Raw genomic sequence first — 57,671 nt, forward strand, 5'->3', positions numbered from 1 at the left:
CAAATCGGGCATCTATCGTAAAGCTTAAACCGAATTTTCCGTAATTGATGGTATTGTTCCAGCCAACTATGGATTTAGGATTGTTATTTCCAATATATCCCTCCGGTCCAATCTGCGGCCTTCCGGTATCATCAACCACCATCACCCCATTCTCATCACGCAAGAAGGTCCTTGCCCAGAAATCTCCAAATGATCCATTTAAACGAAGCACATTGAAATTGCCGCCTACAGAATAACGTTCGCCTAGTTTGGGTGCCAGTTCCAGGATCTTATTGCGGTTTGCCGTGAAGTTCACAGACGTATTCCAGCTGAAGTTATCCTTCTTGATCGCATCAACACCCAAGGCTGCTTCAATACCCTTGTTCTGTACATTTCCGGCATTTAGGAAAACGGTCGTGAATACCTGTCCAACTGGGGCTTCGTATGAGAAATATTGATCCTTTGTGTTTGTTTTGTAAAGGGCCAAATCAAAATTGATGCGGTCGTTCCAAAACCTTCCTTCATAGCCCACTTCATAACTTCTGCTGATCTCCGGGCGCAAAGGTAGTCCTTGGTAAGGTCCTGAAACATTTGCGTTCAAAATACCGGTTGCCAAGCTGTTTGTCGGGATGGTACTGTAAATTCCGACATCATTTCCTACTTCCGCCATGGTCAACCTTAATTTACTGTAGGTAATAAAACTTGGCATTTTGATCATGTCTGAAAGCACTGCCGATAAACCTGCTGACCAATAGAAGTATCCTTTTTTCTCCTGCGGAGTATTGGCTAGGGTTGAAGCCCAATCGTTACGTGCCGTTAAATCCAAGAATATCCTGTCCTTATAGCCCAAGTTGGTAGACGCGAACACAGATTGCAACTGGCGCCTGCTGATGGATTCATTTAATACATTGATTGGCGCGTCCCTGTAAATATTGCTCAATAAAAACTTATTGGCCACAGCTAGTTTTAACTGATCAAGGTTCCAACCTGTGGATCTAGTATCATTGATTGAAGTTCCAGCTGTAAAGTTCAGGTCCCAATCCTCGGCAAATGTTTTGTTACCGATGAAGAGTAAATCACCATATAAAGCGGTACTTTCAGTCTGGTCACGGGTATATCGACCATTATCATCTAAAACACCTTCTATTTTCTCTCCAGAAAGAACACCTTGCGTACCGGCATAGACATGTCTTTCCCATTTATCCCATCGCTTGTTCAGTGTACCTCTTGCACTGACTGATAACCAATCGTTGATGGTATATTTCAATTGCCCTTGGGCAATGATATTGTCACGCAATTGGAATGTTGGGTTGCGGTTCAATACCCAAAATGGATTCTGTGAATGGTGTGTACCCGTCAAACCTGCATCTGCATTGATATTCCACCAATCCTGCAGGTATAGATTCCGCGTAGGGGATAGGTACTCATAATTGTTTTTGTATTTATCAAAATCCAAACCTCTTGGGAACAGATAAAGACCTGCAATCGGGCTAAAGTACAAGCCAGATGTTGGACGGTTGTGGATATCCTGTCTAGAGTACATCATACTACCGTCGAAGGTTAGTTTATTATCGAAAAAATTAGTGGAATTTCTAAAGGTTGCTGAATGCTGATTAAACGAATTGGTTGGCAATATACCTTTGTTGGTGGTATTGCCATAAGAGAAATAGTTCTGCATCTTTTCAGTTCCTCCGCTCAAGGAAACGGTATTGATCAAAGTTGTTCCAGTATTATAGAATCCATCTACAGGATCTTGGAAAGAACCTTTCTCACCCCAGCTCTCTTCTGATCCCTCTGTTGTCTGGCCATAGCGGTATTGTAACTTCGGAAGGTAGAAAGCTTGGTCAGCCGTAATGCTTGAGGATACATCGATTTTCAGATTACCTTCAGCACCTTTTTTGGTGGTGATCATGATGGCACCATTTGCACCTTGGCTACCGTAAAGGGCAGAGGCAGAGGCTCCTTTCAAGACGTTGATGCTCAGGATATCATCTGCATTCAGGGTACTCAGGATATCTCCACGGTCTGGCCCGCCACCAAAAGCTCCTTCAGATCCCGATCCACCTGTATTGGTAATCGGCAAACCATCGATCACATAAAGTGGCTGGTTGTTCCGGTTGGATTTAAAACCACGGAGGACGATATTGACCGAACCTCCGATACCCGAAGAACTTCGGTTGATCTGCATCCCAGAGACCTTCCCTGTCAAGTTATTCATCGGATTGGCATCCTTGACTTTGGTCAGGTCTTCCCCTTTAACCGTTTGGGTAGAGTAGGTTAAACTTTTTGATTTTCGCTGTACTCCCAAGGCCGTGACAACGACATCATCAATCCTTGCGGTCTGTGCGGTCATGGAAATGGAAATAACGGAGTCTGTTGCTGTTATAGCCTGTTTCACTGTGTTATAGCCTAATACACTGATGGTCAGGTTTACAGCACCTGCAGGAATTTCTAAACTGAAAGCTCCGGAATCATCGGTTTGAGTTGCCTTTTTACTGGCGTCTAAACGGACTGTCGCGCCGACTATAGGTGATTTCGTCTGTTCGTCAACAACGTTTCCTTTTACTGTTCGATCCTGTCCATAAGATAATTGTATAGCAAATAGCCATAAAAATAGATGGGTTAGTGTTTTATACATAATATAAGTTTAAGTATGAGATATCATTGTAACGGCAATGATACAATTGATACAAAAACGAACATATTTTGGATATATTTTGTCTAATTATGTTAAATCTTATTGAATATAGGTGAATATCAGAGGTTGGTAGTATTATATAATTGATAGTTAATCAATTAGAAAAATTTCTATTTTTTGAAATATTATTATTCCATCTCATTTTTTATAGCTTATGCTTTTTGATGTTTAAAAATATTATCGATTGATGTAAAATTATTAACTATTATGGTATGAAATTTGGGTGGTGATTTATTCATATTGAAGATAAAATAGAGAAAAGGCCAACTCTCTACTCCAAAAATTATACTTAATTTAACAATTAAATAATTCAATTATGTTAACAGCTGCTTGCCCCAAATTACCCATGCGCGTAAAGACCGTAACCAAAGACTTTTACGTTCAGCAATTAGGTTTTCAAGAAATTGGTTTTGCAAATTTTGAAAGCTATATGATCCTGAAAAAAGATGATGCAGAACTTCATTTCTTTATCTTTTTGGATCTTGTTCCCGAAGAAAATTATGGTCAGGTTTATATCCGTGTGAACCATATCGAAGAGCTTTACCAAGAATTGATTGACCGTGGCGTCAACATTCATCCTAATGGAAGCTTAACGGAAAAACCTTGGGGACAGAAAGAATTCGCTATCCTCGATCCTGACAGTAACCTAATTACCTTTGGGCAAGCTATTTAATCTGTTTTCATTTTTTACCAATTGGTAATTGAGGGCATCGGATTGTTCAGGTACTTTGTATTAATCAAATTTCAAAGTCATGAACAAATCAAAAGTATTATTGACAGGAGTGACCGGTTTCTTGGGTTCTCATACAGCTATTGAATTGCTCAACAGAGGATATCAGGTTACAGGGTCTCTACGGGACATGAAACGTGCAGACGCTATACAGCACGTAATCGCCAAACATACCCAGAGTATAAATAACCTATCTTTTGTACAGGCAGACCTGCTCGATAAAGGAGCATGGTTAAAAGCTTGCGAAAATCAGGATTTTGTCATCCATGCAGCTTCTCCATTCCCGCGAGAACTACCTAAGGATGAGCATGAATTAATCATCCCAGCAAAAGAGGGGACATTGAATGTTCTTCAAGCTGCCAAGCATAACCATGTAAAAAGAGTGGTTTTGGTATCCTCCATTTCCACAGTGGTATATGGAAAACAAACTGATGAAATGGACAGGGTTTTTACTGAGGAGCACTGGACCGATGAAAGCGATAAACAGGATACTGCTCCGTATATGAGGAGCAAGACCATTGCTGAAAAAGCTGCATGGAACTTTATCAAAGAAGAAGGCAAGGGGATGGAACTGGTAAGCATTCTTCCGGGTGCCATGTTAGGACCTGTGTTGGAGGAGGATTATGGTACCTCCGCCAATATTATCGTTAAGATCTTATCAGGTAGCATGCCTGCCATGCCAAAAATAGGATTTGAAATAGTTGATGTGCGTTCCGTTGCAAAATTATTGGTAGATGCGATGGAACTGGAAAATGCTGCTGGAAATAGATATATGGCAAGTGAAGGTCACATGTCGATGAAGGAGCTAGCTGAAGTCCTAAAAACCCATTTCCCTGACAGGAAAATCAGTACCGCCAACCTCCCTAATTTTTTGGCTAGAATAATGTCAATTTTTGAACCTGCCTTAAAACCTGTATTATTGGATTTGGGTTTAAAAAGAAAGGTAGATGCTTCCAAAGCCAAAAGGGAATTAGGTTGGAAAGGACATTCGATGGAGAAGGCCATTTTAGATTGTGCAAATAGTGTTATAGAACTAGGAATCGTTAAGTAAATGCAAAGGTTAAAATCCATATTGAGATTTGGGGCAATACTCTCTGATGCAGACATCGAGGTCATTGCCTCCAACTTCAAGCAGAAACAGTTAGCGGCGTCCGATTATTTTTTGGAAATAGGACAGATTGCTCACGAAATCGCTTTTATTGAATCCGGTATCGTCAGGATTTTTAAACCTGATCATGAAGGGAATGAAATCACCAAGTATTTCTTTAAGGAGAATCAATTCTTTGTTGATCTGGAAAGTTACTATTCCAGTATTCCGGCGAGTGAAGCTTTCCAGGCAGTGGTCGAAACAGAAATATATGCTATCCATAAGTTGGTTGTAGAAAGATTATGCCAAGAGATCCCCAATTTCTTTATCTTCCTCAAAACGATTACAGAAGCCACATTGTTGAATAAGATTAAAGACAATGATTTTTTAAATTTTGGCAATTCTAAAACCAAGTACCTTGAATTTGTTAAACGATATCCTCAACTAGCTTTACAGGTTCCGCAACAATATATCGCTTCCTACCTTAAAATCACCCCGCAATCCTTGAGCAGGATAAGACGCGAACTTGCCCAGCCAAAACAATAAATTCCGCTTAATCCTTCTGAAAATAGGATTGGTGTTTTTGTAAATCATTTATAAACAGTGTCGTTTAAATTTCTTTGCAATTAATAAAAGATAAATTTGTCTTTTATTAATTCAAGTCTTAACTTTGTTCAATTAAGTCATTGAATTGTTCAAATAAATCCAAGCGAGGGTAGGTTGCATTCCAGCAATACTTTTACGACTTCCTGAAAACTAACATTTTCATCAAATCGCGAATTCTTCAAATTCATTTTATTTAAGAATATGGCTTAATCTAAATTCAAAGATCATATCGAATTTAACATGAATTCTATTTTAACTCTTAATTTAATCCTTTCGGACGGTAATTCAGTCCAAGATTTACTCACACAATCCATTTTTTTCCATTCTAAGATCAGTCCGGTTGAGTTTTGGATAGGTTTTCTACTGCTAGTTTTCCTTTCCATCCTCATTGTGGTTCTCCTTTTGATCGATCGCATTAAACAGGTCAGCACCTTTCTCTTAAAAGAGAAATCCAAACGGAATGTTAATCTTTGGAAAAACTCACTCAAGAAAATGAACTCCAGCCAAATTGCGCGAATTATCAAGCAAAAGAGCAGGCAGGAGCTGAAATCTTGGTTACTGGCCTTTTTCCTCATTGGAACATCCTTGTTCCCCCTGGAATCCTTAGCGCAGACTGTTTCCATTGATGGTACCAGTGAATCCATCTGGTCTAAGGCAGGCGTTATTATCACCTTAGTGTTGCTCTTGATACCGACCATTTTCATTCTAGTTTTATTGTTCGTCAGAATCAATCGGAGGTTATCTAAGTTGAACATTAACGCTCAAAGAGAGGAAGCAAAAGTAATTGTCCAAGAATTGGAAAACAGGCCTTTAGCTGAGGTTGAAAAAGAACTATTAGCCTTTCAGGAAGCTGCTGATTATAGATTGAAAGCTGATGTACTGTCTGGTTCCAATCAAGCGGTGGATCCCAAAGGGCTATTGTCCATTAATGAAAACCATGGAATCCCGATCGTATCCAAAAAGAAAAGATCAACCGATAGGACCAACTTTGACGTGGACCTATCCAAGATGGTCAACTGGTACTTGATATCGGCAACCGTTTGGTTGGTATTTGGAACCACCATCGGTGAATACCTCGGTTTTAAATTCGTCGCTCCAGACATGGAGAGTTTTAGCTGGCTTAGCTTCGGGAGGTTAAGGCCAGTCCATACCAATGCCGTCTTCTGGGGATGGGCATCCCTAGCCATGATCGGTTTAGGTTATTATGTGGTCCCAAGGGTCAGTAACACCAAACTCTATAGCTTAAAACTAGGCTGGTACAGCCTTGTTTTGATCAATGTCTGTGTGTTCGTGGGAACCATTTCCCTGATGGCAGGAATTAACAATAGCGGAGGCGAGTATAGGGAATATATCTGGCCTATTATGTTGCTGTTTGGAATTGCATTGGTTTTGACACTAATCAATTATTATAAAACCATTGCAAAAAGGACAACTCGGGAAATTTATATATCAAACTGGTATATAGTCGCTGCGGTAATCTTTACTATTGTGATTAGCCTAGCAGCCTATTTGCCTTTTTGGCAGAATGGCCTCGGAGAGACAATCATTCAAGGCTATTACATGCACCAAGGTGTCGGTATGTGGTTTATGCTTTTTTGTCTAGGCCTCGTGTACTATTTCCTTCCACAGCAACTCAATAGGCCTATTTATTCCTATAGTTTAGGGATTCTTGCGTTTTGGACACAGATTTTATTCTATACGCTGATCGGAAGCCACCACTTTGTGTTCAGCTCCATTCCCTGGTGGTTACAGACGGTTGCTATTGTCGGAAGTGCCGGTATGGCCATTCCCGTTATTGCCGGAACGACCAACTTCCTCATGACCTTTAAAGGATCCTGGTATAAATTGGGCGATAGTTATATCCTTCCATTTTTCTTGGTCGGCATCATCTTTTATTTCACCGGATCGATGCAAGGTACCGCCGAAGCCTTCCGCGAAACCAACTTGATCTGGCACTTTACTGACTTTACCGTTGCCCATTCCCACCTAACCATGTACGGCATTATCAGCTTTTTCTTGTGGGCATCCATATATACCATCGTACCGCGATTTACTGGAAGAGAGGCACCCCAAATCAGTATTGGAGCCCATTTCTGGTTCGCTTTCATCGGAATGTTGATGTATACCGTACCATTGATGTATGGATCCACCCTGAAAGGAATTATGTGGTTAGAAGGCAAGCCATTTATCGATGGTGTGGCCTTTATGGCGCCTTACTGGTTATGGAGAGCCATCGGAGGTAGTCTGATGTGGCTGTCGCACCTCATTTTCGCCTATAACTTATATAAGATGATGGCTGATGTAAAAGAATTAGACATTGCTGAAGAAATTACAAGCCAATTTGAAAACCAATCAACTATTAAAGTTCAAAAATAAAATAAACGATCATGGAGTTTTTCGACGATCATAAGAAACTATTTATTACTGCAGCAATCTTCTTTATTGTATTGACGATTTTTGTTGCCATTCTTCCCGCATTGAACAACCAGTTGATAAATGCACCTCTACCTCAATCCGAACCGCTCTCACCAGATGCTGCTGCTGGCAAGTCTATATTTATTGCCAACGGCTGTGTGGCTTGCCATACTCAACAGGTCAGAAATGTAGATATGGATAAGGTTTTTGGTCAGCGACCAAGTGTAGCAGCTGATTATGCACATAATGAAAGACTGGATGTTTGGAGGAATACCGCAACATTGATGGGAACAGAACGAACTGGACCCGACCTGACTGATGTTGGTAATCGCCAACCCAGCAAAGAATGGAATTTGGTCCACCTTTATAACCCTCGTATAGTGGTCAAGGAATCCATTATGCCCGCTTATCCCTTCCTGTTTGAATATAAATCCATACCAGACAAGGAAGATGTTGTGGTCAATATTCCCGAAGACTTTGCACCCAGTAATGGGAAGAAAGTCGTAGCAAGTAAAGAGGCTATGCAATTGATAGCCTATTTACAGTCCTTGAAACAAGTTAAACTGGAAGCTGATGTTCCAGAGTTTCTATATAAAAGAAAAGCTCAGGCCGCCGCTGGCCAAGGAACAGCCGAAGAAGAATTGGACGGCGAGGCCCTATATGTAGCACATTGTCAAGCATGCCACCAAGCTGATGGCAATGGGCTACCAGGAGCTTTTCCTCCCTTAAAGGGCAGTCCTGTCGTAACTGGCGATGATCTGGAGCTTTATATCGATATCATTATGAACGGTTATGATAGCAGACCTGATTATGGTGTGATGGCAGCGGTAGGAGTAAATGCTGGGTTTACTGAAAAAGAAGTAGCCGCCATTATCAATTATGAAAGGACCAGTTGGGGTAATAATGGTGAAAAAGTAAAACCTGAAGATATCAAGCAAATCGTAGATTTTGTAAAGACTCAATCCAAATAATCATGAAAAAATTTCAATTGACACTGCTTTTTAGTACTTGGATTACCTTTTTGATGGCTTGCCCGGTATGTGAAAGAAACCAACCTAAAATTTTAAGAGGCTGGGTACATGGTACAGCTCCAAAAAGTAACCTCGAATACATCATGGTCATCGCCATCATCCTGATTTCATTGATCGCTTTGGGAATGTTCTTGAAAATGATCATCAAACCAGGGGAAAAACAGTCTGACCATATCAAAAGGTTTATTCTAAATTCTGATAACTATGAGCCAAAGAAGTAAAATATTTATTTTCATCGACGATGAAAAGATCCCAATAGCTGAAACATATAGTCCTGTTAATTTTGAACTGGATACTCGCAAACTAGTCGACGGAAAACACCAACTTCGAATTGTCAGCCAAGACCCTGGAGGAAAAGAAGGGGTAAGGATTATTCCTTTTGAAGTCCGAAACGGTCCAGCGATCGAAATTACCGGAATCAAAGAAAACGCCGTGATCGATGACTTGGTGCCCATCATGATCAACGCCTATGGGAAAGGAAATTCCGAAACCTTTATGATTGATGGAAGTGAAACTCCTCAGGGGATTCCTTGGTGGGTATGGATCATCATAATCGTTTTCATGGGCTGGGCCATGTACTATGTATTCATGTACCTGTATTTACCAACTTCGGTTAATTGAGTGTTAGCAGGTCAAGGCGTTCTTTTTCAAACTTTTTGGGCTTTGTGTCGTTAATTGGGTAAATGTTTATCCAGGATACTTACCCTAATGTCATGAAGAACGCCTTAAAACCTGCTATTTTTGTTTTACTGTCCTTGTTTGTCCAGTATAGCATTGCTCAAAACAATAAACAACCCAATATTATCTTGATCCTTGCAGATGATCTTGGAATAGGCGATTTAAGGTCCTACCATGAGCGATATGAAACGCCAAATCTCGATAAATTGGGTAAAGAAGGGATTCGATTCAACAATTATTACAGTGCTTCTCCAATTTGCTCCCCATCCCGTGCAGGCCTACTGACCGGTCAGCGTCCTGCGAAACTCCATTTTACAACCTTTCTGAATACCCGTGAAGACAACAGGAAAAAAGAACAGGTAGACTTTCTTGACCCTGATATGCTGACCATGGCCGATATGCTAAAAGCTGAGGGCTATAAGACAGCACATTTTGGTAAATGGCATCTCGGAGGTGGTCGTGACGTGACCGACGCGCCTAACTTCAATCAATACGGTTTTGATGCTTGGGCAGGAACTTATGAAAGCCCCGATCCCGACCCAGCAATCACCGCAACGGATTGGATATGGTCGGACCAGGACAGTGTGAAAAGATGGAACCGGACAAAATACTTTGTGGACAAAACCCTTGATTTCTTGCAAAAGAATCGAGATAAACCCTGCTTTATCAATATTTGGACAGACGATGTGCATACTCCTTGGATTGCAGGTGATGATGAAACCGGAAAGTTTGATTGGAAACCCCAGGAGGAGAGAAGCTTTAAGTTTGTCCTCAAAGAATATGATCGAGAAATAGGAAGATTAATGGAAGGCTTGAAAGAAATGGGGCTGGATGAAAATACCTTGGTCATTTTTATCAGCGATAATGGCCCATTGCCTAATTTCAGACAGGACCGTTCAGCAGGGCTGCGAGGTAGTAAACTCTCCTTATATGAAGGCGGAATCCGGATGCCCTTGTTGATGAGGTGGCCAGCAAGGATTAAAGCCGGAAAGGTAGATGATCAGACCATTATTTCCGCACTTGATTTGCTCCCAAGCTTAGCTAAGTTGGCAGAAGCTCCGCTGAAGAATACCAAGAGGCTTGATGGTCAAGATCTCAGCGGTGCAATCCTTGGAAATCCCATTACCCGAAACAAACCGCTCATCTGGGAATATGGAAGGAATGATTCAACCGTATTCAGCTTCCCCAAGAAAATAAACCGTAGCCCAGCTCTGGCAATCCGAGATCAGGAATGGAAATTTATGATGAATCAAGATGGTAGTGACCCCGAACTGTACAACCTCAAATCCGATCCCAACGAAAGTGTAAATCTTGCTGATGAAAGAAAACATCTCGTGAAAAAATATAGCAAGGCTTTGATGAAATGGTGGAAAGACTTGCCCACATTTAAGAAAATGGAATAATTTGCTGGAAGGATATTGGTTATAATTTTAACTTGTTACAATTGCTTATTGAAAAACATTTATTAAGCTTAATTAATGTTTATATTTTAATTATTTTGATATTTTAAACCTTGAAAATTGCTATTATTTTCTTAGGGGAATATATTTCAAATTTAAATTGGTTGCCTGAAAAAATGATTTTGTATTTAGGTTGGATTCTCCTATTTTTCTCCCAAAAAAAAAAACTATTAAATTATGAACGTGAAATAAGCTATCCTAACTCCGAACACCTATTACAAACAGAACCTTTATTAAAGCCTTTTAGGCAATCTTTTTATTCTCAATTATTACTATAATGACTCAAAAAAATCGTGTTTTTTTTGGGGCAAAATCCTTGTCGTTGCTTGCGATGTGCTTATTGATGAGCTCACCGGAAGTCTTCGCCGAAAAAGGAAATTTTGCCCATTCAGCTGTTGCTGTTCGGCAACAAAGTATTTCAGGATCTGTTAAAGATGATGCGGGGAACCCTATTGTAGGTGCTACAGTGCTCGTTAAAGGGACAACAAGAGCAACTAGTACCGATGCCAAGGGAGAATTTTCGATCACTGCCAATAATGGTGACATCATTATTATCCGAAACCTAGGTTATCTGACCCAAGAAGTTACGGTATCAAATGCCCAAAATATCAATATTTCCCTAGCACCTGATAATGCTAATATTGATGAGGTAGTGGTAGTGGGATACGGTACCCAAAAACGTGCTAATATTACTTCGGCAATCTCCACCGTAAATGGTGATGCACTAAAAAATGTCTCTCCTTCCAACCTTTCCAATGCCATCGCCGGTCGTGCACCTGGTGTTAAGGTAACTGGAACATCTGGCCTTTCGGGAGCTACCTCCAAAATCAGATTTAGAGGTAGTTTTGCTGAACCTTTGTTCGTTATTGATGGAATTGTACGCGATAAAGCCGCATTCGACGCTCTAGAGGCCAATGAGGTGGATCAGATGTCTTTCTTAAAGGATGCTGGTGCAGCTGCGGTTTATGGTACCCGTGCGGGTAATGGTGTTGTAATTGTCACCACAAAAAAAGGAACGGTTAAAAAGCCTGAATTCAATATCCAAAGCAATGTGGCCATCAGTAACCCGACGATGACACCGCTGGCCGATTTAACTACCGCTACAGATGAATTAACCTATCAAAATAGGGTTGCCGAATTTCAAGGTTTACCAATCCCCAATGGTGAGGAGGAATTTGCTTACTTCAAGGATAAAAGTTATAGTGTAAACGATGTGATCTGGAGAAATCCTGTCAGCCATAGGCAGTCAATTTCCGTTTCTGGAGGTAGTGATAAAATTACCTATTACAATTTGCTGAGCTTTAGAAATGAAAATGGTTCCTATAAATCGGTAGACCACCAGAAATTCAATTTAAGGTCCAATGTTTCAGCGAATATTACCGATGCCTTCAGTATCGATATGAATATTTCTGCAAACCAGCAGAACTCCAATCGTTTCTATTGGCCTTTCAGTACCTCATCAAATGATGATGATTTTGATGTTTCCGATTTTTATCGCGTAACTTTCAACTGGCCAAAAATGTATCCCTTCTATTTGACCCAAGATGGTACACCTAGTAATGAACCAACGGAATATCCGGTACAGACGCCAATGGGTAGCTGGCAGGCTTGGAACGTAATCGATCAGGTGATCGGCGATCGTTATATCGATCGTAAGGTGAGGCAGATCAACCCAATTCTTTCCTTGAACCTGAAACTGGATAAACTGGTTCCTGGTCTATCAACGAAATTTGTTGGTAGCTATATCGCTGAAGATTATCTGCGTAAGCGCTATATGAGTTTCCAAAAGAACTATACTTTCACTTCTTTGGATCCAGATGGAAACCCTTTTATCCCTGCGCCACCTTCGGAAGATAGGATAAACGTCTTCACCTTCAGTCAGCAAAATCCATTTATGGATTATTATACCCAACGTAAATGGGAATACCAGATGAACTTCTTCATCAATTATATGCAGACTTTTGGAAAGCATGATGTAGGTGCGACTTTGGTATTTGAACAAGGTGAAAAAGGATACACCAATATCACCTCCACTGCACAAAGCCCAATCACTGCACTGGATCAAATGCATGTCTACCCAACTGACCGCAATTTTAGGTATACCAATGGTCTGGAAGGAATTGATGCAAGGCAATCCATTATTGGTCGTTTCAACTATGCTTATGGTAGTAAATACTTAGCTGAAGCTTCTTTCCGTTATGACGGAGCGGCTTTGTTTCCTGAGCAAAAAAGATTCGGTTTCTTCCCTTCGATTTCTGCAGCATGGAGAATTTCTGAAGAAGAGTTCTTCGCTGGAATCAAGGATAAATTCTCCGACTTGAAACTTCGATTTGCTTATGGTGCTACCGGTAACTATTTGGATGTGAATGGAAATGCAATCAATCCATTCTCTTTTGCTGAGAAATATGCAACGACCACTGGTTTTATATTCGGTGATCGATACTACAATGGTTTGACTTATGGCTCAACCCCTAACCCCAACATTACCTGGACAAGGTCAGAAAGCTACAACTTAGGTTTGGATTACGGATTCATCAACAACAAATTGAATGGTTCCATTGAGGTCTTCAAACGTGCTGAAACTAATATCTTAGGTCCTAGAACCGTATTGTTGCCGGATACTTATGGTCGCGCCTTGGCGCCTGAAAACTATGCTGCGAGAAGCTATAAAGGTGGTGAGGTTTCTGTAAACTGGAATGACAGAATAGGCGAGGTTGCTTATGGCATTTCTGGAAATTTAGGATATGCCGTTGATCAATGGGATATTTTCGATGAACCTGCTGCTTATGCAGAAGGCGGACTTGAACATTTCAGATCCAGGATCGGTAGACCTAACAACGTAATCTATGGATTAAATTCATTAGGGTTGGTGCGTACGCAAGCCCAATTGGATGATTTATTGGCCAAGGGATTCAAAACTTATGGGAGGGATCCTTATTTAGGAATGATCTTATATGAAGATATCCGTGGACAGGGTTATTCTGATACCCCAGATGGAAAGATCGATGGAAATGACGTTACCTTATTGTCGACCAACAATTCTCCAAGATGGGATTATGGATTAGGTTTGAACGCTTCATGGAAAGGAATTTCCATCAATGCCCTGTTCCAAGGGGTGTTTAATTACGACCGTATGATCTCCAATCAAGAGGGTGGCGGTATGCGTCAACATGGTGGAACTTTCCGTCCCTATTACCCGATTTGGGCAGATGATGTATGGACTCCAGAAAATCCAAATGCACAGTATCCTAGACCTATCGGTTATAACTGGGCAGAGTCGGGCACGAACCCTTCTAGCTTCTGGATGCGTAGCGGAGCCTTCTTCAGATTGAAAGACCTCAATGTTGCTTACCAATTGCCAACGAGCTTCACTGAAAAAATCAAAATGAACAGTATCAATTTGTTCTTCAATGGTACTAACCTTTTTGTTTTCTCACCAATGACCGAGTTTCATGATCCTGAACAATTGAATTATGACTCATATCCATTAATGAAAACATTCACCTTTGGCTTGGACATTAAATTTTAACCGGAACTGAATCATGAAAAAAATATTATTAGTAGCACTAGGACTATCAACCATTTTTACTTCCTGTAAGAATGTGTTGGATATCGAAGATCTCCAATCCTTAGATGAAGAAAAGGTATGGAAAGACCCGAATTTAGTAAACGCATACATGGCAAACCTTTATACCGTTTTTGGTAATTGGAGTGCCGGTGCAGATGTATATAGTGAACAATTGGTGGGTGTTCCTTTCCAATTGAATACCATATCGCCGACTGCAGGCGGTTTCAAAACATGGGACTATACCAATATCCGTAAGATCAATACCGCAATCCAAAAAGTTCAGGAAAGCAGCAGCTTGAGTCAAGAGGTGAAAAACAGCACCTTGGGTGAAGCTTATTTCTTAAGGGCATTTGTTTACTTTGATATGGTCAGGCTTTATGGCGGTATTCCTTACATAACCGTACCGCAGGACCAAGCGACAGATGATTTAAATTCGCCGAGAAACTCCACAAAAGAGTCTTTCGAGCTTTTGGTGAAAGATTTAGATGAAGCCATTAAATTGCTTCCTCAAACGATCGAAAAATCATCATCAAACTATGGTAGAATTGATGGTAACTTTGCTGCGGCCTTTAAAGCAAAAGTATTGCTTTACAAAGCTTCCCCTCAATTCAACCCTTCCAATCCGTATAATAATGCATATTGGAAAGAAGCAAATGCAGCCAATAAAGCGGCTTATGACCAATTGATCAAAAACAATTATGCCCTGACAACTGATTATGCAAACATCACCCTGCAAGAAAAAGGTCCAGAGGTCGTATTCGCAGTAATCAATACCTATCCTAATAAGGTTGCTGCTTGGGATTATGGTGTGCGTCCAGGTTCAGAAAGCCGTGGCCCTGCCGGGTCGGTTCCAACCTGGGATTTTGTAAAAGAATTCCCGATGAAAGATGGTAAGCTCTATTCAGATCCTACCGGCAAATACTTTAAATCGGATGATGATTTCTTGCAATCCTATTGGATGAATAGAGATCCAAGATTTGAAAAATCCATTGTTTGGAACGGCAAGGTGTATGAAGTTTCTGGAAAAGCTGGCAAACGCCAATATACCTCCCTAGGTATTGCTGATGCCCTTGACAACTTTGGTATCAATCCTGCTGCAGGTATCAACTCAACAAATCAAGACCGTTACAGTGGATTCTTTATCTTAAAGAACAGTAAACTGTCCCTAAAACAAACGGAAGTGGAAACCCAATACGATGTAGATTTTGTATTGATGCGTCTGGCGGAAGTGATGTTGAACTATGCAGAAACTGCTAACGAAACCGGTGATCTAGGTACAGCACAGGATATGTTGAGCCAATTGAGGAAACGTGCCGGAATCGAGGCTGGTACCGATGGAAAATACGGTATCACTGCGACTAACCGCGATCAAATGCGCGAAGCTATCTTGGCAGAAAGAAACATTGAACTTTGTTTCGAAGGACACCGTTTCTGGGATCTGAGAAGAAGCCGGAAATTGAATACCTTAGATAAAGGAACCAAATTTGGTGTAGAAGCCATCGCTATCGAAGCAAATGGAGCTGAAATGGATATCAAACAGGCTAATACCTTGGCCAAAACTTATCAGTTGAAGGAAGCTAATTTCAAGTACAGCATTCTTCAAGTTCCGAAAAATGGAGTTAAGGTTAGTGAAGTACCTGATACGTATTATTTCTTCCCAATCCAACAATCTATTATTGACAGAAACCCTAAGGTGCTGCAAAATAAAGACTGGGGTGGGGAGTTCAATCCTAGCATGGAATAAGGAAATCATTTATTGGAGAAAGTGCTGCCCATTTGGGTAGCCCTTTCTTTATTGGTTGATTTTTTTAGAAATTATCATCCTATTTTATGGTTTTTATTTTGACCTGATTCGAGAATCATTCGAGACATATTCGAGAATAATTCTATCCAGTTCGAAACTTTTGGAACTTGCCCCGAATATGTCTCGAATAAGGCCTAGTTTTCCTTCAGATTTATTCAGGTTGATTCATCCTGTAAAATTAAATTTTGCTCATTAGGATTAGGTTAATAAATAACTTTTAGAGCCAAAGTTTTTAGTTTATGCAAAAATTACTTTCAACAAGCTGTTGATTAATAGATTATTTATTTTGGACTTGGTTAATTTCTTAGTAGATTTAATTATGCCAATTGAACTGAAACACCTCTGGCAATTTTATAAGCCAATTCTATTCATCAACCTGGTGTTGAGTCTTGCAATGAGCATTCAATATTTTGGCTACTTTCCCTTTGTGTTTATGACCGTTGGCTACTTAGCCTCGGCGGCATTGGTTCGATTTTTTGAAGGCAATACCAAATACCTGTTTTTTAATCTGGGATTATCCCGCAAGCATTTGGTCGTATATACCTTCCTTGCCAATCTTTTGATTTCCTTCCTCCTCATTATCATCATGCATTATGGATACAAAGGATAAAGAATTATTTGTGGACTCGGTGCAGTTCAGTTATACTGATAACAATCAGTTGCTGACTGGGGGCTATCTGGGATTGAAAGTAGGCGATATTATCGGACTACTAGGTCGCAATGGGACTGGGAAATCAACTCTCATGAAAATTATTTTTGGATCCTTGCGAGCCCACAATGCATATATCAGGGTAAATGGTCATAAAGTGAGTCAGGCTTTCCCGACCAGGGAAGTTTGTTATCTTCCCCAAGATAGCTTTTTGCCCACTTCCTTTCGAGTAAAGAAAGCCATTGAATTTATGCTATCCGATAAAGAGAGCCGGGCGAAAGTTGAAAGCGATGAGTTGATCATGCCTATCCTGAACAATAAGATTGCGGACTTGGCAGGAGGAGAGTTGCGCTATTTAGAAATCATGCTATTAATCGAACAGAAAGCAACATTTATTTTATTGGATGAGCCATTTTCTGGCATATCGCCCATTCTGAAGGAGAAAATCCAGGAGGTATTGGTTGAAAAATCCAAAATCAAAGGTTTATTGATTTCTGACCATGATTATATGAACGTATTAGATATTGCGACCGAGTTGCTGCTTTTGGAGAATGGTGGTTGTCGAAAGATAAACCGAAAGGAAGAGTTGGAGCAATTCTATGTTCCGCTGGGGACATTTGACCGTGGAAATTCCCCAGAAAACGACAGTAAAAACAGCTTTTAAATCGTGCTTATACTCCTGTAGGCTCCTTGAAATTAGTATATTTGCTTAGCATAACCTTTAAAGATAAATTACATGTCTACAATATTGATAAAGAATGCCCATGTTGTGAATGAAGGCAGCATTAAGGTGCAGGATCTTTTTATTAAAAATGGCAGAATAGAAAAAATAGCCGACACGATTGAAACCAATGCCGACCAAACCATAAACGCTGAAGGATTACATCTTTTTCCAGGATTGATCGATGATCAAGTTCACTTTCGTGAACCGGGTCTGACCCATAAAGCGAATATCTTTACAGAAAGTAGAGCAGCGGTAGCTGGTGGTACAACATCCTTTATGGAGATGCCAAATACCGTTCCCAATACCTTGACCCAAAAGTTACTTCAGGATAAATATGATATAGCGCAGGACAATTCGCTGGCGAACTATTCCTTCTTTATGGGGGCTGCAAATGATAATTTGGATGAAGTCCTGAAAACTAATCCAAGAGACGTCTGTGGTATCAAGGTTTTTATGGGATCTTCCACGGGGAACATGTTGGTTGACAATGAAAAAGCATTGGAAGCCATCTTCAGCCAAGCGCCAACCTTAATAGCGACACATTGTGAGGATGAGGCTACCATTCAAGCGAACTTGGCCAAGTTCAAAGAGCAATATGGCGAAGATGTCAGCATTGAAATGCATCCCTTAATCCGTTCTGCCGAAGCTTGTTATCTTTCATCATCCAAGGCTGTGGAATTAGCGAAAAAGAATAATACCAGACTTCATATCCTGCATATTTCAACAGCTAAGGAAACAGCATTATTTGAAAACAATATCCCTTTGGAGCAAAAACGGATTACTGCAGAAGCCTGTATCCACCATCTTTGGTTTTCTGATGCTGATTACAAAACAAAGGGCAATTTCATAAAATGGAATCCCGCAGTCAAAACTGCAGCCGATCGTGATGCTATTCTTGAGGCCGTATTGGATGGACATATTGATGTTATTGCAACAGACCATGCTCCTCATACTTTTGAGGAAAAATCTCAATCCTATTTACAGGCACCATCTGGTGGCCCATTGGTACAGCATGCCTTACAGGCGCTATTGGATCTGGTAAAAGAAGGAAAGATGACCTTGGAGCAAATGGTACAGAAAACGGCCCATAATACAGCGATTTTGTTCCAAATTGAACAGCGAGGCTATATCCGTGAAGGATATTGGGCAGATTTAGTTTTGGTTGACTTAAACAAACCATATACGGTAACTAAGGAGAATATTTTATCCAAATGTGGATGGTCTCCTTTCGAAAACCATACATTTACATCTACCATTGAACATACGCTTGTTTCTGGATTATTGGCCTATACAGATGGCAAGATTCAAGAGGTAGGTTCAGGACATCGTTTACTTTTCAATCGTTAACCTATGGATAAACGTTCATTTATTAAATCATTGGGGATAGGTTTAGCCGCCATTCCTTTGTTTGGAAAATCAGAGGCCATGGCCGTAGCTAATCAGGTCCAGCCTTTGCTAAAAGGGAAGGTCTTAAAAGCCGGAGACACTATTGGTATCATTGCCCCTGCGAGTGCCGTTACTGGGGAAGATTCCATCACCCAGACAAGAGAGGTTCTCGAATATTTTGGTTTCAATGTAAAAGAAGGGAAATATATCCGCGAACGTTATGGCAATTTAGCTGGTACGGATGATCAACGATTGGAGGACCTGCATAATATGTTTGCGGATAAATCCGTCGCAGGCATTTTATGTATCCGTGGGGGAGCTGGTGCTTCCCGGTTGTTGAAACGTATAGATTATGATATGGTCGCTAAGAATCCTAAAGCCTTATTGGGCTACAGTGATATTACGGCGTTGATTATGGCTTTCCAAGCCAAAATTGGCATGGTTACCTTCCATGGCCCTGTAGGGACGAGTACATGGAGTAACTTTGTCGCGAAGACCTTTACCGACCAATTCGTGGATAACAAATTGGTAAGCTATAGCAACCCTGCGAAAAAAGGAGATGATATCATTCAATATAAAGATAGAATAACGACCATTAATCCAGGAGTTGCAGAAGGAAAGTTATTAGGGGGCAATTTAACCTTGATTTCAGGCCTTTGTGGATCTGAATTTTTGCCAGATTTCAAGGACAGCATCTTGTTTCTGGAAGAAATCAACGAGTCTCCAGAAAAGGTGGACCGTATGTTCTGCCAGTTGATGAATGCTGGTATTCTTTCGCAAATCAAAGGATTTGTTTTTGGCAAATGTACCGATTGTTCTCCCTCAGGTGGTTATGGTTCCTTAAATCTTGACCAGATCCTAAGGGATTTTATAAAGCCATTGAATATACCATCCTATTCTGGTGCGGTAATTGGACATATCAATGATCAGTTCTTGCTGCCCGTTGGAGTTAGAGCTAGAATAGATGCCAATAAGGGTACAATAGAAATTTTAGAGAAAGCGTTAGTATAGTATGAAATTTTTTGTCATTTCCTTAGGCCTTTTGGCCGCAACGACTTGCAGTAATCCATTTTCAGGATCCTCTAATGGTAATATTCCAGGTTATAACCTGGATACTGCACAAATGAATAAGATTCATTCAACCTATAAAGAATCCGCACTTTTTTCAAGACGATTTAAACATAAAGACGTTGACTCCCTGGTGCAACTGCATAAGAAAAGCAATGTTTTTAAGATCTCTGAAATTGGTAAATCGGTTGAAGGTCGTTCGATCAATGAGTTGGAATATGGAAATGGTGACAAAAAAGTAATGCTCTGGTCGCAGATGCATGGCGATGAACCGACAGCTACCATGGCCTTGTTTGACCTGTTTAATTTCTTGGAAGGTAAGGATGATGGTTTTGATAGCGTCAGGACCTTGCTGAAAGATCAATTGAATATTCACTTCATACCCATGTTGAACCCTGATGGTGCAGAGCGATATCTTCGGAGGAATGCACAGAGCATTGACCTCAATAGGGATGCCAGAGCTGGACAGACAGTTGAAGGCGCACTGTTAAAAGCACGTGCTAAGGAAATAAAACCTCGCTATGGTTTCAATCTGCATGATCAGAATATTTATTACAATGTTCCAGGTACGAAGAATCCAGTGACCATTTCCTTATTGGCCCCCGCCTATAATACAGAGCGTGAGATCAATGAGGTTCGAGAGGGAGCGATGCAGATCATTGTGGGAATGAATAAAGTCCTGCAGCAATATATTCCAGATGCGGTTGCGAAATATGATGATACCTATACCCCACGAGGGTTTGGAGATAACTTCCAATCTTGGGGTGCAAGTACCGTATTAATTGAGTCGGGAGGCTTAAAAGGTGACCCTGAGAAACAAGAAATCCGGAAATTGAATTTCGTGATCATTCTAAATGCATTGATGGAAATAGCCCAAGGAACCTATGAAAACTATGATGCCAAAGGTTATGAAGATATCCCATTCAACGCAAGCAATATGCATGATATCGTCATTCGTGGTTTGGAATTCGGATCAGATTCTATTCCATTGAAAAGTGATATCGCTATCAGACGCAGTGAAACGACAGATGGCAGGGATTTCTTTGTGCGGGGTAGGGTTGAGGATATAGGAGACCTTCCTGAATCTTTTGGATATGATGAAGTGGATGGAAATGGCCTTAAATTTATCCAAGGTAAAATTGCCGAAAAACCCGTTCCAACATTGGAGTCCGTTACCCCGGAAATTGCCTATGACCTCTTGAAAAAAGGATATATGGGTGTACAGGTAACAACCTTAAAACCTGAACAGGCCAGCATGTTACATAATTTGCCAATCCATATTTTTGGAACCCAAGCCTTTGCAGCAACACCTTTTATAGACCTTGGTGGAACCGCCAATTTCTATATCGGTGATTCCAGCGGGACCCTAAAATACGCCGTTCTCAATGGATACCTCATAGACCTTTCCAAACCATTAAGTGAGGTTGGGCTATTGAAGAATAGGGTTTTTTAGATATGAGATGTGAGATGTGAGATGTGAGATAGAAAGGGTGCTATAGATGTGAGATGTGAGATGTGAGATGTGAGATAGAAAGGGTGCTATAGATGTGAGATGTGAGATAGAAAGGGTCTATAGAGGTAAGATGTAGGAAATGAGATAAGATAGATATTATAGAAATTATAAAAGGGGACCAATTTTGATCCCCTTTTTTTAGAGTTGATATTTCAATACTCAAATCTCATATCTCAATACCTCGTAGAGTTAATATCTCAATACTCAAATCTCAAATCTCAATACCTCGTAGAGTTGATATTTCAATACTCAAATCTCATATCTCAATACCTCGTAGAGTTAATATCTCAATACTCAAATCTCAAATCTCAATACCTCGTAGAGTTGATATCTCAATACTCAAATCTCATATCTCAATACTCCCTTACGGTTTATCCCACCATAGCTCGGTACTCAATGGTACTTCAGCTGGTACATTGGATCCGTTTTCGGTGATTTCATCAGCAGGGTAAGCTACTCTGCGTATAAATTTGTCGCCTAATACGGCGCCGATCGGTAGTTTGAAGTCTTTGTACTTGTAATCGAAGCGGCGTACATCGTTCCATGCTTCAGCATTGAGGTAGGTGACGATGTATTTTTCGCGGAAAATGTCCAATAGCGTTAGGTTTGCCTGACCTACGGAGATTGCCGTAATGTATTTTGTGGCATCTTCAGCAGGAACACCTAATTTATCCATACTGGCTTTGACACCGGCAAGGAAAGCAGCATAAGCTACAGGTTTGTTATTGTCTCTAAAAGCGGCTTCTGCTTCAATGAATTTTACTTCAGCATAAGTCAAGATCATCAATGGAGAAGATTCACTGCTTACAGGTGATTTGGAACTGATATAACATTCATCGCGAACCGTATTGGCAGCACCTACGTTACCTTGACCGCTTATTGTACCTACATAAACGCCATGAACTGTTTTTTCTGTGATCTTGGAAATTCTTGGGTCTACAATTCCATAAGTTTTACCATTCATTTGATCAATGAAATTACTTCCTAACCAACCGTCCAAGTTATTCAATAGGTTGCTGATCGAGATGGATGCCCATGGATTTACACCATCAAAGGTAGACATACCAATATCTTCAGCATTGGATTGTAATGAAGCTTGGGCAGCTGCCAAAACTTGTTTTGGATTGTATGCAGCTTTCTTGCTTATCTTGTTCAGGACGCGGGCTTTTAATCCGTTGGTCAGTTTGATCCATTTGTCTAGGTCTGCGCCACATAAAAGATCATCCTTGGCACTCAGCTCTTGGGTAGCATCCGTTTTTTTGAAATTCTCCAAAGCTTTATTGATAAGGTCGACCTGCGCTTTATATAAGTCTTCTTCGGAGTCAAAAGGAACGGTAAGGGTTTCTTCTTTTCCAAAGGCCTTGCTGAAAGGAACAGAGCCCCAAGTATCAGCGACCAAGGCCAATTGATACGCTGTCAAAGCTTGTGCGACAGCAAGGTGATGCGAAGCTCCAGCTTCTTCCGATTTGACCATAAAGTCATACAGGTCTGCTAAAGAATAAAAAAGGTTGTTCCAAGTTGAGGAGTTATTGGTGATCTGGTAAGTATCTGTATCCGAACCACCAGAAGGGCTCGCGAAATATTGCGAGTACTGATTGTTGAAATATGCAATCCTATAGTTGTTGAATGCAGCCTTATGTGTAGCTGTAGTCAATAGGGCGTTCAAAGGCGGGGTTTGAACCAAGTTAGGGTTATCGGTCATTTCGAAATAGTCCTTGCAACTGTTCAAGGAGAACAGGGCTAGGGCCAATAAGGAAATTTTACCTATTTTGATGAATTTGTTCATGATCTTAAGAATTAAAAGCCAACATTTAAGCTAAATAAGAAGCTTCTGACAGCAGGGTAAGTCATCCCTGCAAAACCTTCGATATTCGATCCACTTGCCGTGGTTGAGTTTTCAGGGTCATATCCTGAATACTTTGTCCAAAGGGCAAGATTGTTTCCAATCAAAGAAACTCTAGCGTTCTTAACAAACTTGTTTTCTAACCATTGTTGTGGTAAGCTATAGCCAATGGATACAGATCGTAATCTTAACCATGAAGCATCTTCCACAAAGAATTGGGAGTTTCCACGGAAGTTATCTCGGTAATAACCATTCCCATAATCTACACCATTTTTAGGGTCTTTTCCTTGGCCTAACCATACCTCTTTTGTGTTCTTTGAACCGTCAGCCAATACACCATCAAATACTTTGTAGTCATTTCGGTCTTCTGTATAATCAGCCTCTCCGAATGCAGCCATAAAGTTTCCTAATTGGTTGTAACGGTATTGCCCCACACGTGCATCGACCAATACATTTAAAGATAGGCTCTTGTAATTGAAGGTGTTGTTCCAGCCGCCTACCCAGCTCGGTTGAACATTGCCTAATTTCTTAGGAACTGAGGTTGATTCCAATACAGGGAAACCATTTGCACCGATCAATAGAGGACGGCTCTCGTCGTATTCACGGGTTTTATCCAAGCCCTGAGCGATTTCATCAGGAGTATAGTAACGCTTGTACGTTCTACCATAAAGTGTACCATAGGACTCTCCTGGACGGATACGCATGGAAACGGTTGAGTTCAAGTAGCCATATTCAGAAGAAACTACAATTTCATCATCTAAATCCTCGCGGATGTACAGGATCTTGTTTCTGTTGAAGGAAAAGTTGATGTCTGAATTCCATGTGAAGTTGTCCTTCTTAACAGGTGTTGTATTTAAGGTGATCTCTAAACCTCTGTTACGGATACTACCAGCGTTAATCGAAGCGGTAACAAATCCAGTTGTTGAAGATACAGGGACTTGAATAATTTGGTCCTTACTTACCGAGTTATAGAAGTTCACATCTAATCCTAATCGAGATTGTAAGAACTTCATTTCCATCCCTACCTCATAGGTGTCGGTAAATTCAGGTTTTAATTGCGGGTCACCCAATAAGGAAGGTCTTGTAAATCCGATATAACCTGTTGGCAGGTTGGTATAAGGAGCGAAACCAGCACTGGTTGAATAAGGTGCAGCGTCTTTACCGATCTGTGCGTACGACAAGCGCAATTTGGCAAAGTTAATAGCTTCAGGCATACTGAATTGGTCTGAAAGCACATAGCTTAATGTGGCAGAAGGGTAGAAGAAAGAACGATTGTTCTTGCTCAAGGTAGAGGTGATGTCATTTCTACCTGTTAGGGTTAAGAATAGATAATCTTTGTAAGCTAGGTTCAACTCACCGAAGAAGCCCATCAATCTATATTTTTCATTGTATGTGGCCGCTTTGATGATGTTGGCATTGCCTAGATCAAACCAGTTATAAACCGTTAAATCTCCACCTTCGGTAGCTGTTCTTTTAATGAATCGGTCGTAAACATCCTGTCCAACACGTAATGTAGCATTGAGGTCATCGTTGAAATCATGTTTGAAGGTTGCAATGAAAGTACTGGTCAATGCCCTGAAATTATTGTTGTAGACATTATAAAATCCGCGTCCATCAGCACCCTCAACACCATTATCATAAACTAAACGCTCATCTGCCAGTCCTTGGTAACCAATAGCTGTTCCTTCGCGATTATCCCTATAGGCGTCAATACCTACGCGGTACATCAAATCCACCCATTTTGCTGGAGAATAGGTTAGGTCAAAACCTCCGATTACGCGTAATACATCGTCTTTAAATCTGTTGGTATGTGCGACATAGATAGGGTTGTCGGTTTCACCGTAAGATTTCATGGTTCCATTTTCCATGAGGTAATCCCTTACATTGTATCTTGGGGTCCAATAGATCAACTGTTCGGCATAGCGATTGGCATTTCCGCGGTAACCTCCTGAGTTGGTCACTGCAAGGGAAGAACCACCTTTTAATTTTTCACTTAAGGTGAAATTGGTGTTCAATCGAGCTTGATAATTTTTGAAATCTGTTGCTGGTAGTACCCCATTATGTTTCAATTGGGATACAGACGTTAAAAAACTGAATTTTTCAGATCCTCCGGAGAAACTTAAGGAGTTCCGGAATTGGTTTCCGGTTTCGAATGCCTCTTCAAAAGGTTTGTATAGTGTAATTGGATGCGTAGGGTCTACTTTAATAGCTTCAGCTACCGTAGGTCCCCAAGCAGGCCAGAAATCATCTTTATCATAAACACCTTTCCATCCTTGGGTATAGGTGTCCTGCATTTTAGGGAATTTGTTGACATTTTCAAAACCAACTGTTCCTTGGTAATCAATTTTCAAAGAACCAGCTTTACCACTCTTTGTAGTAATGATGACAACACCATTTGCACCACGAAGTCCATAAAGTGCGGTGGCGGCTCCACCTTTAAGGATATTGATGGTTTCAATATCATCAGGGTTGATATCCACTGAACGGTTACTCATACCACGTACTTCGGCACCACCTTGTGTAGAGGTCGAGTTATCCATTAGGATACCGTCGATTACGAAAAGAGGTTGATTATCGCGGGTAGGGTCGATGGAGTTAATACCACGGATTTGGATATTTGCACCTTGACCAGGCGCACCACCGGTAGAGCTGATGGTCGCACCGGCTATTTTACCTTGTAATGCATTGACCAAGTTGGGTTGTTTGTTGGAGTTCAAAGTGGCACTGTTCACACTTTGGGCTCCATATCCTAGCGATTTTTCACTTCTTTGGATACCTAGAGCTGTCACTACAACTTCATCGATTTCACTGTCATCGTGTTGAAGTTGAATGGAAATGTTCGTTCTTCCGCTGATAGGGACTTCCAAAGGAGCGTATCCTACAGCACGGATTAACAGCGTTCCGCTGCTTGGTGCATTCAAAGTAAACAATCCGCTCTCATTACTGGAAGTACCTTGCTGTGTGCCTTTTACAAAAATGGAGGCCCCAACAATGGGTTCACCTTCGGCGTTGGTCACCTTTCCAGCTATGGACAATTGTTGCGCGGAGAGCATCTGAATGGAACATAATGATGCAACCGCAATTGATAAGCAAGTTGGTAAATTCATCTTTAGAGTTATTGGTTATTAGATAAACGAATATAACGGATTCATGTTAAAAACAATGAAAAATTTGCAAAAAAATGCAAAGGACATTATTGTTAAGTTACTCTATTTGCGAAATATTGAGGGATTTGTTAAAAACCTTGCGTTTTTGTGAAGATTTTGCTAAAAAAGAGAAATAAATAATGAATATTTATAGGATGTGGAAAGAGGATAGGGTTTTGTTTGTAAAGGGCTGTAAAAGAGATAATCCCTCCGATCCTTTTGCTTGATAAGTGGATCTGCATCACTGAAAGCAATGGCAAAAAAAACATAAATAGATTCTTTGTTACTTTTGAAGCCCAAAAGTAACCAAAAGGCTTCGGCTCATTTAATATGGCTTTTCGCACCAGCCAGCACACATGAAAAGAATGCCTTGATGTCGGGAATATCTTCCTCAAGAACACCCCATCAAAAGGGATGTTCTTGAGGAAGCATTCCAAGGCCAATCCCATCGCACAGGACAACGGCATTCTTTCCATTTTTCCGCCATTGGAAATGAGCCGGTTGCTAAAGGGCTTCCTTCGGAAGGTGGAATGTTCCTTAAGTGACTAACAATGCAGAATTCTTGCAATAAAGAGAACCCTAGAAGGGTTCAATTATTTTAGCAATCCCATCGCACAGGGCAATGGCATTCTTTCCATTTTTCCGCCATTGGAAATGAGCCGGTTGCTAAAGGGCTTCCTTCGGAAGGTGGAATGTTCCTTAAGTGACTAACAATGCAGAATTCTTGCAATAAAGAGAACCCTAGAAGGGTTCAATTATTTTAGCAATCCCATCGCACAGGACAACGGCATTCTTTCCATTTTTCCGCCATTGGAAATGAGTCGGTTGCTAAAGGGCTTCCTTCGGAAGGTGGAATGCTTATTTCTAGAACCCACAGCGTGGGTGAAATCTTTTTAGGAATTTAAACCGTTTTACGGCCAACCCCCAGCGGGGTGACATGTTTTTCAATAAATCTTCTAAAAAAAAACAGTTCTTTCGCTGTGCTCAAGATGACCACGACCCACAAAAAATTAAAGAATAGATTCTTCGTTTCACTCTGAATCCCTCTTTAGTGCATGTGCAATTCTGTACGATCAATGGAAAATCTGTACGCCAATTCAATATTAGTTTTCTTAAATTTTGAAAATTCGCATCGGAGATGCTTCGTTACACAACATGAACACAGAAACCTAGACTTAATGACATTGCTCATTCATTTTGGGTCAAAAAAAGGCGGTCAATCTGACCGCCTGATGTTGTATAATAATTGGTTCTTAATATCCTGGGTTCTGCTGTGCTTCAAGTCCTGGATTTGCATTGATTTCCACTTGTGGAATAGGGAGAATGGTTTTGAAGAAAGTCCTATTGATGGATTTTTGTCTATGTGACATGGTAACTCCAACATGTTCATCATTGAAGGTGATCGTTTTATTTGTACGGATCATATCCCAATAACGTTGACCTTCGCCGTAAAGCTCCTTGCTCTTTTCATCCAAGATCATGGCTTCTGTAACAGTTGCAGCCGTTGCTGCTGCCAATTCAGGAGCACGTTTGCGGATTTCGTTCAGGTAGTTCGCCGCTTTAGCTTTGTCAGGAGATGGTTTTTTCAATGCTGATTCGGCCGCATTTAAATAGACTTCAGATAAACGGGCTACTTTAATATTGACAGCCGTATAAGTATCCTTGCCATCCCCATCTTTTTCAACTGAGCCTACGTACTTATAACATGCTGCCTGACGGTCCAATTCATCTTTGGTGAATATTCCCCAACGCACATCATCTTCATCTTGTCCTAAACGTGATAAGAAATAGTCTGAAGCTGTGAAATTACCAAGTGCATTGTTATCCTTATTCTTCAAATAATAGAAACCCAAGGATGCGGACCCTAAATCGCCTTGATCTTTGGCTAAGGTGATTTCAAAAATCGACTCTTTGCCAAATTGATTTGCCCAAGAAGGTACCCATTCGCTGTTGGAGTATAAGGAGTAAACCTTGGAGTCAATGACTTCTTCGGCTGCAGCCAAAGCTTTGTCAAAATCTCCCATGGTCATGTAGACCCTTGAAAGGATAACCCTATTGGCATAGTAATTTATGTAACCATTTGCCTTTGTTTTAGGAAGCAACTCTGCTGCAGCAGTTAGATCCTTTATGATCTGCCCATACACTTCAGAAACTTTATTACGCAAGGGTTGAGCAGAGGTACTTAATGCTTCAGTAACAATAGGAACCCCTAATGCATTCGGGTCTTGTGTATAGGTTTTTCCGTAAAGTTTGACCAATTCAAAATGTAATAAGGCACGGATGGTCAAAGCTTGACCTTCAAAATTATTGAAATCCAGTTCAGTTCCGGCTGCTTGGAGGTCATCAATACTTTTGATGATATTGTTTGCTTGCATGATGGCATTATATCCATCTGCCCAGAAATCAGAATAGTTGTTGTTATTGACGGAGTGGTTGAATACATATAATGCATCTAGCCCGCGGCCTTGGGAGACAATGGTAAGATCACCTCCTTTTGCATCTCCGTAGAGCATTAAGTTTCGGCCAAATAAGCTTGATTTTACAATCTGTCTTGTCAAACCATTGATCATCACCTTCGCATCGGCAACTGTTTGAATGGTTACACTGGAATCGGTGGAGTTGGTTGGTTTTACATCCAAGAAATCCTTACAAGAAAACAACGATAAACTTGCAAGTGCTATGATATATAATGAATTCTTTTTCATGATGATAATAATTGAAGGTTATAGACTAACTTCTAATCCGAAGGTGTATGTTTTTCCGAAAGGAGTTTCCCAACCTCTTGTTCCAAACTGGTTAACCTCAGGGTCAGCCCATTTAAATTTAGAAGCGGTTAATAAATTAGTACCATTGAAGAAGATCCTAGCATTGCTAAATCCAATTTTGCTGACTACTGCACTTGGCAATCGATATGATACATTCACGTTTTTCAAGCGCAGGAATGATGCATCGTATAGGTGCCGGGTGGAGCGTGTGATACCATCTTCTGGGTCATTTCCACTGACAAAAGGGTAAAGTGCATCTGTGTTATCTGGTGTCCATACGTTCTGTATGGCGTAATATGAACGGATCCTTTCCCAGTAATAACCATCTTCTGCAACATCTCTTGAGCCCGCATCAAATAACTTCCCACCGATTTTATAAGTGAAGTTTAAGCCCAAAGAGAAACCTTTGTATTCTATATCGGTATTGAAACCTCCATATGCTTTAGGGATCGGAGAGCCAACGATAACCTGTTTTGCATCGCTTACCTTATTGGTAGCACCACGTCCGTTGTGCAAGAATTCTCCTTCTGTACCATCATTGGTATACCACATTGGCTTACCATTGCTTGGATCTACACCTGCCCATTCAGCCATGTAATATGAATACACATCTTCCCCTTCTTTGTACATGAATTGCACTCTTGAATCTCCACCTGTTGGGTCCCACCAAGTGATATCTTTACCACCATAAAGTTTCGAAACTTTCGATTTCAGGAAAGAGGTATTGACATTAGCGGACCAACGGAAATCATCTTTTTTGATGAGGTCTCCACCTATTGAAATTTCAAGGCCTTTATTGTTGATTTCCCCAACATTCAGAAGAGTAGAGTTAAATCCGGTTACTAAAGAGATGTTGACATCCTGTAATAGGTCTTTTGAATCTCTATTGAAATATTCAACGGTTCCATAAAGTCTATTGTTGAACAAACCAAATTCAGCACCTACGTTGAAGGTATGGCTCTTTTCCCATTTCAAATCCTTGTCTGCAATGGTAGTCAAGATTCCACCTGGTTGGTCCATGTAGTTATATCCATACGAAGCCAAGGATCTCCAGCCGAAATTCGAAGTAGGAAGAGTTCCATTGGTACCATAGGAAGCTTTTAGTTTTAGGAGATTGATTTCTTCGATATCCGAAATGAAGCTCTCATTTTTTAGGTTCCATGCAGCAGACAGGGACCAGAAATTACCCCAACGGGTATCAGGGCCTAATCTGGAGTTACCGTCCCTTCTCAGGGATCCTGAAAGGAAATAAGTGTTTTTAAAGTTGTATTCAGCTCTAGAGAATACAGACATCATATTATTCCCCCACATATATGCATCAGCGTCTTTGATACCGGCAGTAGCTACGGTATGCAGCGAACTGGAAGGCAAGTTGGAACCACTTGCAAATTGATAATTTGTTTCATTCTTTTCAGCTTCAAATCCTACCAATAAATCTAAGGTATGTTCCGTAGCAAAGGTTTTGTTGTAATTCAAGGTTGAAGAAGAAATCAACTTCTTGTAATTCGTGCTGTACTCAAAAACAGTTCCGTTAGCTGTAGCACCATAAGTAGTATGGTAATGCAAAGGGCTATAATATAAATGATCCTTAACCTCGGCATTATCGTAGGAGAAGATGGTTTTACCGGTCAATTCCGGAAGGAATTTTACAGTCAAGGATGGAGCAGCAACAATACGAAGTGTCTTTGAATTATTTTCCCATTGTTTATCATAGTATAATGGGTTGTAACCTAAAGAATTATAACGTGTTGTGTATTCTTTGCCTGTCCTGTAATCCGTAGGCCAATAGAAAGGGAACAATAGGTTGTTTGCAAGGTACATATAGTTTGTCCCTGTGTTACGCGTGTCATTGTAACCTTCCTTGTTGTTATGGTTTAAATTGAAGTTGGTGGCAAATTCGACTTTTTCAGAAAGTTTTTGGGAAAAATTCAATCGGCCGCCGATTCTTTCAAACTCATTGGTATAGGCTCTGCCTTTGTCGGTTGTATAAGACAAAGAAGAATAATATTTAGTTTTATCGCTAGCACCACTCACAGCAAGGTCATTGGTCTGATATTTTCCAGTGCGGAAAAGAGCGTCATTCCAATCAAAATATTGACCGTCTCTATTTTCAACACCGTCCGTTTTACCCTTGATGATAATTTTATCATACAAGCCGGTTCCTTCGCTAGAGAATTCATAGCCGTGGATCCCGAATCTCGTATTCATACGGTTTAAGGCATATTGATTTGCCTGTTCTTGGGTGTATCCGTTGGAGGTTCTGTAATCGTGGAAAATTTGGTAGAAGTACTGGATCTGTTCCTGAGGATTTCCAGGTTTGTAGTTGTCGGTCGCCCAATTAGGAGTTACGGCATAGGAGGTACGGAAATCGATTTTTGGTTTTCCGGCTTTTCCTGATTTAGTCGTAATGATCACTACCCCATTTGCTGCACGCGAACCATATAATGAAGCTGCCGCGGCATCTTTCAGAATTGAAATGGATTCAATGTCATTAGGGTTAATGGTGGCCATGATATTGTTGCTGCTTCCCGAAAGAGCTCCACTCATTTGGCCCACATTTCCAGAAACTACCGGTACTCCATCCACTACATATAAAGGTTCGTTGGAGGCGTTCATGGAACCGATTCCCCTAACCCGGATACTGGAGGTTGATCCAGCCTGGCCCGAAGTCGTATTGATCTGAACACCTGGTATGCGACCAGTTAAAGCTTGTTCGAAGGAGGTAACGGGAATGTCTTTTGCCTCTTTTTCATAATTTACGGTTGCTGCCGAACCTGTAAAGGAGCTTTTCTTGGCAGTACCATAAGCAACAACCATAACTTCATCGATGGCTTGGTCATCTTGATTTAAGGTGATGTTGATGGCTTTTCTTCCGTTCAGTGGGATTTCTTGGCTTGTGTATCCTATATAAGATACAACCAATGTGGCATTGTGATCTGCATTTAGAGAAAACAAGCCATTCTCGTTGGTACTGGTACTGATTGTTGTTCCTTTCACAGATACAGTTACTCCAACGAGCGGAGTGCCATCTGATCCAGAAACTTTCCCAGCCACAGCGATTTGTTGCGCATTAACGACCTGCATAGACGTGCAAGCCACTACGCACAAAGTTGTGAGCAAGTGATGTTTCATAATTTTGGTAATTTGTTATTCTTAGGTAATCTGTTTTTCTAGGTAATGTGTTTTTTGGATTTTTTGTCCAATTTATATTTTTAAAATTCCAATTCCAGGACGGTTGGGAAGAATGCAATTCCCATCTCTTACCTGCATACCGTCGTAGATGTCATTTGCAATCAATAAGGCCCCATCCAAATCTGCCCAATCCACTAATGGAGCTAACTGAGCTGCTGCGGTAATGGCACAGGAGGTTTCAGTCATACAACCCAACATCACTTTCATATCTAAAGAGCGGGCTAATTCGGCCATTCTTTTGGCTTCACGCATGCCAGTACACTTCATCAATTTGATGTTGATGCCTGTATAAACATCTTTTAGAGCCGGCACATCGGCAAGGCGCTGGCAACCTTCGTCCGCAATCGTAGGGATTGGAGAACGTTCAGTTAGCCAAGCATTTTCATCGATCATTTCCTTTGGCATCGGTTGTTCCAGGAAAACAACGTTTCTTTCCTTTAACCAATGGGACATTTCCAAAGCTTCTTCCTTGTTCTTCCAGCCTTGGTTGACATCGGCACATAAAGGGACATCCGTTACTGAACGGATCGTATCAATGATCATTTTGTCTGTATCTAGACCAAGTTTTACTTTCAAGATCTTGAATTGCTCAGCCTCAGCTACTTTTTTGCGGATCATTTCTTCCGTATCTATTCCAATGGTATAGGAAGTTGGCGGAATAAGATCAGGGTTTAATCCCCATATTTTATAAAATGGCTGGCCCATTATTTTGCCTAATACATCGTGTAATGCGATATCGACAGCAGCTTTAGCTGCCGTGTTCTTAGCATCGACCTGATCGATGTATTGAAGGATTTCTTCGGTTTGGAAAGGGGAGTTGAACCTAGAAAGATCAATCTTGTTCAAGAAATTCATGACCGATTCCTGGGATTCCCCAAGGTAAGGGGGCATGCTTGCCTCGCCATAGCCAATAATGCCATCATATTCGAGTTCAGTCAAGACAACAGGGGTTGTTGATCGACTAAAAGAAGCTACGGTAAATACATGGCGTAGTTCAAGCGTATAGGGCTTGAAACGCAGGGTAAATTTCCCCATATTTTTGCTTTGCCACTCGTTGCTGTTCATGGTTATTTTTGGTTATAGTAAGGGTTTTCTTGTATTTTTTGCACTTGCTGATCTTTCACGCCGATATATCTTTTTGCTGCAACGACGGTCCTGGTCTGGAAGTCATCGTAGTTTGCGGCATCTTTCAACATGGAGTTGATACGAACGGTTCCTGCCGAATGTATGAATTCACCATTTCCAATATATAGGGCAACGTGGGTAACACGCGCATTAGGATTGCTGTTTTTGCCAGAAGCAAAGAACAATAAATCAGCCGGTTTCAAGTTTTTAAGTGCTTTTTTAGCGTCGAAATGTCCGTCTTTATCTAGGATGTCAATTTTTTGACCAGCCAATACCTGCTGAGATGCATCTCTCGGGATGATGTAGCCATTCATGTAATAAGCAGTTTTGGTAAAACCACTGCAATCTACACCCTTAACAGATGTTCCGCCCCAAAGATAAGGTAGCCCCATCATGGTTTTGGCACTGCTGATCACATTGTCTGCCGTCAGTTCTCTTGAGCCTAACCATTTGTCGAATGTTAATGCTTCATCTTTTAGGATAAAGGCAATACGATGGTCGGGATAAGTTACTTTATAATAGTTACCTTCTTCAGCTAATAAGCCTAGGATATTTCCATAAACCAGGTCAGAAACCCGGACACTTTTTGGGTCAGCTTGAGAAAGTGATTTTCCAAATTCAGCTGTGTAGATTAATTTGGGAAGCTTTCTCCATTTTTCTAAAGCGGCATGATCCATTGCTGCAATAGAGGAGGCTGGAACATATGAAATATAGCCTTCAGGAGTTCTTGCTCTATATTCACCATCAACTTTTTGCAACAGGTCAACCTCTGTTCCAAGAATGGCCTGTGTTGCCATTTCAGAGGCATTTCCTGGTTTTGTTCTAAAGTTTGCCACCGAAAGATTGACGACTCCATGAACTTTTTGACCTACGGTAGAGTCTGGAAGGGCATTGATTCGGATCGTTGCAGGAATATTAGCTGTTTGAGACTTGATGAAGTTGCTGGCTTCAGCAACACTCGACTCAATGACATACTGATTATTGATCGCATTTGCTTGCGTAAGGGCAACGATTTTGGTTCGTTTATCCGGAGCAAATTGTTGTTTGGCGTCTTGTACGATCTGATCCACTTTTTTATAGATCGTGGAGTCTGTTTGTGCGAAAGAAATATTGTTCAAACAGAAAAATGTGCAGAATAGCGCAGTGATACGTATCATCATTCTAGTCTTTAATAATTGTTATCTTGGTAAAACCGCATAAATATGCGAAAAATAGACTGTAATTAAGCGTATTTTTACGTTTTTTCCAAATAATTAACTGGAAATAACGCATAATTTACAATCGTTTAATCCTTGTTCTTTGTAAATTGTATTCCTAATATTGTAATTACTATGCATTCAAGAAGAAAATTTATAAAACAAGGTATCATAGGGGCTGCCAGTATAGGTACAGTAGCTTCTGCTATTTCCTGTCAAGCGACAGAGAAATCCACGAAATCGGTTCGTAAACCTATTGTGATTTCCACTTGGGATTTTGGTGTTGCTGCCAATCAAGCTGCTTGGGAAATCCTGAAGAAAAATGGTCGGGCCCTTGATGCGGTCGAAGCAGGTGTGAAAATCCCTGAAGCCGATCTAAAGAATGTAACAGTGGGAAAAGGTGGTTATCCGGACCGTGATGGACATGTGACCTTGGATGCATGTATTATGGATGAGCTTGGTAATTGTGGTTCAGTGGCGGCGATGGAAGATATTGCCCATCCTATCTCGGTAGCGAGATTAGTGATGGAAAAAACGCCACATGTGATGTTGGTTGGTGCCGGAGCAAGGCAATTTGCACTGGAGAATGGATTCCAGGCCGAGAATTTATTGACCCCCAGTTCTGAGGAAGCTTGGAAAGAGTGGTTAAAGGAAAAGAACTACAAACCGGTCATGAACATTGAAAATAAATCATTTGCCACGGAAAGACTGCCGGGAAACAAATATAACCATGATACCATAGGCATGTTGGCCCTAGATGCTGACGGTAATCTTTCTGGAGCCTGCACTACCAGTGGCATGGCTTTTAAAATGCATGGCCGAGTAGGCGACAGTCCAATTATCGGAGCAGGTCTATATGTTGATAATGAGGTTGGAGGAGCTACTTCAACCGGTGTGGGAGAGGAAGTGATCCGGAATGTAGGTAGTTTTCTGGTGGTAGAATTAATGCGTCAAGGTTATTCCCCTGAAGATGCCTGCAAGGAAGCGGTTATGAGGATCGTCAAGAAAAAACCTGAAATTGCCAAAGATATTCAGGTAGGATTTCTAGCCTTAAATAAAAATGGTGAATATGGTTCATATGCATTGCAAGATGGATTTACTTTTGCCATCTGTGATGAAAAACAACAAGATCTGATAGAAAAAGGTAAGTTCCATTACAAGCCGAAATAAGAAATTTTTATAAAAGGTGCTAGGCAGAAACATTATTTGTTTCTGCCTTTTTTTTGTCCTCTTAATAAAGGCTTAAAAGCTTGTTCAATTTGCTAATTCCTTGGTTTTTATCTTGTTGCTTAACATAGAGTTTAACCAAAGCCTCATTAGTAATATATTCTTAATATCTTTTTAATTAAACTGTATTAATTCAAAGGTAAATTTGGTGGTGAATTCAAAATTAAAACTCAGGAAAAGTCTTGATTTTGAGCCAGACTTATTATGATGCGAAATAATTGGTTTTTATATAATAAATATTAAGTTAATGATTAAGAGGTTATTCTTTGTTCTCGCAGTTGCGTTATTGTTTTTGGGTTCATGTCGGAAAGACTTCAGTAATATCCAAGTTAAGCAAGAACAATCTGTTTTGTTTACCAGTAAGATTACTGGCCAGGTTCAGACCCGTATGTCAGGTACGCAATGGGATGAAAAGGATTCCATTTCAATTTTTATGTATCAGGGAGAGGCTCTGACAGCAGGCAATGTGATACCTGTGGGGTTCAATAAACAGTTTTTAACGCAAAGGAACGGGAATTTTTCTCCCAAAACATCGGCAGACGCCATAGATTTTCCCAAGGATAAGCAAGTTAAGTTTGTTGCATTTTATCCTTTTCAACGAAGATCTGATCTGCAGAGGGAATTGAACATATCCAATCAGCAACAACAGGCTACCATTGATTATATGATTGGGCACAGTGCTAATGCCATGGGCTATCAGCAGGGGCCAGTTCAATTGAATTTTGAAAGACTGATGGCCAAGATCCAGGTTCGAGTAAAAGGAGTGGGGATCAATGCGGTTAATGCAAAAATAAGCTCTTTACGGACGGAAGCAATTTTTCAAATTGATCAGTCTCAGTTAACCCCTCGTCAAGTCTCCAAGGACGTGGAGGGTAAGGTCCTGTCTACAGGACTAGAAACGGTAATCGAATGGGTCATTTTTCCTGGAAAATTGAGTGGTCAATCCGTAATGGTGTTTACTAGTAATAAAGGAGATCGTTATACCTGGGAAATTGGCAAGTTGGCAACAGATTATGTGCGGGGAAATAGATACCAGTATAGTATCGATTTGACTGATGATGGTACGGTGGATCCCAACCCGACTGTCTCTTATATGGAATTGCCAGTCATTTCAAATTCAGCAGATCTTGAATATAATTTTAAGATGACTCCTGATCGTTCCAAACGAAATTTTTCAATGCTTTACGACAAGAAAAATAGGGTTGCTCACTGGGTGGCCTATCCATTGAGTGGTGACTATTTAGGGGGGCAGTCTCGTACGGACAATTGGGCCTATGACCCTAGCTTTTCCAACTTTACTCAACCTTTATTATCCAGAGGTTTTGGAATCGGAGGGATAGACCGTGGTCATCAGATCCCGAGTGCAGATAGGACAAAGAATTATGCCGAAAACTCCACGACATTTTATTATACCAATATGACTGCTCAGAACAGCTCATTGAACCAGGGGCTGTGGGCAAGATTGGAAAATCAGATCCGTTCTTGGGCAAGGAATTCGGGGGTGGATACCATGTATGTAGTAACAGGAGCCGGAATCAGGGATGGCAATGCTCCTGTAGAATATGTGAAGGATAATAGAGGTGAGGATGTTGCAAAACCAAAATATTACTATAAGGCTTTGGCCGTAAAAAGGGGGCAGGATTATTATACCATAGGTTTCTATATGGAAAATAAGGCTACGCAGGCCAGTGCCCATTTTAACAGTTATCGCATGACTGTAGCGGAATTGGAAAGGAAGACTGGACATCGCTTTTTTCCGGGGCTTCCGGAAGCGACAAAAAGCATGATCAATAATGCGATCTGGAGATAGGACTTACTATAAATCAAATAAATAAATTACAATGAAAACAAAACAATTATTAGCTGCAACCCTGGCGTTTATCGCCTTGGTATCTTCTTGTAAAAAAGATGATTACAGGAAGTTGGAGAAAACCAATCCATCGGAAGTTAAGTTCACTTCTAGGATTCTAGGTACAACTGCAACAAAAGCAAATGGAAATGCGTGGGATGCAAATGATGAAATTGGTGTATTTATGAAGCAAGGTACAGGATTGTCAAATATCTTGGCGGCGAACAAAAAATACATCACCAATGGAAACGGGAACTTTACGGCAACGGGAGGTGATATCATCAATTATCCTGAAACTGGGCAGGTAGATTTTATCGCATATTATCCTTTTTCAACTGCGATAAATGGAACTAGATTAGATTTTAATGTTACGGATCAGAGCAATTTAGCGAAGATTGATGTGATGTATTCAGACAATGCAAAGAATTTGGGGAAAAATTCGGGTCCTGCAAGTTTGGAATTTGCACATAAGTTGACAAAAATCGAGTTGATTGTTAAGGCTGGAACTGGCGTGAACAATTTAACAGGTTTAAGAGCAGCTTATAATAATGTACCTACCGTTTCAAGTATGGAACTTTCGACAGGAGCTATCGCAGCAGGAACTAGCAATGCAAATATCAACGCAAAGGTTACAGCTCAAAATGCGGATCAATTTGTTGAAGCTATCTTAATTCCTTCTGATTATAGTACAAAAGAGGTTGTGTTTACAGTTGGATCTGATAATTATAAATGGACTTTACCGGCAAACTTGAACTATGAAGCTGGTAAGAAATACACTTATAATATCACTCTTCAGGTAGGCGGATTAGTTGCCGTTACTGGAAATGCGATTATCACAGATTGGACCTCAGTTACTGGTGGAACACATACTATTGGCAAAGATGGTGGTACAGTTACTCCTCCAACTCCTACTGGTGTTGAACAAACTATTTTTGAAGAAACTTTTGGTGATATCTCAATGGATGATAGGTCTAAAAGGTTTAGAATCGGTCAGTATACTGGATTTTATAATAAGACCGTAAGCTATTCAGATCTGTATACTGCAGAATATGCCGACATCCGTAGAACCACTACCATGGATGCCCATGTTTGGTTGCCAGCAAATAGAACCACAGGGTTAAAGATCCAAAACATTAATACAACTGGCTTTACTAATTTAAAACTGACCTATTCAATGGCTTCAAATCGTCCTGGACAGAAGGTGGAGAATGTGAAAGTTAAAATCAATGGTCAAGAAATGCAACAACCTGGCGTATTGGGAGGTCAAAACTCTTTCTCTACTCAAACTATTAACACAGGTATTCCTGCAGCTCCGATCACTATTGAATTTGATGCGATTTCAGCATTAAATGAGGGTGGTTATCGTATCGATAATATCAAATTAGTAGGAACAAAATAATCATTTTAATCAAGGTTGGGGGATAAAATTCCCCTTCCTTGTTCAATGAAACCTTTCGAATATTAAAGAATATGCAAAGGATTTTTTCCATAATCTTTTTGTTGACTTGCTTTTGTGTAGCCGTCTTGGGGCAGGAAGGAATTCAACTATCAGGTAAGGTGGTCCACAGCCGCACGAAAATCCCCTTGGTGGGTGTTTCGGTTTACTTGGAACAGAACAAGATGAACAGCAGTAGCAACGAGGAAGGGGAGTTTGTCTTTGTCAACTTGAAATCCGGACCTGAAAAATTAATCATTCAGTCAGCTGGATTTAGAAACTATGAGATGGAATTTGAAATTAAGGATTCCAGTTTCATGAGATTGGAGGATATAGAATTGGTTGCTGAAAATCAGATCGATGTGCAGACCGTTCTGGGTGTGATAGATGATGATATCATTTCCTCGGAAGGGGACATGAGCTCACAAGATATTCAGGCATCCGTTATTCTCTCCAATGACCTTTACCTGAATAAAGTAGGGTTTAAGCTCTTTCCTTATCGTTTTAGAGTTCGTGGATACGACCCACATTACGAACAGATCTATATCAACGGCATTTTGGCGAATGACCAATACCGCCGAGTTTTTAATTACGCTTCAATCGGAGCGTTAAATGACCTGACCCGAAATGGGGATGTGGTCAATTACAATCAAATAGGAACATACACTTTCGGAACCATTGGAGGTTCTGAAAACATCAATATGCGAGCAAGCTCCTATGCAAAGGGAGGGAAGCTCACACTGTCCTATACGAATAGGAACTATTATGCACGCTCCATGTTCAGTTATTCAACAGGGCTAAATGAAAAAGGTTGGGCATTTACGGGTGCTATCGGTGGTAGGTTTTCTGATAAGGGATTTATTCCGGGGACATCCTATAGAAACTTTTCCTATGCATTGTCGATGGAAAAACAATGGCAGGGCGGCGATCATTCGCTTTCCGTGCTCAGCTTTGGTTCACCAGTAGTTCGGGGCCAACAAGGATCCTCTTTTCAGGAGGTCTATGACTTGGTCGGTGATAATCTATATAATCCAAATTGGGGCTATCAAAATGGTAAGATCCGTAATTCAAGAATGGTCCATGCCTATGATCCGACCTTGGTCATTTCCCATCGCTGGAAAATTGATGACAGGAGCAGTTTGACCTCTGGAGGTATTTTACATTATGGTCGATACAGTAATTCGGCATTGAACTGGTATAACGCCATGGATCCACGACCTGATTATTATCGTTATTTGCCCTCCAATTTTTCAAGGTTTACCCCTAGACTTGACATGAGGACTATCGAACAGTATACCCAGCTTTGGAAATCTAGGGACCCTAAGGTCACTCAGTTGAACTGGGAAGAAATGTACCGTCAGAATCTGAATCCTGAGAATATTAGAAAAACGAACGGTGCTGCTTTGTACACCTTAGAACGCAGGCATTCTGACCTGATGGAAGGGACAGTGAACATAACATTCAATAAGCTTTATCAAAATAATTTTAATCTAACAGCAGGTATTGAGGCTAGAAAGACGAGATCATACCAGTATAAGACCATAGATGATCTGCTGGGAGCCGACCATGTCGTTGATCTAGACAAGTTTGCCGAACGGGAGAATCCAGGTAATGAAAATGTCAAGCAAAATGACCTTCTTTTTCCCAACCGAAAGGTTTATGAGGGCGATATTTTCGGCTATGATTACGATATAGATATTCAGGCTGTGAATGCATGGTTGAGTAATGGTTTTCAATCCAGGAATTTAGAGTTTTATTACGGAACAAAAATCAGCTATACCGATTTTCGTCGGGTTGGAAATATGAGGAACGGCCGGTTCCCTGACCATTCGTATGGGAAAGGTCCTAAATATGACTTTGTGGATTTTACGGTAAAAGCTGGCCTGACCTATAAGTTTGATGGCCGGAATTTCCTTTCTGCCAATTCTGCCTATATCACAGAGCCACCAGCTCCCGATCGATCATATGTGATGCCGCGGGTTACAGACCGCGTCGTTAAAGGACTTTCTAGTGGCAGGATCCTCCATAATGATATCAATTATGTTTTTTCCTTACCGCATCTATCTGGGCGGCTGTCACTCTTCCAGACTAATTTCTATGATCATTTGGAACGGATGAATTATTACCATGATTCCCAGCGGACCTTTGTCTTTCACAACCTAAGTGGAGTTGATCGAAAACATCGAGGAATAGAGGCAAGTGTAACCTATAGTCTGAACCAAAACTGGAATTTCGATTTTATTGGTACCCTAGCTGAATATTACTATAGCAACAATCCCATGGGGACCATGAACTCAGAAAATGGCCTTATGGTGAATTTGGAGGAGAAAGTTTACATGAAGAACCTCTTTGTCTCTGGAACGCCACAGGCAGCCGGAATCTTTGCTGCCAGGTATTTCTACGATTACTGGTTCCTCGAGATGAGTGGGAATCTTGTCAGCTGGAACTACATGTCCTCTGCTGCTTTGAGGAGAATGGCTTCAGTATATTCCACGGTGAACCCCTATCAAGATAGTTATGAATCATATAGGAAATTGACAAGCCAAGAGAGGCTGAAAGGAAATTTTACCTTGGATGCCTCGGTTGGGAAGTTGATCTACCTTCGGAACCGACGTGCCTTGAACTTCAATCTGTCGATTATGAACTTACTGAACCAAAAAAATGTTGGGACTGGCGGTTATGAACAAGGTAGGTTGGACCTAGTATATCCAGATAGGTTCAATTCTCGATATTTCTATATGCAGGGTTTCAATGTGTTTTTTAATACAAGTTATAGGTTTTAATAAAGTTATTAGATGAAAAATATTAGGTTAATCTATTTGTTCTTATTCAGCATGCTTTTCTTGGCATGTGAACGCGAGTATACCCCACCACCTTTGACTGAACCGGTCTATAAGGGGAAACCGGTTAACATCAGTATAAAACAGTTAAAAGAACGATTTAAGGATATTAAGGATCCGGTATTTTTGGAGGAGGAATTAATCATAAAAGGGATTGTGACTGCAAATGATGAATCTGGCAACATCTATAAGCAAATCTATGTACAGGATGGAACGGCAGGCATTTATTTAGGCGTGGAACAAAATTCGGTCTATGTGACCTATCAGGTTGGTCAGGAAGTTTATGTGAACCTTAAGGACTTATATATCTTAAAGTATGGTGGTGAATTGCAGATCGGTTTGGGGACCACCAATGCCAATAGGATTTCCTGGCAGAGTTTTCAGGATAAGGTCAAGATGAATTCATGGCCAAACCCAGCGAATGTAAAATATAAAGAAATATCGTTTGATAAACTGACGGACGATCTGGTCCATCAAATCGTTGAAGTAAGGGACATACGTTTTGTCAATGGCGGAAAAAGGACCTTTTCGGAAAAAAATGCCACCAGCAATGAGGAAATAAGGGATCAGGATGGGAAAGTGCTGGTTGTTCGGACGAGTAATTATTCGAATTTTTCCCAGGACCTATTGCCTAGGGGGATCGGTAGCCTTATTGGGATATTAGGAAGGTTCAATGGTACCTGGCAGCTTTTGTTGCGGACAAAGGCCGATGTTCTGAGTTTTAGTGGAGAAAATCCGGAAGAGGTCAAACCGACTGCCGGCAGTTTTTTCAAAGAAACCTTTGGACAGGGAACCTATCCATCAGGAAATCGACCAAAAATCAATGATTTTAAAGATTTTGACATGAAGCCTCCGGTTCAATATAAGGAAGATGCGAGTATTGCCGATGTTAGAAGTATATCGGGAGGAAATGGTGCCCACATCTGGTTGCCAGCCAATAGAGATGCTACTGTAGAGATTTCCGGAATCAATTCCCAAGGTAAAGGCGAAGTGACCTTAAGCTATCAACTGACAGCAAACCTGTTTGATGCATCTGCATCGGCGGACCTTAACCAAATCCAGGTCAAGGTCAATGGGCAATTGATGTCAGTCCCAAGTAAGCCTATATCGAATGCTGCGGGGGACAACAACAAATGGTTTACCATCAGTATTCCTAAGATTCCACAAGCCAATAATTTGAGGATTGAGTTTGTTTCCAACTCTGCTAACAACAAAATTGGCTTTAGGTTAGATAATATAGAATTGGTGGGTGCGGATTCAGGAAATGGAGGAAAGAAAGAAATCATTATTCCTCAATTGAAATAACAGATATGTTTAGTATTCAAAATAGAAAATACCTTCTGTTATTTCTTTTTGCAGCACTATGGTTGAACGGCCTCAGTCAGCACAGGAAATATTCTGTATATCCTATTGCATTCTATAACGTAGAGAACCTATTTGATACAGAAAGAGATACTAGTATCCAAGATGAGGAATTTACACCAAAAGGCGGGATGAACTGGACCCAGGACAAGTACTGGAAAAAGCAGGAGAAAATTGCTTCTGTGTTGAGCAGTATCGGAAGGAAATATGGTAAATCAGGGCCCGTAATTATTGGACTATCTGAAATTGAGAACAGGAGGGTAATAAATGACCTCATCAAGCAAAGTGCTATAAAAGATAATGGTTATGAAGTTGTACATTACGAATCTCCAGACCGTCGAGGAATCGATGTTGCAATGCTCTACAATCCCAAGCTTTTTCGTTTAGTTCATGCCCAGATATTGCCTTACCATATTGAAAGTAGGCCGGAATACGTTACTCGAGATATTTTAATGGTCAAGGGAGTAATTGCCAATGAGATGGTCCACGTATTCATTAACCATTGGCCTTCCAGGTTTGGGTCCAAATCCTCTGAACTTCGCGAGCATGCTGCTGGCATAGTCAGAAACGCTGTAGATTCCATTTACAGGAAAAATCATAAAGCAAAGATCATCATCATGGGTGACCTCAATGACGACCCTGTTGATATCAGCGTAAAGGAGATTTTAGGGGCAAAACGCTATAGTGAAAATGTAAGGCCAGGGGAATTGTACAATACTATGTTTAAGCATTATACACAAGGTATTGGAACATTAGGATATCTTGCCAAATGGAGCCTTTTTGACCAGATTATTATTTCGGAGCCACTATTAGGAGATGATAGGAGCAGTTTGAAATTCTGGAAATCTGAAATCTATAATCCCGATTATTTAATTACCAAGGACGGTCGGTACAAAGGATATCCCTTAAGGACGTTTTCTGGTAATCTATTCCAGAATGGATATTCCGATCACTTTCCCGTATTAATTTATTTGTTAAAAGAGTTAGATTGAATAAAAAAATGAACAACAGGAGAAATTGTTTTCAGAAAAGTTTTACAATAGGATTTGTCCTGTTATTTAGTGTTTTATTAGCCTCGTGCAGCAAAACGGACCTTCAAGGAAGGCAAGTAGTTTCCAAGACTGTTATGGTCTATATGTCAGCAAACAACAACTTAGCTCCGGAAGCTTACGCAAATATCAATCAAATGGAGGCCGGCTATGCAGATTTTGGAGGGAAATTATTAGTTTATGCCAAGGTCTTTGGCCAAAATCCCAAGATTTACGAAATCGTTCATGATGATACCCCACAGATTGTCAGTAAGGTTTTAAAAGATTATCCTGAACACAATGCCTCAGATCCAAATATCATGAGAATGATATTTGAAGATATGGAGCAACTCGGAAAGGCAGAAAGTTATGCGGCCATACTATGGTCCCATGCTACCAATTGGTATCCTGGGAACTCGAAAATGGCAAAAGTCAAATCATTTGGAGACGATAATGGGGAGACCATGGATGTAATGGACCTAAAAAGAGCTTTGCCAAGGAATTTAGAATATTTGATTTTTGATGCCTGCTCGATGGGTTCTGTGGAGGTTCTGTATGAATTAAAAGATATTGTTCCCTATGTATTAGCTTCCCCAACAGAGGTCATCAGTGTTGGTCTGCCATATGACAAGATCATTGGACATTTTTTTGATAAGAATGTGGAAAAAGGACTCATAAAGGCAGCACAGCTTTACTTTGATTTTTACAATAACCAGAAGGGATTGTTCCGTTCAGCTAGTTATTCCTTAATAAATATGAAAGAGATGACCAATTTGGCTAAGACCATGGAAAGTGTTATCCAAACTGGAAAATATGGGCAAGTTTCCAGGAATGATGTGCAGAGGTTGGATCTTGATCCGAATATGGTTTCTACCGTACCTGCATTTGATCTTTTGGATTTCTGCGAGAAAAATTATTCGAAGGAACATGTAGCCATGATTAAGAGTCAAATCGATCGAACTGTCCTCTTTAAGGTTGCAACCCCTCAATTTTTAGGAACAGCAATTAATTCTTTCTCTGGGGTGTCCTGTTATATTCCTGCACAATCGGAGAATGAATTTGCTAAATATTATCAAGGATTAGCTTGGAATTCAGCTTCATCCTATTTTAAACTATTCCATTGGATATCATAAATATCACATAATTACTACTTGTTTTTTTAAAGGAGTTCATAGGATACTATGGCTCCTTTTTTCATTGTTTCCAAAATAGTAAATATTGCGATTACGAGGTGGGCAAAATTTTGTAATTCATAAATAAAAAAGGGGACCAAGTCCCCTTTTATCTTAATTTTCTTCTTCTTCGTTGCCTCCAAACAATCCCAGCTGCCCATTGGTATCGATTTGGATATCATCAGGGTTGGTGATTTCAAAAGGAATATCATCCGGTTCAGCAGGTTTTGGTTGCTTCGGTTTTTCTGGTTCTACTGTTGTTTTTTCAGACTTGACTTCCTTCTCGACCATAGCCTGTGTTTCAGGTGCTGCGATCTCATTTTCCTCAGTTTCTTGTGAGGTTGAAAGGTCCTTTTCTTCAGAAAGAAGCTTAATCTTTTGTACCGTATGGAATGATAACCTATTACCTTGCGCTTTCATTCCTTTCACATCTACGATTTCATTTAATTCCTGCTCTAGATGTTCGTGGGTCTGGGATTTACCTTTCAGGATATCCAGAGAAACGATTGGTGTGTCATTGTTGGTCAACAGAACCAATTTGCTTTCTTCAGGAATGAAACGAACTCGTTTTCCTACTGGATTATCATCAAAGTTGAATCTCTTGACAAAGTAGGTTCCAGATTTACTGTCCTGATGGATGGCCGTATAGATTTGTTCAGGAATGAATTTCTCTAGACGGATCATTTTCTCGTCGAAGTGATTGTTCAGGTCAAAGTTGCTCAACTCATAGGTTCCATCGTTGACAACCATTAAGATTTTGTCATCACCATCGAATTCGCCCAAGAACTTACCTCGATTATCGGCATTCAAGCGTTTTAGGATATCATCATACCAGATCTTTCTACCGGCAAGAGTTGAGACCCCTGCGCTTTTAAAGGCAACCTTTTTAACGGGGTATTTGCTGACAATGTTTCCTTGGGAAGCACGTCCCTTGATTGCGATCTCAGCAAAATCCATATCAAAGTTCAGCTTGCGTAGTTTTGAATGAGGTTTGAGCTGGATATTTACGATTTCGGCCTCTCCGTTTGGATTGGCAGTAAAGTAAAGGATCTTAGTGCCTTTACTAGCTTTACCTATATCATAATCCTTATCCCTTGTGACTGCTGTCACGGAGAACCGCTTGATGTAACTGGTTCCGGTAGCCCCATCTTTATAGATGGCATTATATACGGTCCGGTCATCGCCTTTTTTGAAGACAGCAACATGGATTATATCTTTACCCACAAACACCTTGTCCTGTACTTTGACAACGGAATATTTACCGTCCGCGCGGAAAACGATGATATCGTCGATATCCGAACAATCTGAAACCAATTCATCCTTACGCATATTGGTTCCAATAAATCCTTCCTCGCGGTTCACATAAAGTTTTGCATTTGCTAGGGCAACCTGGGTTGCTTCTACCTTATCGAATACACGAAGTTCAGTCTTCCGTTCTCTTCCTTTACTGTATTTTCCACGAATATATTCAAACCACTTAATGGTATATTCTGTTAGGTTCCTTAAATTCTTTTTAACCTCTTTGATCTCATCCTCAAGGGCTTTCATTTGCTCATCTGCCTTTTTGACGTCAAAGCGTGTGATGCTACTCATGGGTTTGTCGATCAACCTCTTGAAATCTTCAGGTGTGATCGCACGGTAGAACTGATCAAAGAATGGCTCAAATAATTGGTTCAACACTGCTACCACGGTGTCGAAATCGCCGGCATTTTCATAATCAGAATGCTTATACATGCCTTCTTGGATAAATATCTTCAGCAAGGAGCTAAAGAAAATCTTTTCCTGAAGTTCATGCAACCTGATCTCAAGTTCTTGTTTCAACAAGCTCTTGGTCTGCTTTGTGTTTTCGATCAAGATATCATTCACGCTCATAAAATGAGGTTTGTTGTTCTTGATCACACAGGTATTTGGCGAAATGGAAGTTTCACAGCCGGTGAAAGCATACAATGCATCTATGGTTACATCTGGAGAAATTCCAGGGGCAAGGTGCACAATGATCTCAACGAACTCAGCGGTATTGTCCTCAATTTTCTTGATCTTGATTTTTCCCTTTTCATTGGCCGAAACGATACTATCGATCAATGAGCCGGTTGTAGTGCCGAATGGGATTTCGGTGATGGCCAATGTTTTCTTGTCCCGCTCCTCGATCTTTGCGCGGACACGGATTTTTCCACCACGCTGTCCTTCATTATATCCCGTTACATCGGCCATCCCTCCAGTTGGGAAGTCCGGATAGATTGCCGGTCTTTCACCTTTTAAAACTTGGATGGATCCATCGATCAGCTCAATAAAGTTATGCGGCATGATCTTGGTCGCCAAACCTACGGCAATTCCTTCTGCTCCTTGAGCCAATAACAATGGAAATTTAACAGGAAGGGTGATCGGTTCTTTATTCCGCCCATCATAACTCAATTGCCAATCGGTAGTATCAGGATTGAAGACCACTTCATTGGCAAACTTAGACAGTCGGCCTTCGATATAACGAGGGGCAGCAGCGGAGTCTCCGGTAATCGGATCTCCCCAGTTACCCTGACAGTCGATCAGTAAATCTTTTTGCCCTATTTGAACCATCGCATCCCCAATGGAAGCATCCCCATGTGGGTGGTACTTCATGGTATTACCGATGACATTTGCCGCTTTATTATATCGTCCATCGTCCATTTCCTTCAGGGAATGTAGGATACGACGTTGAACGGGCTTGAAACCATCATTGATATGTGGTACCGCGCGGTCCAATATGACATAAGAAGCGTAATCCAGAAACCAATTTTCATATAGTCCCGACAAGGGGATGGTATTGCTTTGTTGGTCTTGATTTGGGTTTGAGTCGTTATTCTCTTCTATATCGTTGATTTCGTCACTCATGAAATTTTCGTAAGATTTTGATGGGTTTACAGGATTGATTTCCGCAAACCTCGTAAAAATACAAAATTCATTTTATTTGTCTTATTTTTAGGATTATTCTACAATCTATCAAAACCCTATCAGATGAAAAGACTTGTGACCCTCTTGCTATTTTGTTCCCTCCTGAATTTTCTTTTTGCCCAAAGTGCAAATTATGGCTTGAAGGAGAATATTTCTTATGTGCCTTCCAATGCGGATCCGTATAGCAAGGAACGCTGTCAAGTGGATGTGTACTACCCGAAGGACAAGAAAGATTTTGCTACCATCGTGTGGTTCCATGGTGGTGGATTGACGGAAGGAAGGAAAGAGATTCCTGCTTACCTGAAAGAAAAAGGTGTCGCCGTAGTAGGGGTCGGTTATCGACTGTCGCCCAATGTCAAGGTTGAAGATATCATCAAGGATGCTGCAAAAGCGGTTCACTGGACTTTCGATCATATTGCTGAATTTGGTGGCAGCAACAAAAAGATTGTTCTTTCCGGTCATTCTGCTGGAGGGTATTTGAACCTGATGCTTGCTTTAAATTCCCGCTATTTAGCTGATGAAGGTATCAATGCAGACGATCTATTTGCTGTAGTTCCCTTCAGTGCTCAATGCATCAGCCATTTTACGGCCCGTGCCGAAAAAGGGATCCATATCAATCAACCTGTCGTTGATGAATTTGCACCTCTTTTTTGGGTCCGGAAAAGCAATGTGCCGATGACCTTGATCACAGGAGACCGGGAGCTTGAAATGGTCGGTCGATATGAAGAGAATGCCTACTTAGCCAGGATGTTTAAGATAGTTGGCCACACTCAGGTTAAATTATTAGAATTGGACGGGTATGATCATGGAATGGCCTATCCCGCTTTCCCGCTTTTATTGAAAGAAATCGAACGGTTGAATAAATAAATAAAAGTTTATTTTACTAATATTTTTAGTAATTTTGAATTGTTTCATATTCGGAATTACTATGAATTTGGTTGATAACAAGCGTTTTGTGGCTCATTTGGACTTGGATACGTTTTTTGTAAGCGTAGAACGTCTGAAGAACAGTAAGTTCATTGGTAAACCTTTGATTGTGGGAGGGTTGAGCGACCGTGCGGTAGTTTCGGCCTGCAGTTATGAGACCCGGAAATTTGGAGTCCATAGTGCGATGCCGATGAAACTGGCTTTGCGTTTATGTCCGCATGCTATTGTGGTACGGGGCGATATGGACAGTTATAGCTATTATTCAAGGGTGGTGACCGATGTGGTTCGAGAGACTGTTCCGGTAATGGAAAAGGCGAGTGTGGATGAGTTTTATGTGGATCTGACAGGTGTTGACCGTTTTTTCGGTTGCAGCCAGTTTATGATAGAGCTGAAAGGGAAGATCCAAAAGGAGAGTGGTCTGCCAATTAGTTATGCTTTAGCATCCAATAAGCTGATCAGCAAAGTGGCGACCGATGATGCAAAACCCGATGGACGCAAGGAGATATTGCATGGCCTAGAAAAAGATTACCTGGCTCCTCTGAAAATCCAACGGATGCCGGGGATAGGGGATAAGACCAGCATGCTCCTGCTGCAGATGGGCGTCAAAACGATCAAGATATTGAGTGAGATCCCGGTTCCAATGATGCATAACCTTTTAGGGAAAAACGGGATTGACCTTTCCAGAAAAGCCAATGGGATCGACCCTTCACCCATTATTCCCTATTCTGAACAAAAGAGCATCGGCACGGAAGAAACCTTTCTGCAAGATACCATCAACATGCAGTTCCTGAACAGTGAATTGATCCGGATGACAGAACGGTTGACTTTTCAATTGCGCAAGCAGGAGCGATTGACCGGTTGTGTTACGGTAAAATTGAGGTATGCCAATTTTGATACGGTCAGTAAACAGATGGTGATTTCCTATACCGCCTCTGATACCGTATTGCTGAAGAAGGTCAAAGAACTTTTTGCTAAGCTCTACGACCGCCGGATGCTGGTCCGGTTGATCGGGGTTCGGTTCAGCCATCTGGTGCAGGGATCACAACAGATCAATCTATTTGAAGATACTGAAGAGGCTGTGCGCTTGTATCAAGCCATGGATGCCATGCGAGCTCGATATGGTGACGAGGCAATCAAACGGGCGATATCCTTAAAAGAAATCAATAAAAAGGATCGGAGTCCCCATTTTTAACATTCCTTGGAGTGCAATAGCTTTAAGGAAGATTTCTTATAGGTCAACTGTCGAAAGGTCTGCAGATAAGATGAGGCCATGATTTCCCAACCGTAGTGCTCTAAACTAAAGGCTTGATAAGATTTTGCCAAGACCTGATATCCGTCTGTATTATCTAGGACTGCATTTAATTGGTCGACCCAACGGTCTGAATCATTGGAAGGAAGAAGGATCCCGTTTTTCTGATGTTGAACAGCGTCGGTTATTCCCTCCAGAGAAGAAGAAACGACCAAGGTGCCAGCCACTGAAGCTTCTAAGCAGACCAATCCAAAACCTTCCATATCACCCGGTACCTGAATGTTGGGCATCAAAAAAGCCGATGCATGCCCTAAAAGCGATTGAAGATGCTGAAAAGGAACTTTGCCAAGATGTTTTACCCGAGAGTCGATGATAGGGTCTTGCAAAAGTTTTCGGATTTCGCTTTCATCTGAAGGGTATCCCAAAAAAAGAGTAACCAAGTGGAATATTTTTTTAGGAAGTAGACGAAGGATTTTTTCCGTAAAACTAGCTTTTTGATTGAAAGGGCCAATCATCAACAGTTGAAAGTCGGATGGCATTTGAGGAACAACTTCCCTCAACAACCATGCGAAGCCTTTTCGTTTCACGGGACGACCCAAGGTCACCATGTATTTCTTGTTGAGGTCAATCTGTGGATAATAATGCTTGATCTGTTCCAAAGGAGCCGGTCTGGATTTGGCAATATCATGGTCAACGCCATTTTTGATAACGGTTATTTTATCTTCGGAAATGCCACGACGGATGGCAGCTTTTGCAGTGGCTGAGCTAACGGTAATGATGTGGTCATATTCATTGAAACGTGGCAGGATTTTCTTCTGAAAGTATCTCAAAGGGAACACCACATCCAGACCATGCAGGGTAATCACTCTTTTCAAATGTTTATAACCGGAATGAAAGAGGGCAAGCGATGCAATCAGTCCGTCGTTAAAATGGATCAGTTGAATATTGGGATGGAGTTCCAATGTCCTTAGGATATTGCTATTGAGGTTCCAGAAAAACTTCAACAGGCTCTCTTCCCCTTTTCTATAAACCAGCATATGGATCTGAACCTGCGGATGCTTGCTAAGGTTGTTGATCAGTTCAAAGCTTTGTTTTTCCATACCACCTGTTGCAGGTGGATATTTATGACTAACAAATAATATTTCCATTTTTCAGCGTAGATGATTGTGTACTGTCCTTTTTGACAAATAGGTATAGGATAAACCCTACAGCTATCCAGAAAAGCTGTCTTGCGCGGCGAAGGATGGAGGCCGAAATCCAGATGCTAGAGGCACTGATACCTATGATCTGTAGCATCATCTTGTTTCCAAGCTCTTCAACTCCCAATTGTCCAGGAACAAAGGCTCCCGCACTTTTAAATACAATGACGCCCATATCCAGCAGCAAACCATGCATGGGCTCTACATCAAAGCCTAAAAAAAGCAGGATGAGATAGAATTCCAAGCTGCCGATAATCCAATGGATACCCGCTAAGAGGTAAGAGTACCAAAATAACCTTGGGTTAAACCGGTAAGACTTTCGGATATTGAATATCAATTTCAGGACCTTTGATCTGAGTTTTTTCCAAAAGCCATCGATATCTTCACTGTTCACGGGTTTTGAAGAGGATCTGCTAAAGATGAGCCAATAGAAAAAAACTAAGTTCAACAGGATCAAGAATGCAATAAAGACATAGAAAGCAACTCCTATGCTCTTCAATGCAGCTTGCCCAGCTTCCATGCCACTCAGCCAAAGGCAGGCAATCAGGAACAAGAGGATCTGTGAAAGTACCACTGTGATCCTGTAAGTCGCCACAGAACTTAAAGCTACTTCGGTAGAGATCCCATAAGGTTTGAGCATTTCAGCTTTCAGTAAATCTCCTCCGACTATGCTCGTCGGGTTATACTGACCGACGGTTTCGCCAATTTGCCGGACCGCAAACATCTTCATCAAACTGATTTTCTTGCGGTCATCAGCCAGACAGACATACCAAGACCAGGTACCAAAAAAATAAGCCAAGAAAGTAACCCCAAGGAGATAGGTGAATCTATATCCAATTGTTAGCAATTCCTTTTTTATAGCTGAGAAATCGGTGTTGAGGATATAGACAGCTATAAAACCAATTATGATGAGGATAAGCCCAGTTTTGACCGTTTTTTTGCTGATCCTTAGTTTCCTGCCCATGCAATACCGTTTATGGGTTCGGAAGCTAACTCATGGATGTCATCAAAATAAGTTTGTGCCAACTCCCCCCAATCCAATTTTCTCACGTAATTCAGTCCAGCCTGTTGGAATTCGTTTTTTATTTGGGGATCGCTCAGGATCTTATGTATGAAATACATGTATTCCAAGGCATTGTTGGGCACACATTTGTACCCATTTCTTCCATGTTCAATCAGGCTGGAACTCCCTCCTCCATTGGCAATGACACAGGGAAGACCGGATGCCATGGCTTCTATTACCACGTTTCCATAAGTTTCCGAAGTAGAGGTGAAAAGGAACACATCAGAAGAAGCATATAGTTTTGATAGTTCAGTATGGTCTAATTTTCCCAAGAAATGAGCTGTAGGCATCAGCATTTCTGCTTCTTCCCTTGCGGCTCCATCGCCTGCGATAATTAAGTTATATTCAAATTTTGATTTTTTGAGATGCTGATAAACGTCGATTAAGGTTTGCACGTTTTTCTCCCAGACCAAGCGGCTTGCAAACAAAATATTGGGTTTGTCGTTTTTTGTGATATTCCGGATATAGGCTCGGTCAGCTTTCTCGGGATTAAACAATCTCAGGTCGATACCCCTTTGCCATAAAGTCAAACGATCGGACTGTATCCCAATTTCCTTAAGTTCATCCATGATATTATTGGCGGGCACATAAATCTTATGGCAACTGTTGTAGAAGCGGAGCATAGCCTTGCGCATCCAATATTCTGCAGGCCTGATCAAAGAAGATAGATTGCGGAGATAATAAGCGATATATGAGATAAAGTGGGTGTGATAGATACTCAGGATCGGGATGTTCCTTTTCCTCGCATATTTCATGGCAAAGAACCCTAAAAGGGAGGGAGTTGCGATATGGATCACGTCCGGAGCAAAATTATCCAAGGCTTCTTCCAGTTTCCATTTTGATAATTGGGGAACTGCCAATGAATAATCATCATTGATCGGAATGCGGAAGGTCGGGACTTGATAAGATTGATGCGTCTTGAAGTTTTCAGGACCTTTTCCATAAATGAAAAGGTAAGAAAAAGCCGTGTGATCGATTCGGTTTATGATTTGAAACATGGTCCTTGAGGCCCCGTCAAAATCTTCTATGAGAATCTCAGAAAAAAAAGCAACTTTCTTCATTTAGAATTCAAATTGTCTATCGGGTAAAAGTATAGGCTCAGTGTTTCTTTATTGCTAATTTGGTGTTATGCTATTGTGAATGAAATGTTTAGGAATGATGAAGTCTTAATAAATCCTAAATATCAAATCAACAAACCTTTAATCTTATCTTAAGATTAGATTTAACCGTGTACGGTAGTTTTGCTATAGGAATTACGATTGATAGATATGCTGATCAACCTTCCTTATCCTCAGAAAAGTAAAGCGTGGCATTTCAGGTTTATAGTACTGATGTCGATTATTTTCTCCCTTGTTTTTATGTTCAGTTACAAGCGTAGCAATGGCTCCAAAGCAATGCCCTTGCTGAACTATCCTGAACTGGAACATCGTTCATCTGGAGAATTATCGCTATTGACCTATAATATTGCAGGGCTTCCGCAACTGATTTCCAGTGCCGAAACTCCAAGGGCGGCCAGTATCCGGACCATTGGTGAACGGATCAACCGCTTTGACATCGTCAATGTTCAAGAAGATTTCAATTACAATTTTGAATTGTATGCTTCCAATCTGCATTTATTTCGAACCGTAAGCATGGGGACTGTTCCTTTCGGGGATGGTTTGAGTACCCTTTCCAAATATCCTATTAAAGACTCCGAGCGAATTTCCTGGAAAGACTGTAGCGGCAGTGATTGCTTGACACCGAAGGGATTCAGCTATGCCCGATTAGAGATTGCTAAGGATGTGTTCCTGGATGTCTATAACATACATGCCACAGCCCAGGACAATAGGTCTGCGGTTGTTGCAAGAAAGAAAAATCTAGAGCAGTTCGCGAACTACATAAAAGAAAAATCTGCAGGACAACCTCTGTTGATCATGGGTGATTTCAATGCACATTATGCCTTTGCTGAAGATAATGTGCGGACCTTCCAAAAAGAGATGGACTTAGTCGATACCTGGGTTTTTCTTCGAAACCAAGGCCGGTTGCCCGAGCATGAAGAAAACTTTATTGCACAGCACGCTTTGACCGTAACGGACGATTGCGAGAGCATCGACAAGATTTATTTTCGCAATAGCAAACAGTTGATATTCAAACCAAAAAATTACCAAGTGCAACATGAGCTTTTCAGTACCGATACGGGCGAACCTCTTTCCGATCATTGTGCTATCTCATTAAAATTGGAATGGGAATTGAACGATTCTTTAATGACTTCTGATAAGAAATCTAAGGTCATTGATCAATTAGAAGGTTTCCATGGTGGTGAGTAACAAAAACTTAATGTTGAATTCCCATTTAGATAATTTGAAGAAGATACTTTTATTTCATATAAGTTAATAGATGACCATACTTTTTATACTCGCAGCGGTAATTATAGTTTTACTATTTGTTTTCAAGAGCTTAAAGGGAAAGCTGATTTCCGTAGCTATCCCCCAAGAAGAATCCTCTTCAGAACGTTTTTTGCAAGGGAAAATATCATTGTTGACCTATAATATCGCAGGGTTACCCCAAGGGATCTCGGCTGCAAAGCTCCCTAGGAAATTCAGTATTGCCGAAATCGGTGAAAAAGTTGAGCCTTATGATATTGTCAATGTCCAAGAAGATTTTAACTATAATACTTCTTTTTATTCCAAGAACTTACATCCTTATCGTACGCAGACCAAAGGGAAGATTCCCATTGGCGATGGTCTGAATACCTTGTCCAAGTATCCTATCATTGAATACAGAAGGATTCCATGGCGCCATTGCAGTGGTCCTGATTGTTGGACCGTGAAAGGGTTTAGCTTTGCACAGATCCAATTGGCCAATCAAGTAACTGTCGATGTTTATAATGTGCATGCAAACTCAAGCGATGTTGCTCGCGCAGCTCGGGCAAGAAGGGAAAACTTTAGACAGTTGGCGACTTATATCAACGATAATTCCGCAGGTAGGCCTTTAATCGTCATGGGTGATTTTAATGCCCATTATGCTTATAAAAGAGACAATTTGCATGAGTTCCTTTTGACCACGGGGCTGTCTGATGGTTGGGTCCAATTCCTCCGTAAAGGTGTTTTTCCAGAGGTTATTCCCAAGTTTATTGCGCAGCATATGTTGAGCCTCAACAACGACACGGAGAGTTTAGATAAGATTTTCTTTAGAAATAGCGACCACCTGAAATTTCAGCCAATGGACTATCAGGTCGAGATCCAGCATTTCACAAGTGCCGATGGAGAAGCCCTGTCTGACCACTTGGCGGTTTCCATGCAACTGAACTGGACCTGGGAGGATTAATCTCCATAATAGCTGATTGACCATTTAGTATATAATTAGTAATATTAGATTTAGCTGGGCTTCAATAGTTCAGCTTTTTTGAAAGTATTTTTGCTAATATTTTTAGTAAAATGAATTAAAAAAACCTTAATCTTGTAAAATGTTTTTGAATTGCAAGACCTGGTTTAGTTTTCATTATGGAACCTTTCCTACAAAGGATTTGGTAGAAAGTGCGCAGTCTTTAGGGATTAAGGCCATGGCTTTGACAAATATCAACAGTACGGCAGATTGTTGGGATTTTGTGCTCAAATGTCAGGAAGCAAACATCAAACCTATTGTAGGGGTCGAAATTCGCAATGAAAACGAATTATGTTATATCCTTTTGGCGAAAAACAATGCCGGTCTATACGTCATCCAGAGTTTCCTTTCCTTTTATAAACAGAGGAAGTTGGATTTCCCCAAAAAGCCACCTTTTGAATCCGATGATCTTTGGGTCATCTATACTTTTGAGAATCATCCTGAGATCGAACAGCTAAGGCCAAATGAACTCATTGGATTAAGGAAGGAGGACCTCAATAAATTGAGCTGGCAAGAGGCACTTCAAGCTGACTGCTGGGTCGTGCTGCAACCTGTGACCTATCAAGATAAGACTTACTATGACCTGCATCGGATCTTAAGGGCAATTGCTAAGAATACGCTACTGTCGAAATTGGTCAAAGAGGATTATGCCAGACCAAATGAGACCTTGATGGATGAAGAAAGCCTGGTATCCGCCTATGCAAAGTTCCCATCTGTTATCAGCAAGACCATGGAAGTGGTCAAGAGCTGTTCGATTGAAATGACCTTCCATATCGATAAAAACAAGAAACACTTCACTGCGAGCATGGATGATGACCATGAACTGTTAAGAAAGTTGGCTATTGAAGGCTGCAAGATCCGGTATGGCAGCAAGAACAAAAAGGCCATGGAGCGGGTGGAAAAGGAACTTTCCATTATCAAGCAATCTGAATTTAATTCCTATTTTTTGATTGTTTGGGATATGTTGCGGTATGCCAATGAGCAAGGGTTCTATCATGTGGGGCGGGGGAGTGGTGCCAACTCGGTCGTTGCCTATTGCCTGCGCATTACCGATGTGGATCCCATCAAGCTAGATCTATATTTTGAACGGTTTTTAAATCCCAACCGGACCTCTCCGCCCGATTTTGATATTGACTTTAGCTGGAAAGATCGTGATGCCATCTTTGAGTACCTGTTTATGCGATATGGTCGTCAGCATGTCTCTTTACTGGGCATGTACAATACTTTTCAGCGAAGGGCCATTGTGAGGGAATTGGGAAAGGTATTTGGACTGCCTAAAGAGGAGATCGATGAATTGGTGCATAAGCGAGAATGGAGTGCTGAGGATAAAATCCAACGGTGGATCCAGAAATATGGAGCCCTGTTGGTT

General features: G+C 40.9%; 38 protein-coding genes (2 of these 38 cut by a window edge). 27 read left to right on the forward strand and 11 right to left on the reverse strand.

Annotation, left to right across the window (positions count from 1 at the left end; translation table 11 throughout):
* On the reverse strand, positions 1–2,617 hold the 5' portion of the coding sequence (locus NLF99_RS17050; RefSeq protein WP_185218264.1) for a SusC/RagA family TonB-linked outer membrane protein. It extends 437 nt beyond the left edge of the window; 2,617 of the gene's 3,054 nt are visible here — the first part of the coding sequence; it begins with the start codon at positions 2,615–2,617; its stop codon lies off the left edge, out of view.
* Positions 2,618–2,993: 376 nt separating this feature from the next.
* Between NLF99_RS17050 and NLF99_RS17055 the strand changes: the two genes are divergently transcribed.
* The 15 genes from NLF99_RS17055 to NLF99_RS17125 all read left to right on the forward strand — a co-directional run bounded on the left by NLF99_RS17055 (position 2,994) and on the right by NLF99_RS17125 (position 21,336).
* Positions 2,994–3,350 (forward strand): VOC family protein, encoded by a 357-nt coding sequence (locus tag NLF99_RS17055; protein WP_185218263.1) that lies wholly within the window; start codon positions 2,994–2,996, stop codon positions 3,348–3,350.
* A gap of 79 nt (positions 3,351–3,429) precedes the next feature.
* A complete protein-coding gene (locus NLF99_RS17060) occupies positions 3,430–4,458 on the forward strand; it encodes an aldehyde reductase (RefSeq protein ID WP_254529711.1) in 1,029 nt (342 codons plus the stop codon).
* Complete coding sequence (locus NLF99_RS17065; protein WP_254529713.1) at positions 4,459–5,040, forward strand: Crp/Fnr family transcriptional regulator; 582 nt, start codon at positions 4,459–4,461, stop codon at positions 5,038–5,040.
* 300 nt (positions 5,041–5,340) lie between these two features.
* The gene (locus NLF99_RS17070; RefSeq protein ID WP_254529715.1) at positions 5,341–7,476 is read left to right on the forward strand and encodes a cbb3-type cytochrome c oxidase subunit I; all 2,136 of its coding nucleotides are present in this window, start codon (positions 5,341–5,343) and stop codon (positions 7,474–7,476) included.
* A gap of 11 nt (positions 7,477–7,487) precedes the next feature.
* Positions 7,488–8,486 carry a cbb3-type cytochrome c oxidase subunit II gene (locus tag NLF99_RS17075; RefSeq protein ID WP_254529717.1) on the forward strand — a complete coding sequence of 333 codons (999 nt, stop codon included), beginning with the start codon at positions 7,488–7,490 and terminating at the stop codon, positions 8,484–8,486.
* 2 nt (positions 8,487–8,488) lie between these two features.
* Positions 8,489–8,767, forward strand: a complete 279-nt coding sequence (locus tag NLF99_RS17080) for a hypothetical protein (RefSeq protein WP_254529719.1) — start codon at positions 8,489–8,491, stop codon at positions 8,765–8,767.
* Positions 8,751–9,167, forward strand: a complete 417-nt coding sequence (locus NLF99_RS17085; protein ID WP_185210594.1) for a cytochrome C — start codon at positions 8,751–8,753, stop codon at positions 9,165–9,167. Before NLF99_RS17080 ends, NLF99_RS17085 begins: the two co-directional genes overlap by 17 nt.
* 92 nt (positions 9,168–9,259) lie before the next feature.
* Positions 9,260–10,627 carry a sulfatase gene (locus NLF99_RS17090; protein WP_254529721.1) on the forward strand — a complete coding sequence of 456 codons (1,368 nt, stop codon included), beginning with the start codon at positions 9,260–9,262 and terminating at the stop codon, positions 10,625–10,627.
* A gap of 334 nt (positions 10,628–10,961) precedes the next feature.
* On the forward strand, positions 10,962–14,213 hold the full coding sequence (locus NLF99_RS17095) for a TonB-dependent receptor (RefSeq protein WP_254529724.1): 3,252 nt from the start codon (positions 10,962–10,964) through the stop codon (positions 14,211–14,213).
* A 13-nt stretch (positions 14,214–14,226) separates the two neighbouring features.
* Positions 14,227–15,996: a RagB/SusD family nutrient uptake outer membrane protein gene (locus NLF99_RS17100; protein WP_254529726.1), complete on the forward strand. Its 1,770-nt coding sequence runs from the start codon at positions 14,227–14,229 to the stop codon at positions 15,994–15,996.
* A gap of 379 nt (positions 15,997–16,375) precedes the next feature.
* On the forward strand, positions 16,376–16,666 hold the full coding sequence (locus tag NLF99_RS17105) for a hypothetical protein (RefSeq protein ID WP_185210587.1): 291 nt from the start codon (positions 16,376–16,378) through the stop codon (positions 16,664–16,666).
* Entirely contained in the window at positions 16,650–17,369 is a 720-nt protein-coding gene (locus NLF99_RS17110) for an ATP-binding cassette domain-containing protein (RefSeq protein ID WP_185210586.1), read from the forward strand. Before NLF99_RS17105 ends, NLF99_RS17110 begins: the two co-directional genes overlap by 17 nt.
* A gap of 72 nt (positions 17,370–17,441) precedes the next feature.
* Positions 17,442–18,776 carry a dihydroorotase gene (locus tag NLF99_RS17115; RefSeq protein ID WP_254529728.1) on the forward strand — a complete coding sequence of 445 codons (1,335 nt, stop codon included), beginning with the start codon at positions 17,442–17,444 and terminating at the stop codon, positions 18,774–18,776.
* A 3-nt stretch (positions 18,777–18,779) separates the two neighbouring features.
* Positions 18,780–19,826, forward strand: coding sequence for an LD-carboxypeptidase (locus tag NLF99_RS17120; RefSeq protein WP_254529730.1), 1,047 nt, complete (start codon positions 18,780–18,782; stop codon positions 19,824–19,826).
* A 1-nt stretch (position 19,827) separates the two neighbouring features.
* Positions 19,828–21,336: a M14 family zinc carboxypeptidase gene (locus NLF99_RS17125; protein ID WP_254529732.1), complete on the forward strand. Its 1,509-nt coding sequence runs from the start codon at positions 19,828–19,830 to the stop codon at positions 21,334–21,336.
* Between the two features lie 424 nt (positions 21,337–21,760).
* Here the strand turns inward: NLF99_RS17125 and NLF99_RS17130 are convergent, their stop codons facing one another.
* From NLF99_RS17130 to NLF99_RS17155, 6 genes are all read right to left on the reverse strand, one after another.
* Entirely contained in the window at positions 21,761–23,182 is a 1,422-nt protein-coding gene (locus tag NLF99_RS17130; RefSeq protein ID WP_185210582.1) for a SusD/RagB family nutrient-binding outer membrane lipoprotein, read from the reverse strand.
* Between the two features lie 11 nt (positions 23,183–23,193).
* Positions 23,194–26,346, reverse strand: a complete 3,153-nt coding sequence (locus tag NLF99_RS17135) for a SusC/RagA family TonB-linked outer membrane protein (protein WP_254529734.1) — start codon at positions 26,344–26,346, stop codon at positions 23,194–23,196.
* Positions 26,347–27,638: 1,292 nt separating this feature from the next.
* Positions 27,639–29,090, reverse strand: coding sequence for a RagB/SusD family nutrient uptake outer membrane protein (locus NLF99_RS17140; protein ID WP_254529736.1), 1,452 nt, complete (start codon positions 29,088–29,090; stop codon positions 27,639–27,641).
* A gap of 18 nt (positions 29,091–29,108) precedes the next feature.
* A complete protein-coding gene (locus NLF99_RS17145) occupies positions 29,109–32,282 on the reverse strand; it encodes a TonB-dependent receptor (protein ID WP_254529738.1) in 3,174 nt (1,057 codons plus the stop codon).
* Between the two features lie 72 nt (positions 32,283–32,354).
* The gene (locus NLF99_RS17150; RefSeq protein ID WP_185210575.1) at positions 32,355–33,407 is read right to left on the reverse strand and encodes a dipeptide epimerase; all 1,053 of its coding nucleotides are present in this window, start codon (positions 33,405–33,407) and stop codon (positions 32,355–32,357) included.
* 2 nt (positions 33,408–33,409) lie between these two features.
* The gene (locus tag NLF99_RS17155; protein WP_254529740.1) at positions 33,410–34,627 is read right to left on the reverse strand and encodes a C40 family peptidase; all 1,218 of its coding nucleotides are present in this window, start codon (positions 34,625–34,627) and stop codon (positions 33,410–33,412) included.
* A gap of 171 nt (positions 34,628–34,798) precedes the next feature.
* Between NLF99_RS17155 and NLF99_RS17160 the strand changes: the two genes are divergently transcribed.
* The 7 genes from NLF99_RS17160 to NLF99_RS17190 all read left to right on the forward strand — a co-directional run bounded on the left by NLF99_RS17160 (position 34,799) and on the right by NLF99_RS17190 (position 45,537).
* Positions 34,799–35,833 carry a N(4)-(beta-N-acetylglucosaminyl)-L-asparaginase gene (locus tag NLF99_RS17160; RefSeq protein ID WP_185210571.1) on the forward strand — a complete coding sequence of 345 codons (1,035 nt, stop codon included), beginning with the start codon at positions 34,799–34,801 and terminating at the stop codon, positions 35,831–35,833.
* A 304-nt stretch (positions 35,834–36,137) separates the two neighbouring features.
* Entirely contained in the window at positions 36,138–37,700 is a 1,563-nt protein-coding gene (locus NLF99_RS17165; RefSeq protein ID WP_254529742.1) for a DNA/RNA non-specific endonuclease, read from the forward strand.
* Positions 37,701–37,731: 31 nt separating this feature from the next.
* Positions 37,732–39,138, forward strand: a complete 1,407-nt coding sequence (locus NLF99_RS17170; RefSeq protein ID WP_254529744.1) for a fimbrillin family protein — start codon at positions 37,732–37,734, stop codon at positions 39,136–39,138.
* 71 nt (positions 39,139–39,209) lie between these two features.
* The gene (locus NLF99_RS17175) at positions 39,210–41,957 is read left to right on the forward strand and encodes a carboxypeptidase-like regulatory domain-containing protein (protein ID WP_254529746.1); all 2,748 of its coding nucleotides are present in this window, start codon (positions 39,210–39,212) and stop codon (positions 41,955–41,957) included.
* Positions 41,958–41,969: 12 nt separating this feature from the next.
* The gene (locus tag NLF99_RS17180; RefSeq protein WP_254529749.1) at positions 41,970–43,319 is read left to right on the forward strand and encodes a DUF5689 domain-containing protein; all 1,350 of its coding nucleotides are present in this window, start codon (positions 41,970–41,972) and stop codon (positions 43,317–43,319) included.
* 5 nt (positions 43,320–43,324) lie between these two features.
* The gene (locus NLF99_RS17185) at positions 43,325–44,368 is read left to right on the forward strand and encodes an endonuclease/exonuclease/phosphatase family protein (RefSeq protein ID WP_254529751.1); all 1,044 of its coding nucleotides are present in this window, start codon (positions 43,325–43,327) and stop codon (positions 44,366–44,368) included.
* Between the two features lie 8 nt (positions 44,369–44,376).
* On the forward strand, positions 44,377–45,537 hold the full coding sequence (locus tag NLF99_RS17190) for a clostripain-related cysteine peptidase (RefSeq protein ID WP_254529753.1): 1,161 nt from the start codon (positions 44,377–44,379) through the stop codon (positions 45,535–45,537).
* Positions 45,538–45,690: 153 nt separating this feature from the next.
* Here NLF99_RS17190 and NLF99_RS17195 read toward each other — a convergent pair whose 3' ends face one another.
* On the reverse strand, positions 45,691–48,441 hold the full coding sequence (locus tag NLF99_RS17195; RefSeq protein WP_254529755.1) for a DNA gyrase/topoisomerase IV subunit A: 2,751 nt from the start codon (positions 48,439–48,441) through the stop codon (positions 45,691–45,693).
* A gap of 123 nt (positions 48,442–48,564) precedes the next feature.
* Here NLF99_RS17195 and NLF99_RS17200 point away from each other — a divergent pair, with 123 nt between their 5' ends.
* Positions 48,565–49,368: an alpha/beta hydrolase gene (locus tag NLF99_RS17200; RefSeq protein WP_254529757.1), complete on the forward strand. Its 804-nt coding sequence runs from the start codon at positions 48,565–48,567 to the stop codon at positions 49,366–49,368.
* 61 nt (positions 49,369–49,429) lie between these two features.
* Positions 49,430–50,620: a DNA polymerase IV gene (dinB, locus tag NLF99_RS17205; protein WP_185210558.1), complete on the forward strand. Its 1,191-nt coding sequence runs from the start codon at positions 49,430–49,432 to the stop codon at positions 50,618–50,620.
* Here dinB and NLF99_RS17210 read toward each other — a convergent pair.
* From NLF99_RS17210 to NLF99_RS17220, 3 genes are read right to left on the reverse strand one after another with little or no spacing between them, the layout of a single operon-like run.
* Positions 50,617–51,825, reverse strand: a complete 1,209-nt coding sequence (locus tag NLF99_RS17210) for a glycosyltransferase family 4 protein (protein ID WP_254529759.1) — start codon at positions 51,823–51,825, stop codon at positions 50,617–50,619. The genes dinB and NLF99_RS17210 overlap by 4 nt on opposite strands.
* Complete coding sequence (locus tag NLF99_RS17215; protein WP_254529761.1) at positions 51,806–52,840, reverse strand: lysylphosphatidylglycerol synthase transmembrane domain-containing protein; 1,035 nt, start codon at positions 52,838–52,840, stop codon at positions 51,806–51,808. Before NLF99_RS17215 ends, NLF99_RS17210 begins: the two co-directional genes overlap by 20 nt.
* Positions 52,825–54,000 carry a glycosyltransferase family 1 protein gene (locus NLF99_RS17220; RefSeq protein WP_185210547.1) on the reverse strand — a complete coding sequence of 392 codons (1,176 nt, stop codon included), beginning with the start codon at positions 53,998–54,000 and terminating at the stop codon, positions 52,825–52,827. The genes NLF99_RS17215 and NLF99_RS17220 overlap by 16 nt, the downstream gene beginning before the upstream one ends.
* Positions 54,001–54,207: 207 nt before the next feature.
* Here NLF99_RS17220 and NLF99_RS17225 point away from each other — a divergent pair, with 207 nt between their 5' ends.
* From NLF99_RS17225 to NLF99_RS17235, 3 genes are all read left to right on the forward strand, one after another.
* Positions 54,208–55,245 carry an endonuclease/exonuclease/phosphatase family protein gene (locus NLF99_RS17225; RefSeq protein WP_185218237.1) on the forward strand — a complete coding sequence of 346 codons (1,038 nt, stop codon included), beginning with the start codon at positions 54,208–54,210 and terminating at the stop codon, positions 55,243–55,245.
* Positions 55,246–55,315: 70 nt separating this feature from the next.
* The gene (locus NLF99_RS17230; RefSeq protein ID WP_185210544.1) at positions 55,316–56,245 is read left to right on the forward strand and encodes an endonuclease/exonuclease/phosphatase family protein; all 930 of its coding nucleotides are present in this window, start codon (positions 55,316–55,318) and stop codon (positions 56,243–56,245) included.
* Between the two features lie 139 nt (positions 56,246–56,384).
* Positions 56,385–57,671: the 5' portion of a DNA polymerase III subunit alpha gene (locus tag NLF99_RS17235; protein WP_254529763.1), read on the forward strand. The gene runs 1,650 nt beyond the window's last position; only the first 1,287 of its 2,937 coding nucleotides appear in the window; its start codon is at positions 56,385–56,387; its stop codon lies off the right edge, out of view.

Source organism: Sphingobacterium sp. LZ11T8 (assembly GCF_024261425.1).
Lineage (GTDB): Bacteria > Bacteroidota > Bacteroidia > Sphingobacteriales > Sphingobacteriaceae > Sphingobacterium.

Excerpts from the sequence above, each read along its gene's own strand:
- NLF99_RS17175 (WP_254529746.1), top strand. The coding sequence starts at position 39,210 with ATGCAAAGGATTTTTTCCATAATCTTTTTGTTGACTTGCTTTTGTGTA.
- NLF99_RS17060 (WP_254529711.1), top strand. The coding sequence starts at position 3,430 with ATGAACAAATCAAAAGTATTATTGACAGGAGTGACCGGTTTCTTGGGT.
- NLF99_RS17115 (WP_254529728.1), top strand. The coding sequence starts at position 17,442 with ATGTCTACAATATTGATAAAGAATGCCCATGTTGTGAATGAAGGCAGC.
- NLF99_RS17070 (WP_254529715.1), top strand. The coding sequence starts at position 5,341 with ATGAATTCTATTTTAACTCTTAATTTAATCCTTTCGGACGGTAATTCA.
- NLF99_RS17190 (WP_254529753.1), top strand. The coding sequence starts at position 44,377 with ATGAACAACAGGAGAAATTGTTTTCAGAAAAGTTTTACAATAGGATTT.
- NLF99_RS17140 (WP_254529736.1), bottom strand. The coding sequence starts at position 29,090 with ATGAAAAAGAATTCATTATATATCATAGCACTTGCAAGTTTATCGTTG.
- NLF99_RS17105 (WP_185210587.1), top strand. The coding sequence starts at position 16,376 with ATGCCAATTGAACTGAAACACCTCTGGCAATTTTATAAGCCAATTCTA.
- NLF99_RS17155 (WP_254529740.1), bottom strand. The coding sequence starts at position 34,627 with ATGATGATACGTATCACTGCGCTATTCTGCACATTTTTCTGTTTGAAC.
- NLF99_RS17075 (WP_254529717.1), top strand. The coding sequence starts at position 7,488 with ATGGAGTTTTTCGACGATCATAAGAAACTATTTATTACTGCAGCAATC.
- NLF99_RS17225 (WP_185218237.1), top strand. The coding sequence starts at position 54,208 with ATGCTGATCAACCTTCCTTATCCTCAGAAAAGTAAAGCGTGGCATTTC.
- NLF99_RS17065 (WP_254529713.1), top strand. The coding sequence starts at position 4,459 with ATGCAAAGGTTAAAATCCATATTGAGATTTGGGGCAATACTCTCTGAT.
- NLF99_RS17210 (WP_254529759.1), bottom strand. The coding sequence starts at position 51,825 with ATGGAAATATTATTTGTTAGTCATAAATATCCACCTGCAACAGGTGGT.
- NLF99_RS17230 (WP_185210544.1), top strand. The coding sequence starts at position 55,316 with ATGACCATACTTTTTATACTCGCAGCGGTAATTATAGTTTTACTATTT.
- NLF99_RS17130 (WP_185210582.1), bottom strand. The coding sequence starts at position 23,182 with ATGAACAAATTCATCAAAATAGGTAAAATTTCCTTATTGGCCCTAGCC.
- NLF99_RS17085 (WP_185210594.1), top strand. The coding sequence starts at position 8,751 with ATGAGCCAAAGAAGTAAAATATTTATTTTCATCGACGATGAAAAGATC.
- NLF99_RS17180 (WP_254529749.1), top strand. The coding sequence starts at position 41,970 with ATGAAAAATATTAGGTTAATCTATTTGTTCTTATTCAGCATGCTTTTC.
- NLF99_RS17055 (WP_185218263.1), top strand. The coding sequence starts at position 2,994 with ATGTTAACAGCTGCTTGCCCCAAATTACCCATGCGCGTAAAGACCGTA.
- NLF99_RS17160 (WP_185210571.1), top strand. The coding sequence starts at position 34,799 with ATGCATTCAAGAAGAAAATTTATAAAACAAGGTATCATAGGGGCTGCC.
- NLF99_RS17125 (WP_254529732.1), top strand. The coding sequence starts at position 19,828 with ATGAAATTTTTTGTCATTTCCTTAGGCCTTTTGGCCGCAACGACTTGC.
- NLF99_RS17150 (WP_185210575.1), bottom strand. The coding sequence starts at position 33,407 with ATGAACAGCAACGAGTGGCAAAGCAAAAATATGGGGAAATTTACCCTG.
- NLF99_RS17120 (WP_254529730.1), top strand. The coding sequence starts at position 18,780 with ATGGATAAACGTTCATTTATTAAATCATTGGGGATAGGTTTAGCCGCC.
- NLF99_RS17185 (WP_254529751.1), top strand. The coding sequence starts at position 43,325 with ATGTTTAGTATTCAAAATAGAAAATACCTTCTGTTATTTCTTTTTGCA.
- NLF99_RS17095 (WP_254529724.1), top strand. The coding sequence starts at position 10,962 with ATGACTCAAAAAAATCGTGTTTTTTTTGGGGCAAAATCCTTGTCGTTG.
- NLF99_RS17090 (WP_254529721.1), top strand. The coding sequence starts at position 9,260 with ATGAAGAACGCCTTAAAACCTGCTATTTTTGTTTTACTGTCCTTGTTT.
- NLF99_RS17100 (WP_254529726.1), top strand. The coding sequence starts at position 14,227 with ATGAAAAAAATATTATTAGTAGCACTAGGACTATCAACCATTTTTACT.
- NLF99_RS17080 (WP_254529719.1), top strand. The coding sequence starts at position 8,489 with ATGAAAAAATTTCAATTGACACTGCTTTTTAGTACTTGGATTACCTTT.
- NLF99_RS17215 (WP_254529761.1), bottom strand. The coding sequence starts at position 52,840 with ATGGGCAGGAAACTAAGGATCAGCAAAAAAACGGTCAAAACTGGGCTT.
- NLF99_RS17145 (WP_254529738.1), bottom strand. The coding sequence starts at position 32,282 with ATGAAACATCACTTGCTCACAACTTTGTGCGTAGTGGCTTGCACGTCT.
- NLF99_RS17220 (WP_185210547.1), bottom strand. The coding sequence starts at position 54,000 with ATGAAGAAAGTTGCTTTTTTTTCTGAGATTCTCATAGAAGATTTTGAC.
- NLF99_RS17135 (WP_254529734.1), bottom strand. The coding sequence starts at position 26,346 with ATGAATTTACCAACTTGCTTATCAATTGCGGTTGCATCATTATGTTCC.
- NLF99_RS17200 (WP_254529757.1), top strand. The coding sequence starts at position 48,565 with ATGAAAAGACTTGTGACCCTCTTGCTATTTTGTTCCCTCCTGAATTTT.
- NLF99_RS17195 (WP_254529755.1), bottom strand. The coding sequence starts at position 48,441 with ATGAGTGACGAAATCAACGATATAGAAGAGAATAACGACTCAAACCCA.
- NLF99_RS17165 (WP_254529742.1), top strand. The coding sequence starts at position 36,138 with ATGATTAAGAGGTTATTCTTTGTTCTCGCAGTTGCGTTATTGTTTTTG.
- NLF99_RS17170 (WP_254529744.1), top strand. The coding sequence starts at position 37,732 with ATGAAAACAAAACAATTATTAGCTGCAACCCTGGCGTTTATCGCCTTG.
- dinB (WP_185210558.1), top strand. The coding sequence starts at position 49,430 with ATGAATTTGGTTGATAACAAGCGTTTTGTGGCTCATTTGGACTTGGAT.
- NLF99_RS17110 (WP_185210586.1), top strand. The coding sequence starts at position 16,650 with ATGGATACAAAGGATAAAGAATTATTTGTGGACTCGGTGCAGTTCAGT.